The organism is Salipiger sp. 1_MG-2023 (assembly GCF_030547555.1).
Lineage (GTDB): Bacteria > Pseudomonadota > Alphaproteobacteria > Rhodobacterales > Rhodobacteraceae > Salipiger.
In genome coordinates, this window is sequence record NZ_JAUOQN010000003.1 from 1 (window position 1) to 55,919 (window position 55,919).

General features: G+C 65.5%; 57 protein-coding genes (1 of these 57 running past the window's edge). 29 read left to right on the plus strand and 28 right to left on the minus strand.

The window, feature by feature from the left end; genetic code table 11:
• Positions 1–215 precede the first annotated feature (215 nt).
• The 3 genes from ribB to nusB are packed head-to-tail and all read left to right on the plus strand — an operon-like array spanning position 216 to position 2,379.
• Positions 216–1,340: a 3,4-dihydroxy-2-butanone-4-phosphate synthase gene (gene ribB / locus Q4543_RS02225; RefSeq protein ID WP_303436139.1), complete on the plus strand. Its 1,125-nt coding sequence runs from the start codon at positions 216–218 to the stop codon at positions 1,338–1,340.
• Complete coding sequence (locus Q4543_RS02230) at positions 1,340–1,891, plus strand: 6,7-dimethyl-8-ribityllumazine synthase (RefSeq protein ID WP_303436140.1); 552 nt, start codon at positions 1,340–1,342, stop codon at positions 1,889–1,891. Before ribB ends, Q4543_RS02230 begins: the two co-directional genes overlap by 1 nt.
• Positions 1,888–2,379: a transcription antitermination factor NusB gene (gene nusB / locus Q4543_RS02235; RefSeq protein WP_303436141.1), complete on the plus strand. Its 492-nt coding sequence runs from the start codon at positions 1,888–1,890 to the stop codon at positions 2,377–2,379. The genes Q4543_RS02230 and nusB overlap by 4 nt, the downstream gene beginning before the upstream one ends.
• On the opposite strand, the gene Q4543_RS02240 is transcribed toward nusB, so the two are convergent.
• The gene (locus Q4543_RS02240; protein WP_303436142.1) at positions 2,376–3,176 is read right to left on the minus strand and encodes a helix-turn-helix transcriptional regulator; all 801 of its coding nucleotides are present in this window, start codon (positions 3,174–3,176) and stop codon (positions 2,376–2,378) included. The two genes, nusB and Q4543_RS02240, sit on opposite strands and share 4 nt — an antisense overlap.
• Positions 3,177–3,293: 117 nt before the next feature.
• Here Q4543_RS02240 and Q4543_RS02245 point away from each other — a divergent pair, with 117 nt between their 5' ends.
• The 9 genes from Q4543_RS02245 to argE all read left to right on the plus strand — a co-directional run bounded on the left by Q4543_RS02245 (position 3,294) and on the right by argE (position 12,292).
• Positions 3,294–4,358: an ABC transporter ATP-binding protein gene (locus Q4543_RS02245; RefSeq protein WP_303436143.1), complete on the plus strand. Its 1,065-nt coding sequence runs from the start codon at positions 3,294–3,296 to the stop codon at positions 4,356–4,358.
• Complete coding sequence (locus Q4543_RS02250) at positions 4,358–5,278, plus strand: ABC transporter permease (RefSeq protein WP_303436144.1); 921 nt, start codon at positions 4,358–4,360, stop codon at positions 5,276–5,278. Before Q4543_RS02245 ends, Q4543_RS02250 begins: the two co-directional genes overlap by 1 nt.
• The gene (locus Q4543_RS02255; protein ID WP_303436145.1) at positions 5,275–6,081 is read left to right on the plus strand and encodes an ABC transporter permease; all 807 of its coding nucleotides are present in this window, start codon (positions 5,275–5,277) and stop codon (positions 6,079–6,081) included. The genes Q4543_RS02250 and Q4543_RS02255 overlap by 4 nt, the downstream gene beginning before the upstream one ends.
• A 21-nt stretch (positions 6,082–6,102) precedes the next feature.
• Positions 6,103–7,122 carry an extracellular solute-binding protein gene (locus tag Q4543_RS02260; RefSeq protein ID WP_303436146.1) on the plus strand — a complete coding sequence of 340 codons (1,020 nt, stop codon included), beginning with the start codon at positions 6,103–6,105 and terminating at the stop codon, positions 7,120–7,122.
• A gap of 2 nt (positions 7,123–7,124) precedes the next feature.
• Entirely contained in the window at positions 7,125–7,892 is a 768-nt protein-coding gene (locus tag Q4543_RS02265) for a carbon-nitrogen hydrolase family protein (RefSeq protein ID WP_303436147.1), read from the plus strand.
• A 3-nt stretch (positions 7,893–7,895) separates the two neighbouring features.
• Positions 7,896–9,266, plus strand: coding sequence for an aminotransferase class III-fold pyridoxal phosphate-dependent enzyme (locus Q4543_RS02270; protein WP_303436148.1), 1,371 nt, complete (start codon positions 7,896–7,898; stop codon positions 9,264–9,266).
• Between the two features lie 112 nt (positions 9,267–9,378).
• Positions 9,379–10,500, plus strand: coding sequence for an SRPBCC family protein (locus Q4543_RS02275; RefSeq protein WP_303436149.1), 1,122 nt, complete (start codon positions 9,379–9,381; stop codon positions 10,498–10,500).
• A gap of 47 nt (positions 10,501–10,547) precedes the next feature.
• Complete coding sequence (locus tag Q4543_RS02280) at positions 10,548–11,225, plus strand: DUF1028 domain-containing protein (protein WP_303436150.1); 678 nt, start codon at positions 10,548–10,550, stop codon at positions 11,223–11,225.
• Positions 11,225–12,292, plus strand: a complete 1,068-nt coding sequence (gene argE / locus Q4543_RS02285) for an acetylornithine deacetylase (protein ID WP_303436151.1) — start codon at positions 11,225–11,227, stop codon at positions 12,290–12,292. Before Q4543_RS02280 ends, argE begins: the two co-directional genes overlap by 1 nt.
• Positions 12,293–12,416: 124 nt before the next feature.
• On the opposite strand, the gene Q4543_RS02290 is transcribed toward argE, so the two are convergent.
• The 8 genes from Q4543_RS02290 to Q4543_RS02325 all read right to left on the minus strand — a co-directional run bounded on the left by Q4543_RS02290 (position 12,417) and on the right by Q4543_RS02325 (position 18,667).
• Complete coding sequence (locus tag Q4543_RS02290; protein ID WP_303436152.1) at positions 12,417–13,148, minus strand: glycosyltransferase family 2 protein; 732 nt, start codon at positions 13,146–13,148, stop codon at positions 12,417–12,419.
• Positions 13,145–13,717, minus strand: coding sequence for a DedA family protein (locus Q4543_RS02295; RefSeq protein WP_216003331.1), 573 nt, complete (start codon positions 13,715–13,717; stop codon positions 13,145–13,147). The genes Q4543_RS02290 and Q4543_RS02295 overlap by 4 nt, the downstream gene beginning before the upstream one ends.
• Positions 13,718–13,720: 3 nt before the next feature.
• The gene (locus Q4543_RS02300) at positions 13,721–14,827 is read right to left on the minus strand and encodes a ceramide glucosyltransferase (RefSeq protein WP_303436153.1); all 1,107 of its coding nucleotides are present in this window, start codon (positions 14,825–14,827) and stop codon (positions 13,721–13,723) included.
• Complete coding sequence (locus tag Q4543_RS02305) at positions 14,824–15,648, minus strand: UDP-2,3-diacylglucosamine diphosphatase (RefSeq protein ID WP_303436154.1); 825 nt, start codon at positions 15,646–15,648, stop codon at positions 14,824–14,826. The genes Q4543_RS02300 and Q4543_RS02305 overlap by 4 nt, the downstream gene beginning before the upstream one ends.
• Positions 15,649–15,780: 132 nt before the next feature.
• Entirely contained in the window at positions 15,781–16,866 is a 1,086-nt protein-coding gene (gene modC, locus Q4543_RS02310) for a molybdenum ABC transporter ATP-binding protein (RefSeq protein WP_303436155.1), read from the minus strand.
• The gene (gene modB, locus Q4543_RS02315) at positions 16,863–17,549 is read right to left on the minus strand and encodes a molybdate ABC transporter permease subunit (protein WP_303436156.1); all 687 of its coding nucleotides are present in this window, start codon (positions 17,547–17,549) and stop codon (positions 16,863–16,865) included. Before modB ends, modC begins: the two co-directional genes overlap by 4 nt.
• Before the next feature lies 1 nt (position 17,550).
• A complete protein-coding gene (modA, locus tag Q4543_RS02320; protein ID WP_303436158.1) occupies positions 17,551–18,288 on the minus strand; it encodes a molybdate ABC transporter substrate-binding protein in 738 nt (245 codons plus the stop codon).
• A 28-nt stretch (positions 18,289–18,316) separates the two neighbouring features.
• The gene (locus tag Q4543_RS02325; protein WP_303436159.1) at positions 18,317–18,667 is read right to left on the minus strand and encodes a hypothetical protein; all 351 of its coding nucleotides are present in this window, start codon (positions 18,665–18,667) and stop codon (positions 18,317–18,319) included.
• A gap of 81 nt (positions 18,668–18,748) precedes the next feature.
• On the opposite strand from Q4543_RS02325, the gene Q4543_RS02330 reads away from it, so the two are divergent.
• Positions 18,749–19,351, plus strand: a complete 603-nt coding sequence (locus Q4543_RS02330) for a CDP-alcohol phosphatidyltransferase family protein (RefSeq protein ID WP_303436160.1) — start codon at positions 18,749–18,751, stop codon at positions 19,349–19,351.
• Positions 19,352–19,413: 62 nt separating this feature from the next.
• Here Q4543_RS02330 and Q4543_RS02335 read toward each other — a convergent pair whose 3' ends face one another.
• The 4 genes from Q4543_RS02335 to yghU form a co-directional block, all read right to left on the minus strand.
• Entirely contained in the window at positions 19,414–19,620 is a 207-nt protein-coding gene (locus Q4543_RS02335) for a cold-shock protein (protein ID WP_216003338.1), read from the minus strand.
• 229 nt (positions 19,621–19,849) lie between these two features.
• Positions 19,850–20,920 (minus strand): 5-(carboxyamino)imidazole ribonucleotide synthase, encoded by a 1,071-nt coding sequence (locus tag Q4543_RS02340; RefSeq protein ID WP_303436161.1) that lies wholly within the window; start codon positions 20,918–20,920, stop codon positions 19,850–19,852.
• Between the two features lie 60 nt (positions 20,921–20,980).
• Entirely contained in the window at positions 20,981–21,475 is a 495-nt protein-coding gene (gene purE / locus Q4543_RS02345; protein ID WP_303436162.1) for a 5-(carboxyamino)imidazole ribonucleotide mutase, read from the minus strand.
• 257 nt (positions 21,476–21,732) lie between these two features.
• Complete coding sequence (gene yghU / locus Q4543_RS02350) at positions 21,733–22,587, minus strand: glutathione-dependent disulfide-bond oxidoreductase (RefSeq protein ID WP_303436163.1); 855 nt, start codon at positions 22,585–22,587, stop codon at positions 21,733–21,735.
• A gap of 123 nt (positions 22,588–22,710) precedes the next feature.
• Between yghU and Q4543_RS02355 the strand changes: the two genes are divergently transcribed.
• Positions 22,711–25,125, plus strand: a complete 2,415-nt coding sequence (locus Q4543_RS02355) for a ligase-associated DNA damage response DEXH box helicase (protein WP_303436164.1) — start codon at positions 22,711–22,713, stop codon at positions 25,123–25,125.
• A gap of 137 nt (positions 25,126–25,262) precedes the next feature.
• Here Q4543_RS02355 and Q4543_RS02360 read toward each other — a convergent pair whose 3' ends face one another.
• Positions 25,263–25,850: a riboflavin synthase gene (locus Q4543_RS02360; protein WP_303436166.1), complete on the minus strand. Its 588-nt coding sequence runs from the start codon at positions 25,848–25,850 to the stop codon at positions 25,263–25,265.
• A gap of 104 nt (positions 25,851–25,954) precedes the next feature.
• On the opposite strand from Q4543_RS02360, the gene Q4543_RS02365 reads away from it, so the two are divergent.
• From Q4543_RS02365 to recR, 5 genes are all read left to right on the plus strand, one after another.
• Positions 25,955–27,247 carry a capsule biosynthesis protein gene (locus tag Q4543_RS02365; protein WP_303436316.1) on the plus strand — a complete coding sequence of 431 codons (1,293 nt, stop codon included), beginning with the start codon at positions 25,955–25,957 and terminating at the stop codon, positions 27,245–27,247.
• Between the two features lie 97 nt (positions 27,248–27,344).
• Positions 27,345–28,490, plus strand: a complete 1,146-nt coding sequence (locus tag Q4543_RS02370) for a polysaccharide biosynthesis/export family protein (protein ID WP_303436167.1) — start codon at positions 27,345–27,347, stop codon at positions 28,488–28,490.
• Positions 28,491–28,507: 17 nt separating this feature from the next.
• Positions 28,508–30,535: a capsular polysaccharide biosynthesis protein gene (locus tag Q4543_RS02375; RefSeq protein WP_303436168.1), complete on the plus strand. Its 2,028-nt coding sequence runs from the start codon at positions 28,508–28,510 to the stop codon at positions 30,533–30,535.
• Between the two features lie 86 nt (positions 30,536–30,621).
• Entirely contained in the window at positions 30,622–30,966 is a 345-nt protein-coding gene (locus Q4543_RS02380; RefSeq protein WP_303436169.1) for a YbaB/EbfC family nucleoid-associated protein, read from the plus strand.
• A gap of 43 nt (positions 30,967–31,009) precedes the next feature.
• On the plus strand, positions 31,010–31,603 hold the full coding sequence (gene recR, locus Q4543_RS02385) for a recombination mediator RecR (RefSeq protein ID WP_216003347.1): 594 nt from the start codon (positions 31,010–31,012) through the stop codon (positions 31,601–31,603).
• Between the two features lie 3 nt (positions 31,604–31,606).
• Here the strand turns inward: recR and Q4543_RS02390 are convergent, their stop codons facing one another.
• The 3 genes from Q4543_RS02390 to Q4543_RS02400 all read right to left on the minus strand — a co-directional run bounded on the left by Q4543_RS02390 (position 31,607) and on the right by Q4543_RS02400 (position 34,057).
• Entirely contained in the window at positions 31,607–32,473 is an 867-nt protein-coding gene (locus Q4543_RS02390) for a hypothetical protein (RefSeq protein WP_303436171.1), read from the minus strand.
• Between the two features lie 351 nt (positions 32,474–32,824).
• Positions 32,825–32,950: a hypothetical protein gene (locus Q4543_RS02395; RefSeq protein WP_303436172.1), complete on the minus strand. Its 126-nt coding sequence runs from the start codon at positions 32,948–32,950 to the stop codon at positions 32,825–32,827.
• Positions 32,951–33,283: 333 nt separating this feature from the next.
• On the minus strand, positions 33,284–34,057 hold the full coding sequence (locus Q4543_RS02400) for a DUF1013 domain-containing protein (RefSeq protein WP_216003351.1): 774 nt from the start codon (positions 34,055–34,057) through the stop codon (positions 33,284–33,286).
• A 142-nt stretch (positions 34,058–34,199) separates the two neighbouring features.
• Here Q4543_RS02400 and Q4543_RS02405 point away from each other — a divergent pair, with 142 nt between their 5' ends.
• Positions 34,200–34,823, plus strand: a complete 624-nt coding sequence (locus Q4543_RS02405; protein ID WP_303436174.1) for a ribonuclease T2 — start codon at positions 34,200–34,202, stop codon at positions 34,821–34,823.
• A 257-nt stretch (positions 34,824–35,080) separates the two neighbouring features.
• On the opposite strand, the gene Q4543_RS02410 is transcribed toward Q4543_RS02405, so the two are convergent.
• Positions 35,081–35,728, minus strand: a complete 648-nt coding sequence (locus Q4543_RS02410) for a sulfotransferase family 2 domain-containing protein (RefSeq protein ID WP_303436175.1) — start codon at positions 35,726–35,728, stop codon at positions 35,081–35,083.
• A 111-nt stretch (positions 35,729–35,839) separates the two neighbouring features.
• On the opposite strand from Q4543_RS02410, the gene Q4543_RS02415 reads away from it, so the two are divergent.
• Positions 35,840–37,465 carry an AMP-binding protein gene (locus Q4543_RS02415; protein WP_303436176.1) on the plus strand — a complete coding sequence of 542 codons (1,626 nt, stop codon included), beginning with the start codon at positions 35,840–35,842 and terminating at the stop codon, positions 37,463–37,465.
• A gap of 6 nt (positions 37,466–37,471) precedes the next feature.
• Here the strand turns inward: Q4543_RS02415 and Q4543_RS02420 are convergent, their stop codons facing one another.
• On the minus strand, positions 37,472–38,794 hold the full coding sequence (locus Q4543_RS02420) for a diguanylate cyclase (RefSeq protein WP_303436177.1): 1,323 nt from the start codon (positions 38,792–38,794) through the stop codon (positions 37,472–37,474).
• Between the two features lie 167 nt (positions 38,795–38,961).
• On the opposite strand from Q4543_RS02420, the gene Q4543_RS02425 reads away from it, so the two are divergent.
• On the plus strand, positions 38,962–39,987 hold the full coding sequence (locus tag Q4543_RS02425) for a hypothetical protein (RefSeq protein ID WP_303436178.1): 1,026 nt from the start codon (positions 38,962–38,964) through the stop codon (positions 39,985–39,987).
• An 18-nt stretch (positions 39,988–40,005) separates the two neighbouring features.
• On the opposite strand, the gene Q4543_RS02430 is transcribed toward Q4543_RS02425, so the two are convergent.
• The 8 genes from Q4543_RS02430 to mutY all read right to left on the minus strand — a co-directional run bounded on the left by Q4543_RS02430 (position 40,006) and on the right by mutY (position 48,373).
• Positions 40,006–41,205 (minus strand): SPOR domain-containing protein, encoded by a 1,200-nt coding sequence (locus Q4543_RS02430; protein WP_303436179.1) that lies wholly within the window; start codon positions 41,203–41,205, stop codon positions 40,006–40,008.
• Positions 41,206–41,272: 67 nt separating this feature from the next.
• Positions 41,273–41,905: a uracil phosphoribosyltransferase gene (gene upp, locus Q4543_RS02435; RefSeq protein ID WP_216003358.1), complete on the minus strand. Its 633-nt coding sequence runs from the start codon at positions 41,903–41,905 to the stop codon at positions 41,273–41,275.
• 103 nt (positions 41,906–42,008) lie between these two features.
• Positions 42,009–42,995, minus strand: coding sequence for an adenosine deaminase (locus tag Q4543_RS02440; protein WP_303436317.1), 987 nt, complete (start codon positions 42,993–42,995; stop codon positions 42,009–42,011).
• Between the two features lie 47 nt (positions 42,996–43,042).
• Positions 43,043–44,248 carry a phosphopentomutase gene (locus Q4543_RS02445; protein ID WP_303436181.1) on the minus strand — a complete coding sequence of 402 codons (1,206 nt, stop codon included), beginning with the start codon at positions 44,246–44,248 and terminating at the stop codon, positions 43,043–43,045.
• The gene (locus tag Q4543_RS02450) at positions 44,245–45,534 is read right to left on the minus strand and encodes a thymidine phosphorylase (protein ID WP_303436182.1); all 1,290 of its coding nucleotides are present in this window, start codon (positions 45,532–45,534) and stop codon (positions 44,245–44,247) included. Before Q4543_RS02450 ends, Q4543_RS02445 begins: the two co-directional genes overlap by 4 nt.
• Positions 45,534–45,926 (minus strand): cytidine deaminase, encoded by a 393-nt coding sequence (locus Q4543_RS02455; protein ID WP_368502146.1) that lies wholly within the window; start codon positions 45,924–45,926, stop codon positions 45,534–45,536. The genes Q4543_RS02450 and Q4543_RS02455 overlap by 1 nt, the downstream gene beginning before the upstream one ends.
• Positions 45,927–46,129: 203 nt before the next feature.
• Positions 46,130–47,272 carry an alkane 1-monooxygenase gene (locus Q4543_RS02460; RefSeq protein WP_303436184.1) on the minus strand — a complete coding sequence of 381 codons (1,143 nt, stop codon included), beginning with the start codon at positions 47,270–47,272 and terminating at the stop codon, positions 46,130–46,132.
• Between the two features lie 63 nt (positions 47,273–47,335).
• Complete coding sequence (gene mutY / locus Q4543_RS02465; protein WP_303436185.1) at positions 47,336–48,373, minus strand: A/G-specific adenine glycosylase; 1,038 nt, start codon at positions 48,371–48,373, stop codon at positions 47,336–47,338.
• Between the two features lie 84 nt (positions 48,374–48,457).
• On the opposite strand from mutY, the gene Q4543_RS02470 reads away from it, so the two are divergent.
• The 7 genes from Q4543_RS02470 to Q4543_RS02500 all read left to right on the plus strand — a co-directional run bounded on the left by Q4543_RS02470 (position 48,458) and on the right by Q4543_RS02500 (position 55,427).
• A complete protein-coding gene (locus Q4543_RS02470) occupies positions 48,458–49,000 on the plus strand; it encodes a DUF721 domain-containing protein (RefSeq protein WP_303436186.1) in 543 nt (180 codons plus the stop codon).
• Positions 49,001–49,040: 40 nt separating this feature from the next.
• The gene (locus Q4543_RS02475; protein ID WP_303436187.1) at positions 49,041–49,694 is read left to right on the plus strand and encodes a DsbA family protein; all 654 of its coding nucleotides are present in this window, start codon (positions 49,041–49,043) and stop codon (positions 49,692–49,694) included.
• Positions 49,695–49,907: 213 nt separating this feature from the next.
• Positions 49,908–50,582, plus strand: a complete 675-nt coding sequence (locus Q4543_RS02480; RefSeq protein ID WP_303436189.1) for an SURF1 family protein — start codon at positions 49,908–49,910, stop codon at positions 50,580–50,582.
• The gene (thrC, locus tag Q4543_RS02485) at positions 50,583–51,971 is read left to right on the plus strand and encodes a threonine synthase (RefSeq protein ID WP_303436190.1); all 1,389 of its coding nucleotides are present in this window, start codon (positions 50,583–50,585) and stop codon (positions 51,969–51,971) included.
• Complete coding sequence (locus Q4543_RS02490) at positions 51,968–53,230, plus strand: pitrilysin family protein (RefSeq protein ID WP_303436191.1); 1,263 nt, start codon at positions 51,968–51,970, stop codon at positions 53,228–53,230. Before thrC ends, Q4543_RS02490 begins: the two co-directional genes overlap by 4 nt.
• Positions 53,230–53,814: a GNAT family N-acetyltransferase gene (locus Q4543_RS02495; RefSeq protein ID WP_216003369.1), complete on the plus strand. Its 585-nt coding sequence runs from the start codon at positions 53,230–53,232 to the stop codon at positions 53,812–53,814. Before Q4543_RS02490 ends, Q4543_RS02495 begins: the two co-directional genes overlap by 1 nt.
• A gap of 197 nt (positions 53,815–54,011) precedes the next feature.
• Complete coding sequence (locus tag Q4543_RS02500; RefSeq protein ID WP_303436192.1) at positions 54,012–55,427, plus strand: FAD-binding oxidoreductase; 1,416 nt, start codon at positions 54,012–54,014, stop codon at positions 55,425–55,427.
• Here Q4543_RS02500 and Q4543_RS02505 read toward each other — a convergent pair.
• Positions 55,424–55,919, minus strand: the 3' portion of a protein-coding gene (locus Q4543_RS02505) for a lytic transglycosylase domain-containing protein (protein ID WP_303436193.1). The gene runs 314 nt beyond the window's last position; the window shows 496 of its 810 coding nt (coding positions 315–810); its start codon lies off the right edge, out of view; it ends in the stop codon at positions 55,424–55,426. The two genes, Q4543_RS02500 and Q4543_RS02505, sit on opposite strands and share 4 nt — an antisense overlap.

Consider the following 55,919-nt stretch of genomic DNA (forward strand, 5'->3'; position numbering starts at 1 on the left):
CCGTGACCGAGGCTGTAGGATAAGTGTGTCCGGGGGAAGGGGCAGCTTGGCCATCAGCGGCTTTGTGCAACAGAGCCGATCAGACATGTCACCGCTCCTTGTCTGGAGCCGCGAAACATGCAGCGACCTGAAATCAGCGGGCCCCGGGCCCAAAAGCGTTCTGGCATTCCGCGCCACAAAACCGTATCTGCAGTGGCGACAAGGAGTGGCGAGACATGGCGGAATACGAAACCCCCGGACCGGTCGAAACTGATTTCAGGGACGCGATCTCTTCGATCGAGGAGATCATCGACGATGCGCGCAACGGGCGCATGTTCATTCTCGTCGACCACGAGGACCGCGAGAATGAGGGTGATATCATCATCCCCGCACAATGGGCCACCCCGGACGCGATCAATTTCATGGCCACCTACGGGCGCGGCCTGATCTGTCTGTCGATGACGCCCGAACGCTGCGATGATCTGGGCCTGATGATGATGAGCGTCAACAACAGCTCGCGTCACGAGACCGCTTTCACCATTTCGATCGAGGCCCGCGAGGGCATCACCACCGGGATTTCCGCCGCCGACCGCGCCCGCACCGTCGCCGTTGCCATCGACAGCAGCAAAGGGCCGGCAGACATTGCCACCCCCGGTCATGTCTTCCCGCTGCGCGCCAAATCAGGCGGCGTGCTGGTCCGCGCAGGCCATACCGAAGCTGCCGTGGATGTCGCGCGCCTTGCCGGGTTGAAGCCCGCGGGAGTGATCTGCGAGGTGATGAACGACGATGGCACCATGGCGCGGCTGCCCGAGCTGATCGCCTTTGCCCAGCGCCATGGCATCAAGATCGGCACCATTTCCGATCTGATCGCCTATCGGCGCCGCCACGACAATCTCGTGCGGGTCGTGCGCGAACAATCCGTTACCTCGGAATTCGGTGGCGACTGGGAGATGAAGATCTACACCGACACCACCCATGGCGACGAGCATATCGCGCTCTCCATGGGCGATATCTCGACCGACGAACCGGTACTGGTGCGCATGCACGCCATGGACCCGATGCTGGACATCGTCGGCACCGGCCATGCAGGCCGCGCAAACGAATTTCGCGATGCCATGATGGCCGTTGCCGCCGAGGGTCGGGGCGTTGTCGTCTTGTTGCGCGACACCGCAATGAAGCTTGAACCGGAAGAAGGCGACAGCCCGCGCACGCTGCGCCAATACGGGCTTGGCGCGCAGATCCTGTCCTCGCTCGGGCTGTCGAAGCTGGTTCTGCTGACCAACTCTCCCACGCCGAAGATCGTCGGCCTTGACGCCTATGGCCTTGAGATCATCGGCACGCAAAAGATCGGAGACGCATGATGGCATCGTCGGAAACCCATTACGTTCTGCCGCGCCCGACCTTTGACAAGCCAGTGAAGATGCTGATCGTGCTGTCTCCGTATTACAAGCAGATCGCCGAGCAGCTGGTCGCCGGTGCGACCGCCGAAATCGAAGCCGTGGGCGGATTTCACGAGATCGTCGAAGTGCCCGGCGCGCTCGAGATCCCGACCGCCATCGGCATCGCCGAGCGCATGTCGAACTTCGACGGCTACGTGGCGCTTGGCTGCGTGATCCGCGGCGAGACCACCCATTACGATACCGTCTGCAACGACAGCTCGCGCGGGCTGACGCTGCTGGGGCTTCAGGGGCTGTGCATCGGCAATGGCATCCTGACGGTCGAAAACCACGAGCAGGCGATGGTGCGCGCCGAGGCCGCCGGGCAGAACAAGGGCGGCGGCGCGGCCGCTGCGGCCTTGCATCTGATCGCGCTCGCCCGTAGGTGGGGCTCTTCCCGCAAGGGGGTTGGATTCGTTCCGGCCCGTGACGAGTATCAGGTGGCGGGATTCGGCTCAGGAAAAGACACCGCATGACGACCAAGGACACGCCTCAGGCCCTCTCGGGCAACCAGAAGCGCAAGATGAAATCCGCTTCGCGTCTTTATGCGGTGCAGGCTCTGTACCAGCTGGAAATCGGCAGCCAGACGGTCGAGCGTGTCCAGAACGAGTTCATCGATCACCGCTTCGGCGCCGAAATCGAAGAAGGTGTCGAGATGATCGACGGCGATGTCGGCCTGTTTGGCAAGATCACCGCCTCGGCCGTCAACTGGCAGGCCAAGATCGACCAATTGACCGATCGGGCGCTGGTCGCCAAATGGCCCATCGGGCGTATCGACCCGACGCTGCGCGCCCTGTTCCGCGCCGCCGGGGCGGAATTCGTCGACAGCGACACGCCGCCCAGAATCGTCATCACCGAATATGTCGATGTCGCCCGCGCTTTCTTTCCCGAAAGCAAAGAGCCGCAATTCGTCAACGCCGTGCTCGACCACATGGCCCGCGAAGCGCGCCCCGAGGCGTTCTAAAGGTCCAGCGACGACAGCAGCGGCATCATCATCGAAAACAGCTCGGCCTGCGAGCTGATGTCGCATTTGCGGTACAGTTGCTTGCGGAACACCTTGACCGTCTGCGGGCTGATCTCCAGCCGCATGGCGATCGAGCTCGACGAATGCCCCTTGAGCACCAGAAGCGCGATTTCCGCCTGTCGGTCGGTCAGCGCGATGCCGCGATCCGCCGCCACGCGCCGCTGCAGCGCCCCTGACACGTCACTGTCGCGGATCGCGCCTTCGGAGCGCAGCCCCGCCCAGTTGCGTTCGATCAGCGCGCAGGCGATGGGGGCGAGGCGCTGCGCCCGTTCCAAATCGCGCGGGCTGAACACCCGCGCCGAACTGGCATCGCGCCCAAGGCAGACATGCACCGACACCCCCGGCGCCGGATAACCGACATAAGCGATTTCGTCGCACATCGTCGTTTCTTGATAATAGGTGGCAAAATACTCGTTGCGGGTAAACTGATCGGGCGCGATGTCGCGCATCCGGTACAGGCCCGCAGCTGCCCGTTCTATGTGCAGCGCGTGGAACGGATCCAGCAGATAGGCCCCGGTCAGGTAATCCGACACGATCCTCTCATGGACACGCGGCTCGCGCGCGTGGGAAAATAGCAGCTGCGGGCTGCGCTCCTGAAAATACGCCAGCATCGTGGTGTTGTCGATTTCAAAGCACCGGGTGAGCCACTGGAACAGGTGCCCCGCAAAGCCATCGGTGTTCAGCGCCGCGATGGCATCGCCCAGAAACGTCTCGGACAGGTTCGGCAAATCGCGCATCATACCTCTCTGGGGGTATATACCCCTGTCTGCGGCCCCGTTTAGGGTATGACCATCTAAACAGGTGGTATCATCCACGCAAGACCGGGCACAGATCCGGCGAGACAGGGGAACAGCGTGACGGGAACCGTGATCAGCATTGACCGCGTGGTGAAAAGTTTTGGCACCTTCACCGCGCTGCACGAGGTGTCTTTCGACATCGCGGACAATGAATTCTTTACCCTGCTGGGGCCGTCGGGCTGCGGCAAGACCACGCTGCTGCGCTGCATCGCCGGGTTCGAACCGGTCAGCGGCGGGCAGATCCGGCTCAATGGCAAGGATATCGCCCCCCTGCCCCCCTACAAGCGCCCGGTGAACACGGTGTTCCAGCATTACGCGCTGTTCCCACATATGACGGTGCTTGAAAACGTCATGTTCGGCCTGCAACGGCTGGGCTGGAGCGCGATGGACGCGCAGGGCCGCGCCCGGCAGGCGCTGGAGCTGGTCCATCTGTCGGAGTTCCTGAAACGTCGCCCCGGACAGCTGTCTGGCGGGCAGCAACAACGCGTCGCTCTGGCCCGCGCACTGGCGCCCGAACCGCGCGTGCTGCTGCTGGACGAGCCGCTGTCGGCGCTTGATCTCAAGCTGCGTCAGGCGGTGCGCATGGAGCTGAAACAGATCCAGCGCGAAACCGGCATCGCCTTTGTCTTTGTCACCCATGATCAGGAAGAGGCGCTGACCATGTCCGACCGCATCGCTGTCATGTCCAATGGCCATGTCCAGCAGATCGGCACCCCGCGCGAGATCTATGAAACCCCCGCCAACCGCTTTGTCGCGGATTTCATCGGCGAGACCAATCTGATCGAGGTTCCCGTGCTAGGCATCAGCGGTGGGCTGGCCGAGGTGTCGCTGCCCGGTGGGCGCCGGGTGCACTGCCCGACGCGGCTGGTCGATGGCAAACAGGGCGTGCTGTCGGTGCGCCCCGAACGCATCGATCTGTGCCCCGCCGCCGAGGCCGACATGATCGTCACCGCCGGCGAGCAGGTCTATCTGGGCACTGACATCCAGCTCAAGGCGCATCTCGCCAGCGGGCAGGAAGTGACCGTACGGCTGCAGAACGCCGCGGCGACGGTGCTGCCCGAACGCGGCACCGAACTGGGGTTGAAGCTGGAAACAGGCGCCGCGCGCCTGCTGGCTGCCTGATGGCGGCGATGGCGCCGGGCGGCGCATCCAACTCCGAGATCTACAAGGGCAACGCGGGCAAGCTGCTGCTGCCGACATGGCTGGTGATCGGGTTTTTCCTGCTGATCCCCGTGGCGCTTATGGCGGTCTACAGCTTTCTGACCAAGGAATTCCGCGGCGGCGTGATCTGGGAGTTCACCCTGACTGCCTATGACCAGTTCTTCCTGAACCGGGGCCTGTTCGGCGACGAACCGCCCAGCATCGAATGGACCTATATCGGCATTTTCTGGCGCTCGATCTGGCAGGCCGGGCTGGCAACCGTGCTGTGCTTGCTGATCGGCTTTCCCACCGCGTGGTTCATCGCCACCCGTGCGCCGCGCGATCGCACCATCTGGCTGCTGATCGTCACCGTGCCCTATTGGGTCAACCTGCTGATCCGCACCGTGTCGATGAAATTCCTGATCCGCGACGAAGGCCCGCTGAACGCGCTGCTGCTGTCCAGTGGCATCATCGACACGCCGCTCGGGCTGATCAACACCAACCTCGCGGTGCAGCTGGGGCTATTCTACAGCTACCTGCCGTTCATGGTGCTGCCGGTCTACGCCGCAGTGGAACGCTACGATTTCGCGCTCTCCGAGGCGGCGGCGGATCTTTACGCCAGCCGCTGGACCATCCTGCGCCTCGTGATCCTGCCGGTAGTCAAGCCCGGCATCATCGCGGGTTGCATTCTGGTATTCGTGCCGTCGCTGGGGGCGTTCCTTGCGCCCGACCTGCTGGGCGGGGCCAAAAGCTTCATGATCGGCTCGCTGATCGAAGAGCAATTCAAGGGCGCGGCGGGCAACTGGCCGTTCGGGGCCGCCGCCGCGATGATCCTGATGACCATCGTGATGATCGTGCTGCTGGTCTACGCCCGTTCGCAAACCCGCGAGGCAAAAGCATGAAACAGCTCGACCTGCGCCGCTTTCCCGGCTTTTTCGCCATCACGCTGGCCTGCGTGTTCGTGCTGTATGCCCCGCTGATGGTGGTGGCGGTCTACAGCTTCAATGAATCGACCTCGATCACCCGCTGGGGCGGCTTTTCGCTAAGCTGGTACGCCGATGTCTTCACCGGACCCGAAAGCCCGAAATTCCAGCGCGCGGCACTCAATTCGCTGATCATCGCGGTGCTGGCGGGGAGCGGTGCGACGCTGATCGCCACATCGGCCGCCGTCGCAATGCACCGCGCGGGTCGCTTCAAGGCCAAGACCGCCAGCTTTGCGCTGATCAACCTGCCGCTGATGGTCCCCGAGGTTGTCACCGCCGTCGCCAGCCTGATCTTTTTCACCGCCATCGGCTTTTCGGGCGGCATCGGCACCATCCTGCTGGCGCATCTGGCCTTTTGCATCCCGTTTGCCTACCTGCCCATCGCGGCGCGGATGCAGAGCATTTCCGACAGCTACGAACAGGCGGCGATGGATCTTTACGCCACGCCGAAGGAAGCCTTCCGGCTGGTCCTGCTGCCGCTGATGATGCCCGGCATCTTTTCGGGCTTCCTGCTCGCCTTCATCATCTCGCTCGATGACTTCCTGATCACCAATTTCGTCAAGGGCGCGGGCGTCGAAACCCTGCCGACTGCGATTTTCGGCGCGGTGAAACAGGGCATCAAGCCCAACATCATGGCGATTTCCACCCTCATGCTGGGCGTGTCGGTGGTGTTCGTCACCCTGTCCTGGCTGATCGGCCGATCCGGCCAGAAGACCCAATAACCAACAGTGGAGTATAAAAACATGAATAAATTCCTCGCCACCTCGCTGATCGCGCTCACGGCATCCGCCGCTTCTGCGCAAGAGCTCAAGCTCTACAACTGGTTCGAGTACATGCCGCAGGAACTGCTCGACAAGTTCACCGCAGAGACCGGTATCACCGTCACCATGGATACCTATGACAGCAACGAGGCGCTGCTGGCTTCGCTCAAGGCCGGCAAGCTGGGCGCCTATGACATCGCAGTTCCGGGCGATTACATGGTCAAGATCCTTGGCGACGAGGGGATGCTGGGCAGCTTCACCCCCGACGAGATTCCCAACCATGGCAATATCGAAGAGCAGTGGCTCAACGTGCCCTTCGACGAGGGACGCAAAAGCTCGGTGCCTTATCAGTGGGGCTCGACCTCCTTTGCGGTGAACCGCGATGTGTTCGACGGTGATATCAACGACACCGCGATCATCTTCTCGCCGCCCGAGGAACTGGCGGGCAAGATCAACGTGCTCGACACCTCGGGCGAAACGCTGACGCTGGCCTCGATGCACCTTGGCATCCCGCAATGCACGTCGGATCGCGACCAGCTCAAGGCGCTGAACGCGCTGGTGACCGAGGCCAAGGCCAGCTGGGCCAGCTTTGGATCGGACGTCGCCAAGGATGTGCTGACCTCGGGCGACGCCGCTGCGGGCATGATCTGGAACGGCTTTTCCGCCAAGGCGCGCAACGAGGGCGCGAATATCGAATACGCCTATCCCAAGCAGGGCGTCATCGTGTGGATGGACAACCTGACGCTGCTCAAGGATGCGCCGAACCGCGACTCGGCGCTGGCCTTCATGAATTTCATGCTGGAGCCGGAAAACGCCGCCGCGCTGACCAACTTCGCGCAATATTCGGGAGGGGTGAAAGGCATGGCGGAATTCCTCGATCCCGAGGTGGCCAATTCGCCGGAAAATAACCCGCCCGAAGGCACCAAAACCGTCTTCGTCGAAGCCTGCCCCGAGGAAATCCAGGTCATGTATGACGCGATCTGGACCAATCTAAAGAAGTGACTATGAAACTCGCGCTCTATCAGGGCCCCGCATCCGCCGGGGCCACCGAGGCCACCTTTGCCACCATCGAAACCCAACTTGCGGCAGCCGCCGCGGCTGGGGCCGCAATGCTGGTGATGCCCGAACTCTACCTGCCTGGCTACAACCACCCCGTTCGCCACCGCGAGTTGTCGCAGCCACGCGGCGGCGCGTGGGAAACCCGGCTGTCGGCTATGGCGGCGCAGGCGGGCTGCGGGCTGACCATCGGCTGGGCCGAGCGCGAGGGCGATGCCGTCTACAATGCCGCGACCGCCTTCGGGCGGCGCGGCGAGCTGCTCGGCCATTACCGCAAGATTCAGCTCTATGGCCCGATGGAGCGCGCCTCTTTCGTGCCCGGAGGCGCCTATTGCAGCTTTGAGTTCGAGGGCACGACCTGCGCCCTGCTGATCTGCTATGACATCGAATTCTCGGCCCATGTCACCGCGCTGGCCGACCGGGGCGCAACGCTGTTCCTTGTCCCGACCGCCAACCCGCAGGGGTTCGAACATGTGCAGCGCCTGCTGGTGCCCGCCCGCGCGACGGAGCGCAACATCACCGTCGCCTACGCCAATTTCTGCGGCGATGACGCCGGGCTGATGTTCGGCGGCGGCTCGGTGATCGCCGGGCCACTTGGCCAGACGCTGGCCGCAGCGGGCACCACCGAGACACTGCTGATCACCGATATTCCCGGCACGCAGGGCATCGACCCGTCGCTGCTGTCCACCCAAGCCCAAGACTTCCGAAAGGTCTGACCCATGAGCCTCGATCTGCCCGTCACCACAGACGACATCCTCACAACCGACGTGCACCTGATGCAAAGCTGGGCCGATCTCAACGCGCTCAAGCAGAACGGCGCGCGCACGGCGATCGTGTCCGCCGAAGGCAGCTATGTCACCGACAGCGACGGCAACAAGCTGATCGACGGCATCGGCGGGCTGTGGTGCGTCAACGTCGGCCACAAACGGGCCGAGATCATCGACGCCATCACCGAGCAGCTCAACACGCTGGATTTCTATTCGACCTTCTACAGCTTCACCCACCCCGCCGCCGCCGCTCTGGCGGAAAAGCTGGCGCAGCTTGCCCCCGGCAACCTCAACAAGGTGCATTTCGGCAATTCCGGCTCGGTCGCCAATGAAACGGCGGTGCGGGTGCTGCACCATTACTACAAGCGCCTCGGCCAGCCGTCCAAGCGCATGGTGCTGAGCCGTCACGGCGCCTATCACGGGTCCACCCACCTTGCGATCGCCATGACCACGCCGGGCTATTCCGAAGGCTGGCACAAGGCCGAAGGCATCGTGCACCACCTGCGCAAGCCACATCACTGGCGCGAAGGTGACGGCATGAGCGAAGCAGAATTCCTAGATGCGCTGATGGCCGACATGAGGGGCAGCATCGAATCGATTGGCGCCGAAAACATCGCCTGTTTCATCGGCGAGCCGATCATGGGCGCGGGCGGCGTCATCGTGCCCCCGGCGGGCTATCACAAACGCGCCGCCGAGCTGTGCGCGAGCTATGACATCAAGGTGATCTCCGACGAGGTGGTGACCAGCTTTGGCCGCCTTGGGCATTTCTTTGCCGCCAAGGATGTGTTCGATTTCCAGCCCGACGTCATCACCACCGCCAAGGGGCTGACCTCGGGTTATCAGCCGCTGTCCGCGACGATCTTTTCCGATGAGATCCACGAGGTCATCAGCGCGCCGGGCGGCATGTTCACCCATGGCATGACCTATTCGGGCCACCCCGCCGCCGCCGCCGCGGGCCTTGCCAATATCGCGCTGATGGAACGCGACGGCCTGCCGCAGCAGGTCCAGACCACTGGCAAGCTGTTCGAGAACACGCTGAAGGGCCTGATCGATCTGGACATCGTCGGCGAAGTGCGCGGCAGCCATTTCATGATGGGCATCGAACTGGTCAAGGACAAGGCGAGCAAGGCGATGTTCGACCCGGCGCTGAACATTGGCATGCGCGTGGCACAAGCGGCGCAGAAACGCGGCCTCGTGGCGCGCCCGCTGGGTCATATCCTGATCCTGTCGCCGGTGCTGATCCTGACGCCGCAACAGATCGAGCAGATCGGCGGCATCCTGCGCGAAAGCATCCTTGAGGTCATGCAAGACCTGCCTGCATAGGAAAAGCCTAAGCCGGGCGTTTGGTGAGTTTACTTTTCAAAACGCTCGCGCTCTGGCACATCTTCGGGATCGGCGCGCTTGCGCGCCTCCCCACTGCCCGAGGTTGCACGGTATGAACATCTTTGATCCCGCCGCCGAGCTGCGCGCGAATGTCGCCACCCCGTTTGATCAGGCGCAGGCGATGCCCGTGTCGGTCTATACCTCGGATGAATTCCTTGGCCTCGAACAGGAACACGTCTTTGGCAAAAGCTGGCTGTGCGCTGGCCGCGCCGAGTCGCTGGCCGAGCCGGGCGATTACACCACGATGGAAATCGCCGGCGAGCCGGTGGCGGTGATCCGCGGCCGCGACGGCACCCTGCGCGCCATGTCCAACGTGTGCCGCCACCGCATGTCGGTGCTGCTTGAAGGACGAGGCAACATCCGCACCATCACCTGCCCCTACCACGCCTGGGTCTACAATCTGGATGGCAGCCTGCGCGGCGCACCCGCGATGGACATGAACAAGAGCTTCTGCAAGGAGGCGATGGGGCTGCCGCAGATCCGCTGCGTCGACTGGAAGGGCTGGATCATGGTCACGCTCGATCCCGATCTGCCCGAGCCGGGCGAGACGCTCAAGGAAATCGACGATCTGGTCGGCTACCTGCCGATGGAAGACTATGTCGAAACCTTCCGCGAGGAACACCGCTGGAATACCAACTGGAAGATCCTCGCCGAGAACTTCATGGAAAGCTACCATCTGCCGATGTGCCATGGCGGCACCATCGGCGGCGCGGTGGACCTGCGCAAGATGACCTGCCCCGAGGGCTTTTCGGGCTTCAACTACCACCACATCCTCAAGGACGACTCCATCGCCCTGTCGATTGCTCACAAGGACAATACCACGCTTGAGGGCGAGGACCGCTACCGCACATGGCTGCTGGCGATCTACCCGTCGCTGATGATCACGCTGACGCCGGGGTATTTCTGGTACCTGTCGCTGATGCCCGACGGCCCGGGCGGGGTAAAGATCCTGTACGGCGGCGGGCTGCACCCCGATTTTGTCAAGGATCCCGACGCCGAGCAGCATTTCAACACGCTCAAGGGCCTGCTAGACGATGTGAACGACGAAGACCGGGGCTGTACCGAACGTGTCTGGAAGGGCATGCAATCGAAACACGCGGTGCCCGGTGCGCTGTCGCATCTGGAACGTCCGAATTACGAATTCGCGACGTGGATCGCCTCGCGGATGCCGTAAGGCGCAGACGAAGCAAAAGGCCGGGCGCTGGCCCGGAAAGGTAAGACATGACGTTTTCGCTGGTGGCGCGTTGCGCCCAGACGGGTCAGTTCGGGGTGGCGATTTCATCGTCTTCCCCGGCGGTTGCGGCGCGCTGCGCCTTTGCGCGGGCGGGCGTGGGGGCTGCGGCCTCGCAGAACGTCACCGACCCACGGCTCGGCCCGGCGGCGCTGGATCTGATGGCCAAAGGCGCTAGCGCGGCGGAAGCTGTGGCAGAACTGGCCGCAACCCGCGATCACATGGCCTATCGGCAGGTGCTGTGCGTCGATGGCTCTGGCGGCACGGCGATCCATTCGGGGCCCAATTCGCTGGGGATCTGGACATCGGCCAGCGGCGTCGACGTGGTGTCGGGCGGCAATCTGCTGGCCAATGACGGCGTGCCTGCCGCCATCGTCGCCGGGTTCGAGGCCGCGAGCGGCCCGCTTGGCGACCGCCTCATCGCCGCGATGCGCGCCGGGATGGCGGCGGGCGGCGAGGCCGGGCCGGTGCATTCCGCGGGCATGCTGATCGTTGAGCGCGAGTCATGGCCCTATGCCGAACTGCGCTGCGACTGGATCGACGACGGCTGCCCCATCGAGGCCATCGCGCGGGCATGGGAGGTCTATGCCCCGCAGGCCGAGGCCTATGTCACACGGGCGCTCGACCCGTCCGCCGCGCCCTCCTACGGCGTTCCGGGAGACGAATGATGCGCATGCTGGATATCCTCGATACGCTGATCGGCTTTCCGACAGTGTCCAAAGACAGCAACCTTGCGCTGATCGACTGGGCGCAGGGCCTGCTGGCCACCGCCGGGTTCGACGTGGTGCGCGTGCCCTCGCCCTGCGGGCAAAAGGCCGGGCTGGTCGCCAACAGGGGCGGCAGCGGCGGCACCATCCTGTCGGCGCATGTCGACGTGGTGCCGACCGAAGGCCAACCCTGGACCCGCGATCCCTTTGCCCTGAGCCGCGAGGGCGACCGGTTCTACGGGCGCGGCACCACCGACATGAAAGGCTTTGTCGCCTGCGTTCTGGCGCTGGCCGAGGAACTGCCCGCCAACGCTGGCCCGGTTTCCATCGTGCTGAGCTGGGACGAAGAACTTGGCTGCATCGGCATCCCGCACATGATGGATGCGGTGCGCGCGCTTGGGCCGCAAAAGCTGTGCGTCGTGGGCGAGCCGACCTCGCTGAAGATGGCGACAGGGCACAAGGGCAAGGTCGCGTGGCGCGGCCTCTGTTCGGGCGAAGCGGGCCATTCCGCCATGGCGCCGATGTATCGCAATGCGCTGCACGGCGCCTGCGATCTTGTCGCGGCGCTGCGGCGCGAGCAGGCGGCGCTGCTGCAGGATGGCGCCAAGGAAGACGGCTACGATGTGCCCTGCTCCACGCTGCATGTGGGCGTGCTGCGCGGCGGCACCGCGCTCAACATCGTGCCCGACAGCGCCGAGGTGCTGTTCGAGGCGCGCCACCTTGCCTCTGACGCCCCCGCCGACCTGCTGGCGCGGGTGCTGGACGGGCTGAGCGGCATCACGGTAAGCGAGACATTCGCCTATCCCGGCCTTGCCGCCGACCCGGATGATCCGGCGCTGGCGCAGCTGCGCGGCCTGTCGCGCGGGCTGACCAAAGTGTCCTACGGCACCGAGGCCGGTTTCTTTGCACCGCTTCTGCCCACCGCCGTCTGCGGGCCGGGCGACATGGCACAGGGCCACCAGCCCGATGAATTCGTCGAGCTGGAGCAGTTGACCGGCTGCCTGACGATGCTGCGCGCGCTGGTCTAACGGCGGATCGCGGCAGACAACCTGTCACCGCCCGCGCATCGCGGCAGACAGGCTGTCCTGCCCGCCCAGAGCATGGCTCTTGGTTCTTGCGGCGCCAACCGGCTGCATGGCCTGCGCGCAGGCGTCAGTGATGATCCGAGGCTGCAAGGCCGGGGCCGGGCACCCGCCGCTGGCGCAGGCGGAACACCTGACGCAGCGTTTCCAGCGGCGTGACGGTGTGGAAGATGTCACCAAGCATCGCGGCATCCGCCTTCAGGCCCATCAACCAGCCGCCGCGTTTTTCATGCTTCATCGGGCTTTCGACGCCGGGCCAGCGGACCACGGCGATCTTCAACCCCTGCTCGATCCACAGCCCGTTGATGAACACCTCTAGCCCGAATTTCGGCAGGCTTTGCAGCGCATCGGCGCGGCTGGCCAGCAACTCGCGGCGCATCACCCGCTCGCCCGAGATGTAATCGATGCCCAGCCCGCGCCAGACCAGCGGCGCATTGCCACGCAGCGACAGCGAGGCATCGGCCCGCCCTTCCAGCACCGGGGCGATCAGCGCCGTCAGCTCGTCATGGTGCAGACCCAGAAGATCGCTGTCGAGCAGCAGGATATGGCTCGATGTCGCCTCGGCGATGCCGCGGGTGACGGCGCGGGTCTTGCCGCCGTTGCGATCCAGCCGGATGACCCGCAGATGCGGGGCACGCAGCGCCACCGCCTGCGCGCGGGCGGCAGTGTCGTCACTTGATCCATCGTCGATCACCACGATCTCGTGGATCAGCGGATGATCAAGCACCGCGTCCAGCACCGCACCGATGCGCGGAGCCTCGTTAAAGGCGGGGATGATGCAGCTTAGCGTCGGGGCGGTCATTTCCTTGTATACCTTTTCAGCAGCCAGATGATCCCGGCCAGAAGTATAACGCCGAGAAGCAGCAAAGAGATCCGTGCGATCCAGTCATCTATGCGACTATAAGCCGATCCGAACAGGTAACCGATGGCAACGAAGAACAGGCTCTTGGGGATGGTCGCGATCAGGTTCACCCACAGGAACTTTGCCAGCGGCATCCGCCCTAGCCCGGCGGCGACCAGCACCGCCGCCCCCGCCGAATGCGTCCATTTGCCAAAGATCAGCGTGCGCACGCCGCTGCGTTCGAAATGCCCAGCCAGTTTGGACAGGCGAGCGCGGTTCAGCCCCATGCGGTAGCGCCAGCGGATCGGCAGTCGATGCAGCCCCCAGCGTCCGAGCCCATAGAACAGCGCGTCGCCAAAAACATCGGCTAGGATCACCACGATGGCGACGCTCCAGACATCCAGAAGCCCGCGCGAGGCGACCCATGCGGCGATGACGGTCACGATAGGGCCTTCAAGCACCGCGATCGGGGCAAGAAGAACCAGCCCGTCCTTGGCGATCAGGGCTGCAACGGTTTCCAGTCCAAGCAAATGCTACTCCGCGGCTCCCGCCTTGGCCGGGGCCATATCCGTACCGCGCCAGGTGATCTCGCGCCCGGCCCATGTCGCAAGCCACAGCGGCACAAGCAAGAGGTCACGCACCAGCATGGCGCCAAGATCGCGCAGCGCCGATGGCCAGCCCGCCAGCCGCGCCAGCGCCCATTCCGCGCCATACCACAGCGCCAGCATTGCCGGCAGCCACGCCGCGCCGCCCAGCGCCAGCAGCGCCAGCACCGGCAGCAGCGGCCCCTGCGCGATTTCGGCGGCAAAGATCAACGGAAAGCCGTCGCGGCGCACCCGGCTCCAGCGCAACTGGCGATCCCAGACAAAGCGGGCGCTGCGGCCCCCGACGGGCTGGGCGAACAGTTGCGGCGCAAGCCGCACCTTCAGCCCCTGTGCCCGCACCAGCTTGGTCGAGGCGACATCTTCGGCAAGATTGCGCCCCAGCGCCGCCAACCCACCGCCGCGTTCCAGCACCTCGCGCTTCCAGAACAGCGTCTTGCCTTGGGCAAACCCCATGCCCAGCGCATCCGCCGCCAGTTGCCAGCGCCCTTGGCTGGTGTTGAGAAAAGCGCATTCCACCGAGCCCCAGAAATTCGCGGGCCGGATGCCCGCCGGCGGCGAGGTCACCAGCCCGGTGCGCCTATCCCAGCGGGTGATCAGCCGGTGCAGGTAATCGGGCGGCAGCAGCAGGTTGCTGTCGGTCATCGCCAGCCATTCGCCGCGCGCCTGAACATAGCCCTTGTGCAGGTTGTTGAGCTTGGGGTTGCCGCTGATGGCAGTATCGCCGATCAGCAGGCTGGCCTCGACCTGCGGGTTGTTGGCGATCAGCGCCCGGACCAGCGGCACGGCGGGATCGGTTTCGCGCGCCGCGCAAAAGATCACCTCGTAGCGCGGATATTCCTGCCGGAACGAGGATTCCAGCGTCTCGGCATCGAAGGCATCGACGCCGCAGACCGGCCGCACCAGCGAGATGAACGGCAGCGTGTCATCCACCGGCTCGCTCGCCGCGCCGCGCCGATAGCGCCACGCGGCCAGAGCGGCGGTCAGCAGATGTACCGCAAGGATCCCCAGCAAAGCGGTCAGCAGAAAGGTGGTCATGCCAACCCCTCCGCCAGTGCGCCAGCATTGCCCCGCGCGGGTCTCCCAGCGGGCAGTTGCGCGGGGACCGGCACATGCTGGATAAGGCTCAATGCGCCAGAGCCGTCTTCGGCCAGTGCGGTCAGGCTGTCGATCCAATCGCCACAGTTGGCATAGACCACGCCATCGTGGCGGCGCATCCCCGGCTTGTGCGAATGCCCACAGATCACCCCGACGGTGCCGGTTGCGCGCGCCAGCTTGACCAGCCGCTTTTCGAACCGGTCGCCCATCGCCAGCAGCGCGTTGGCGCGTGTGATGACGGCCTGCGCATAGCTTTCAGCATCCGGCTGCAGGCGGCCCCGGCGACGTTGCATCTCGTCGGCCTGCCGCAGCAACGCGTCCAGACGGCTGCCAAGCCGCGTCATGAAATGCCAGCGCAGGAAGCGCGGGTCGCACTGATCGCCATGCAACACCAGATAGCGGCGCCCGTCGGCGGCGGTATGCACCGCGGCTTCGCGCAGCTCCCAGCCCTCGACGCGGGCGTCCGGCTCGCGCATCCGCGTGTCGTGATTTCCCGGAAGATAGACGATCCGCGTTCCAGCCTTTGCCCGCCGCGCCAGATCGTCGAGTACCGCATCATGGGCATCGCCCCAATGCACCCGCCCGCCGTGCCAGAGGTCGAAGATATCGCCGACAAGATAGATCGTCTCGGCCTCGATGCCGTTCAGAAATTCCAGCACCATCCGGGGGCGACTTGCCCGCGCTCCAAGGTGAAGGTCGGACAGGAACAGGCTGCGCAAGCTGTTCACGGGCTTGGCGGAACCGCCAGATATGGGCGCCATCGGGAATGTCCTTGTTCGCTCGCGGGCCTTATCGCGCGGGCGTGTATCGGGAGTATGACGCTTATAAACGTATGATCCTTGATGTCGGTTCCAAGCATCCGCCGCGATTTTTCTGCAACGCGGCGCTGCGCATCAGATCGGGCCGGTGATGCTTTGCGGCGCGACCGAGACGGCCTTGAGAACGGCAAACACCTGTGCGCCCTCATGCAGGCCCAGCGCCTTGGCGGATCGCCGGGTGATGCGAGCCAGCAGCAGCTGGCCATCGACATCAAGCTGCACCAGCGCACCCGGCCCATTGCCAAGGCGTAGCGTACTGACCTGCGCGGGCAGAACGTTCAGCGCCGAGATCTCCTCGGGGCGGCGGGTGGCGATCATCACGTCCTGCGCTTGGATATGCACCCGCACGCCAGTGCCGACAGCGCCGCTGATGCGCGGCACCAGCAGGCGCAGCCGGCCCGCGCCCAGTTCGGTGATGCCATCTGCGTGCTGCGCCGCGATGCGCGCCTCAAGCATCGCCCCCGCCGCCCGCGCGCCCAGCGGGGTGATCGACGGATCGCCAAGGATCTGCGCCGCCGGGCCTTGCGCGCTGACCCGCCCGCCATCCAGCGCCACCACCGAGGTCGCCAGCCGCGCCACCTCGGCCGGGGCGTGGCTGACATAAAGCACCGGCACGCCGCCATGATCGCGCAGCCGTTCGAAATAGGGCAGGATCTCGGCCTTGCGCGCCTCGTCAAGCGCGGCAAGCGGCTCGTCCGCAAGGATCAGCGCCGGTTTCGACAGCAGCGCCCGCCCGATGGCAACGCGCTGGCGCTCTCCGCCCGACAGCTTGCCGGGGCGGCGCTCCAGCAGCGCACCAATGCCCAGCATCTCTACGACACGGGCAAAATCTGCCGAATCGGTTCCCCCGGCGAACCAGCCACCATAGCCAAGGTTCTGCCGCACGCTTAAATGCGGAAACAACCGCGCATCCTGAAAGATATAGCCGATTCGGCGGCGATGCGGCGGCAGCGCAATGCGCGCATTGCTGTCATACAGCGCCCGCTCGCCCAGCGTGATGCGCCCGGCGTCGGGCCGCGTCAGCCCTGCCACCGCGTTGATGATCGAGGTCTTGCCCGACCCCGAACGCCCGAACAGCACGGTCACGCCCTGCGGCGCCTCGAACCGGGCGTCCAGATGGAACGCGCCCAGCGTCTGGCGAATGTCGACCGTCAGGCTCATCTGCCCGCCACCCGCGCGGCGACCCGGCGCGACAGCAATTCAGACAGCAGCAAGGCCGCCATGGCGATGACGACCGATACCGCCACCAGCCGCAGCGCCGCGCCCTCGCCCCCCGGCACCTGCAGAAAGGCGTAGATCGCCGAGGGCAGCGTGCGCGTCTCGCCGGGAATGTTCGACACAAAGGTGATGGTGGCGCCGAATTCCCCCATCGCCTTGGCAAAGGCCAGCACCGCGCCAGCAAGAATGCCCGGCAGGCTCAGCGGCAAGGTCACCGTGGCAAACACCCACAGGCGCGAGGCCCCGAGCGTACCGGCGGCTTCTTCAAGCTTCGGGTCCACCGCCTCGATCGACAGGCGGATGGCCCGCACCATCAGCGGAAAGGCCATGATCCCCGCGGCCAGCGCCGCCCCCGTCCAGCGAAAGGCGAAAACGATGCCGATCTCTTTCAGCGCCGCGCCAATAGGCCCCCGCGTGCCGAAGGTCAGCAGCAGCAGGTAGCCCGTCACCACCGGCGGCAGGATCAGCGGCAAGAGCACCAGCCCGTTGACCAGTTGCTTGCCCGGGAACGACCAGCGCGCCAACGCAAAGGCGGTAAAGATGCCGAGCGGCAGCGCCCCTAGCGTCGCCCAAAGCGCCACCTTGAGCGAGAGCAGAACCGCCTGCCATTCCTCGGGGCCCAGCATGTTACGGGGTCAGCACGGCAAAGCCCTGCGCCTCGAAGGCGGCGCGCGCCTGCGCGCCTTGCAAGAAGGTCAGGAAATCCAGCGGATCGCCCTCGGCGATGGCGGCGACGGGATAGACGATGGGGGCGTGGCTGCTTTCGGGAAAACTGCCGAGGACGACGACCCGTGGCTCGGCCACCGCATCGGTGGCGTAGGTGATGCCCAACGGAGCCTCGCCCGCCGCGACCAACGCCAAAGCGGCGCGCACATTGTCGACCTGCGCGACCTGCGGCGCAACCGCCTCCCACAGACCCAGCGAGGTCAGCGCCGCCTTGCCGTAGATCCCGGCGGGCACCGAATCGACCAGCGCCATCGCCAGCTTGCCCTCCCCCAGCAGCCCCGGCAGATCGAGCGTGGGCGTGATCTCCACCGGTGCGCCCTGCCCGATCAGCACCAGCCGATTGCCAAGCAGATCGCGCCGTGTGTCCGGGTCGATCAGCCCCTCGCCCTGCAAGACATCCATCCATTGCTGGTTGGCCGAGATGAACACATCCGCTGGCGCTCCCGCCTCGATCTGCCGCGCCAACGCCGACGAACCCGCCAGCGAGACGCGCGCCGTATTGCCGGTTGCGGCGGTGTAGGCGGCCGAGATGTCATCCATCGCGGTTTTCAGGCTGGCGGCGGCAAAGACCGTAACGGTCTCGGCCTGAGCCGCCGCTGCGGTCACGGCAAGCAGGGCGGCGATACAGGTCAGGCGCATGGCATCCTCAACTGATGGCGATCGCCGGTCATATCGGCATGGCGGCGGCGCGTCCGCAAGCGTTAATTCCCAAAGGAAATATCGCCCGGCACGGCCAGCGGCTGATCCAGCGCCGGCAGAGCCCCCACCCCTGCTGTTCCAGCGTCCCGCACTGCTGCAGCACCTGCACGCGCCCAGCGCGGCGCTCCGCCCGGCGTTCATCACGTCGACAAGGCTGCATGGCCCGCTTGTCGCGCATAGCCATGGCGCGCCCGGCGGCCGCGATGGAGCCGGTGTCGCGGACCGACGACAACAGCTCGGCCTTGCCGAGGCCAAGCATGGCGTCCTTGCCAAAGACAAGGCGCACATAGGTGTCACGCTCGGGTCGGGCTGCGGTCATACACGAAAGCATGACCGGGGCGGACTTGCACATGCAGGTCGCCTGCGGTTCAGTGGAACGCCCCATCCCGGAAGGATGCCAATGTTCGACGCTCGCCTGCTGCCCCTGCAACGCCGCCTGCTGCACCCTGTGGCTCGATGGCTGTCTTTGCGCGGCGTCTCTGCCGATGCGATCAGCCTTGTCGGCTTTGCCTTTGGGGCCGCCGGAGCGCTGGCCGCGGCCTACGGGGCGTTTGGCCTGGCCTTGGCGGGCATTCTGGCCAACCGTATCGGCGACGGGCTGGACGGCGAGGTCGCGCGCATGGCAGGCGCCACCGACCGGGGCGCGTTTCTGGATATCGCGCTGGATTTCGTGTTCTATGCGCTGGTGCCACTGGGTTTTGCCGTGGCCGCGCCGCAAAACGCCCTGCCCGCAGCCCTGCTGATCGCCAGCTTTGTCGGAACGGGATCGTCCTTCCTTGCCTTTTCGGTCATCGCCGAGCGGCGCGGATTGCAGGCACAGGACTACCCGTCAAAGGGCATCTTCTACCTTGGCGGCCTGACCGAAGGCACCGAGACCATCGCGGTTCTCATCGCCATGTGTCTATGGCCGAGCGCCTTCCCATGGCTGGCGGGCGGCTATGCGCTGGCCTGCACCCTTACCACGCTGACGCGCTGGTACGCGGGCTGGACACTGCTGCGCTAGGCAGTCACACAAAAGGCGCGCCCCCGGCAGGGGCGCGCCTCATGCTGCCGCTTGGCAGAAATTCAGAGCAGTTCGAGGTTGATCGCGCTGTCGCGACCATCGCGGCCGGACTGAAGTTCGAACGACACCTTCTGGTTGTCCTGCAGGCCAGTCAGACCCGAACGTTCAACTGCCGAAATATGGACGAACACGTCCTTGCTGCCCCCATCGGGAGCGATGAAGCCGTAGCCCTTGGTGGTGTTGAACCACTTGACGGTGCCGGTTGCCATGGTCCTGGACCCTTCCTTGTAGATGCTGCCCGCGAGACTGCGGCAGCCTGGCCTTGTCGTCATGTTCGAGAGACACAGGCCGTATGGTTGGGTCGTCGAAGTAGAAGAACGTAAGCCCCCATATTATCTCATGAAGGCTGATTCGGTGCAACAGAGTTGCGCGCCCATTCGCAACCTATGGTGGATTACCGCGCAATTTGCGCGGCATTCCGTTTGCAGGCAAACGGCCTTAGCCCCGGACGATCCGGTTGACATGACCCATCTTGCGCCCCGGCTTCACAAGAGCCTTGCCGTACAAATGAATGGCCGTGTCGGTCTCTTGCGCCAGCTCTGGCAGCTTGTCCATGTCGTCGCCGATCAGGTTCTCCATCTGCACGTCCGCATAGCGGCTGCCATCGCCCAAAGGCCAGTCGGCCACGGCGCGGATATGCTGTTCGAACTGGTCGATCACGCAGCCATTCTGGGTCCAGTGCCCGGAATTATGCACCCGCGGCGCGATCTCGTTCACAAGCATGCCTCGCGAGGTCACGAACAGCTCGACCCCCATGACACCGACGTAATTGAGCGCATTGAGAATCCGTGCCGCCAGCAACACCGCATCGGTGCTTTGCCGCCCCGACAGGCGCGCGGGAACCGTGGTGGTGCGCAGGATGCCCATGCTATGGATGTTCTCGCCGGGATCGAAACAGGCGACAGACCCCTCGGCGCTGCGCGCGGCAATCACCGACACCTCGTAGTCGAATTCCACGAACCCCTCGAGGATCGCGGGCGCGCCCTTCATCTCGGCCAGCGCCGCTTCGGCCTGATCGGGCGAGTCGATGCGCACCTGCCCCTTGCCGTCATAGCCCAGCCGCCGGGTCTTGAGGATCGCCGGGCAACCGATCGCCCCAAGCGCCGCCTGAAGGTCCGCAAGACAGGTGATGTCGGAAAACGGCGCGGTGGTCAGGCCCAGATCGGTAAGAAAGGTCTTTTCGACCAGCCGGTCCTGACTGACCCGCAGCGCTTCGCGCCCCGGACGGATCGGGCGCAGCTCCTGCAGCAGGTCAAGCGCCTCGGTGGGGATGTTCTCGAACTCGTAGGTGATGACGTCGACCGACTCGGCAAAGGCGCTGAGCGCCGCCACGTCGTCATATCCGGCGGTGGTCACCGCATCGGCCACCTGCGCGGCTGGCGGGTTTTCCGACGGCTCGAAAATATGGCTGCGAAAGCCAAGCCGACTGGCCGCAACCGACAGCATCCGGCCAAGCTGGCCGCCGCCGAGAATGCCGATGGTCGCGCCTTGAGGAAGGGGATTGGTCATGAAAGCCTCCGTGCTGCCGTTGCGGCGTTGTCCCGCGAAACGCGCGCCGCCGCAAGCCGGTCAGTCGCGGACCGGCTCGTCGGGGATCGATGCCGACAGCGCCTCGCGCCACGCATCGAGCCGTTCGGCCAGCGCCGGGTCGTTCAGCGCCAGAATGCCCGCCGCCATCAGTGCCGCATTGGCCGCCCCGGCCCCGCCGATCGCCATGGTCGCGACCGGAAAGCCACGCGGCATCTGCACGATGGAATACAGGCTGTCGACCCCGGACAAGGCACGCGTCTGCACCGGCACGCCGATCACCGGCACACGGGTCTTGGATGCCATCATGCCCGGCAGATGCGCCGCGCCCCCGGCGCCGGCAATGATTGCCTGAAGCCCGCGCCCGGCGGCCTCCTTGCCATAAGACCAAAGCCGGTCCGGCGTGCGATGCGCGCTGACAATCCGCGTCTCGTAGGCCACGCCCAGCTCGTCGAGAATGCGCGCCGCTTCCTCCATCGTGGGCCAGTCCGACTGGCTGCCCATGATGATCCCGACCTTGACCTGTTGTTCCAACATTCCGTGTCCTTATCGCGAAAGAGACCCGTATCATAGCTGGCCTCGCAAGCTTGTCCATGCACGGTGCCGCCTGCTCCTTGCATCGCGCAAGCGTCGTCGGCAGAGGGGGCGCTGCCCCCCGCGCGATGCGCTCCCCCCGGGATATTTTTGGCCAGAAGAAGCACGGGGCATGGAGTGCCGGGCCTTCTTCTGGCTTCAAATATCCCCGCCGGAGGCATCCGACGTATCGCCAGGCGCAGCGCAGGGTCGGTTTGTCGTCAGCCGATCTTGTCCTGTGTTCTTGTCGCGAAATCCTCCGCGGAATGACGCTCGCGCAGCTGTTCCGACGGCTCGCCATTCATGGCATTGACCATGCGGCCGCGTTGCACGGCGGGGCGCTCGCCGATTTCGTCGGCCCAGCGGATGACGTTCTTGTAGATCCCAACGTCGAGAAACTCGCCGGCATTGTAGGATTTGCCGTGCACCGTCCGCCCGTACCACGGCCAGATGGCGATATCGGCGATGGTGTAGTCATCGCCCACCATGAAGCGGTTCTGTGCCAGGTGTTTGTCGAGCACATCCAGCTGGCGCTTCACCTCCATTGCGAAACGGTTGATCGGATATTCCATCGGATAGGGCGCATAGGCGTAAAAATGCCCGAAGCCGCCACCAAGGTAAGGGGCCGAACCCATCTGCCACATCAGCCAGGACAGCATCTCTGCGCGTTTGTCCCCGGTCGCAAGGAAGGCTCCGAATTTCTCGGCCAGATGCAACAGGATCGCCCCGGATTCAAAGACTCGCACCGGCGCCGCGCCGCTCCGATCGATCAGCGCCGGAATCTTGGAATTGGGGTTCACCTCGACAAAGCCGGATCCGAACTGGTCGCCATCCGCGATCTTGATCAGCCAGGCGTCATATTCCGCCGCGAACCCGGCCTCGAGCAACTCTTCGAACAGGATCGTCACCTTTTGCCCGTTCGGCGTGGCAAGGCTGTAAAGCTGAAACGGATGCTCTCCGACCGGCAGCGCCTTGTCATGGGTCGCCCCCGAGACAGGCCGGTTGAGCGAGGCCCACTGGCCCCCGTTCTCGGCATCCCATGTCCAGACCTTCGGCGGTGTGTATTCTTCGGTCATCCCGAGCTCCTGTATGTTGTTTTGCAGAACCCTAGCCTGCGTGACCAGGAATGCCAGACCCGGCGCTGTTCGCTGACGCACAGGGCGCTTCGCTTTCACCAATCATGCGCTATCTGTGGTCGCATGGATACGCTTCCCCTCGCCCTTGAGAACTGGTTCGCGGCGCGTGACTGGCAGATGCACCCGCATCAGCGCGACATGCTGGCGCGGGCCGATGCGCCCTGCCTGCTGCTGATCGCGCCAACCGGGGGCGGCAAGACGCTCGCGGGTTTCCTGCCGACGCTGGCCGAGCTGACCGCGCAGCCGCGCGGCGGGCTGCATACGCTTTATGTCTCGCCGCTCAAGGCGCTGGCCAGCGACATTCGCCGCAACCTGCTGATCCCTATCGAAGAAGCGAGCCTGCCGATCCGGGTCGAGGACCGCACAGGCGACACCCCGTCCAGCCGCAAGCGCCGCCAGTGCGCCGACCCGCCGCAGATTCTGCTCACCACGCCGGAATCGTTGGCGCTGCTGACCAGCTATGAGGACGCGCCGCGCATGTTCGCCGGACTGCAACGGGTGGTCATCGACGAGATCCATGCGCTGGCCGAAAGCAAGCGGGGCGATCAGCTGATGCTGTCGCTGGCGAGGCTTCAGACCCTATGCCCCGATCTGCGCCGCGTCGGCCTGTCCGCCACGGTCGAAGATCCGCAAGCCATCGCCCGTCTGCTCAACCGCGCCCCTGACCCCTGCGAGATCCTGCTGGCCGATCCCGGCCCCGAGCCCGACATACAGATGCTGACCACCGATGCGCCGCCGCCATGGTCGGGGGGCGGTGCGGCTTATGCCATCCCGGCGGTGCTGGACGAGGTGAAGCGCCACAACACCACGTTGATTTTTCACAATACGCGGGCACAGGCCGAGATATTCTTTCACAAGCTCTGGCTTGCCAATGAGGACGCACTGCCCATCGGCATCCACCACGGCAGCCTCGACCGTGCCCAGCGCGAAAAAGTCGAGGCGGCGATGGTGAACGGCGATCTGCGCGCCATCGTCTGCACTGGCTCGCTGGATCTGGGCATTGACTGGGGCGATGTGGATCTGGTGATCCAGATTGGCGCCCCCAAGAACGTCAAGCGGCTGGTGCAGCGCATCGGGCGCGCCAACCACCGCTACAACGCGCCGTCCAAGGCGCTGCTGGTGCCCGCCAATCGGTTCGAGGTGGTGGAATGCGTTGCCGCGCTCGAAGCCGTGCGCGCGCATGATCTCGACGGGGAATGGCGCGGGCGTGGGCCACGTGATGTGCTGTGCCAGCACATCCTGATCGCCGCCTGCGCCAGCCCGTTCGATGCGGGGGCGCTTTATGCCGAGATGACCTCGGCCGGGGCCTATGCTGACCTGACACGCGCCGAATTCGACGCTTGCCTCGATTTCTGCTCTACGGGCGGCTATGCGCTGCGCGCCTATGACCGCTGGCAGCGCATCCTGCTACGCCCGGACGGGCTTTGGCAACTGCGCGATCCGCGCGCAGCGGCGCGTATCCGTATGAACATCGGCACGATTCAGGACACCGACACGCTCAAGGTCCGCTGGCGCGGGCGCGGCGCACGGCTGGGCGAGATCGAGGAAAGCTTTGCCGCCTCGCTGACCAAGGGCGATACCTTCCTGATCGGCGGCCAGATCGTGCGCTACGAAGGGCTGCGCGAGATGACCGTGGAGGTCACCCGTGACGCGGCGAAGAAGCCTAAGATCGCCACCTTCATGGGCACCAAATTCGCCACCTCAACGCAGCTATCGCACCGCATCCTGCGCATGTTCGAACAGGGGCATTGGCCCGAACTTCCGACTCATACCGCACAATGGCTGGCGCTGCAGCGCGAGGTATCCCAACTGCCGACCGAAGGCCGCCTGCTGATCGAGAGCTTCCCCCATGACGGGCGCGAACAGCTCGTCGCCTACGGCTTTGCCGGGCGCAACGCCATGCAGACACTGGGGCTGCTGCTGACCAAGCGGATGGAGGAGGAAGGGCTGGCCCCCATGGGCTTTGTCGCGTCGGATTACGCGGTGCTGATCTGGGGGCTGGACGCGGTGATCGACCCTGCTCCGCTGTTCGATCTGGAACGGCTCGAGGCCGGGCTGGAGGGCTGGCTACAAGGCAACGCGGTGATGAAACGGACCTTCCGCGCCTCGGCCACCATCGCCGGGCTGATCGAGCGCAACACCGCAGGGGCCCGCAAGAGCGGCCGTCAGGCAACCATGTCGTCGGATATCCTGTATGACACGTTGGTGAAATACGACCCCGACCACCTGCTGCTGCAGATCACCCGCGAAGAGGCCATGCGCGGGCTGGTCGATTTCGCGCGCATTCGTGAAATGTGCGCACGGGTGGAAGGGCGTATCGACCTGCGCCGCTTGTCGCGGGTATCGCCGCTGTCGGCACCGCTGCTTCTGGAGCCGGGCCGCGTGCCGGTCCGCGGCTCGGCCGAAGAGCGGCTGCTTGAAGAAGAGGTAACGGCGCTGCTCGAGGTTTCCGGCCTTGCGCAGATATCAACCACCTGAGGGGGGCCAGCCCCCCGCCTGCGGCTCCCCCCGGAGTTTACTTGGCAAGATGAAGATGGGGCGCGGCGCCAGCCCCTTCATCTTGCCAGAAAAACTCCCGCCGGAGGCCGGCCGAAGATAGCGGCCTCGCGCGGCGGTCAGGAATACTCGGCAAGGCGAGCCACGTAGCGCGCCATGGTGTCGATCTCGAGGTTGACCTTGTCGCCCACTGCCACGCTGCCCCATGTGGTGACGTCCTTTGTGTGAGGGATGAAGTTGATGCCAAAGACCGATCCTTGCACTTCGTTTACCGTCAGCGAGGTGCCGTTCAGTGCCACCGAGCCCTTTGGGGCGATGAACCGCGCCAGATCGTCGGGCGCGCGCAGCTGCACCCGCGTACTGTCGCCTTCATCGGTGAGCGAAACCACCTCGGCCAGACCGTCGACATGGCCAGAAACGATGTGCCCGCCCAATTCGTCGCCGACCTTCAGCGCGCGTTCGAGGTTGACGCGGCGGCCCGGTTCCCAAGTGCCGAGGTTGGTCTTCGACAGTGTCTCTGCCGAGATCTGCATGTCGAACCAGTCGTCCCCGAGCGCGACCACGGTCAGGCAGACGCCATCGCAGGCGATGGACGCGCCGATGTCGATGCTGCCCGTGTCGTAGCTGGTGCCGATACGGGCGGTCAGATCGCCCGCTTTCTCGAGGGCGCGGATCTCGCCCATATCCGTTACGATGCCGGTGAACATCACTTGCCTCCATCCCGCGGCGCGGGTCTTAATTTCGCCGGAAAGCCGCGCTAGGCTTCGGCAGTCCTTTTATCCATTACCGGGGCACCCTGACCATGGCAACCATGCCAGATGCCACGCCCGCAGGCCGCGTCTTTCTGTGCCTGCAAGGGCCGCACGGGCCGTTCTTTCATCGCCTCGCCGGAATGCTGCGGCAGGCCGGAGCCGAGGTCTGGCGGGTTGGGTTCAACGCCGGCGACCGCGCGTTCTGGTTTCATCCGGGCAGCTACATCGCCTTCGACGCCCCGCAAGCGGCGTGGCCGGACACCTTCGCACGGCTGCTCGAGGAAAAGCGTGTCACGGACCTTGTGATCTATGGCGACACCCGCCCGATCCATGCCGAGGCAGTGCGGGCTGCCAAGGCGCGCGGTCTGACCGTGCATGTCTTCGAAGAAGGCTACATGCGGCCCTATTGGGTGACATACGAGCGCGGCGGCGCCAACGGGCATTCGCGGCTGATGCGGATGAGCGTCGCCGACATGCGCTGCGCTTTGGCGAAATCCGACATGGAGGCACCGCTGCCCCCCGGCCATTGGGGCGACATGCGCCAGCATGTGTTCTACGGCGCGCTCTACCACTGGTTCGTGATGTTCCGGAACGGCGCCTATCGCGCCTTTCGCCCGCATCGCACCTTGTCGGTCGGTCAGGAATTCCAGCTGTACGTCAAGCGCCTGCTGATGATGCCGCTGCACCGGGCCGAGCGGTTGCTGGAAACCATGCGCATCCGGCGCGGCGGCTTCCCCTATCACCTCGTGCTGATGCAGCTTGAGCATGATGCCAGCTTTCGCGACCATTCGCCCTTTGGCTCGATGACCGAGTTTGTCGAGCTGGTGATCGACGGTTTCACCAAGGGCGCGCCCGGCCACCATCACCTTGTCTTCAAGGCCCACCCGCTGGAAGATGGCCGCGCCCCGGTGCTGCGCGCCATCCGCGAGGCCGCCAGCCGCGCTGGCATCGCGCACCGGGTGCATTTCGTGCGCGGCGGCAAGCTGGCGCGGCTGCTGGACGATGCCCGCAGTGCGGTGACGGTGAATTCCACCGCCGGGCAGCAGGTGCTGTGGCGCGGCATCCCGCTGCGGGTCTTTGGCGATGCGGTTTATGCCAAACCGGATTTCGTCTCGGCCCAGCCTCTGCCCGAGTTCTTTGCGAGGCCGACCCAGCCCGACAACCGCGCCTACCGCGATTTCCGCCGATATCTGCTGGAAACCAGTCAGGTTCCGGGCGGGTTCTATTCCTCGCGCGGGCGGCGACAGCTGCTGCGGCTGGTGGTTGACATGATGCTTGGCCCCGACGATCCCTACGATGCGCTGACCCGGGGAACCGCGGCCCCTCGGCAACAGTTGCGCGTCGTGCACTGACCCTCCTCCCCCCTCGTGCTGGATTTGGAACAGTATTTTCGATACGTTAATTCAAAAATTCGAGGCATAAGAATTAACGGGTCGAGGAGACCGAGCAGTGAAACCATCCACCAAACGATGGGTGAAGACCGTCGCGTTGCTGGCCGCCGTGTCGCTTCTTGCGGCTTGCGCCCTGCCGCGGTCTGGCCCCAACAAGCGCGAGATCTATGCCGGCTCCGTCCAGCGTGAGGGCGATTCCTTTGTCGTCTCCGTCAACGACCGGGTGACCCGCGCCACCGCCCTTGTTCCCGCGCTTGGCTTTTCCGAAGGCTTCCGCAATGCCTCCATGCTCGGCTCGGACACGATCCGGGCTGGCGATACCCTTGGCCTGACGGTCTGGGAAAACGTCGACGACGGGCTGCTGGCGGCGGAAGCGGCCAATGCCACGGTGCTTGAAGAAGTACAGGTCGACGGCTCCGGTTTCATTTTTGTGCCCTATGCGGGGCGCATCAAGGCGGCGGGCAACACGCCCGACGCCATCCGCCGCGTGATCACCACGAGCCTCTCCGACCAGACCCCCGACCCGCAGGTCGAGGTGCGCCGCCTTGCCGGGGACGGCTCGACCGTCAGCCTGCTGGGCGCGGTCGGCGGACAGGGCGTCTATGCGATCGAGCGCCCGACCCGCACGCTGGCCTCGATGCTGGCCCGCGCCGGCGGCATCACCATCACCCCCGAGGTGGCGCAGGTATCGGTCACCCGTGGCAACCAGACCGAAAAGATCTGGTTTCAGGATCTGCACAAGCAGCCCGGCTATGACATCGCCCTGCGCGGCGGCGACAAGATCCTTGTCGAACAGGACACCCGCGCCTTTACCGCACTGGGGGCCACTGGCACGCAGGCCCGCGTGCCCTTCGAAACCCAGACCCTGTCGGCGGTCGAGGCCATCGCCACCGTGGGCGGCCTGCTGCCCGCCTCGGCGGACCCGACCGGCGTCTTCGTGCTGCGCAACGAACCCGCCGAGATCGCCAACCAAGTGCTGGGCCGGTCCGATCTGATCGGTGCGCAGCGCATGGTCTATGTGCTCGACCTGACCAAGCCCAACGGCATGTTCATGGCCCGCGATTTCGTGGTGCGCGATCAGGACACGCTTTACGTGACCGAAGCGCCCTATGCCCAGTGGGCCAAGGTGATTTCCGCCCTGACCAGCCCGCTTGGCGCTGTCAGCACCGTGGCCAGCACCGCCGCGGTCATCAACGGAAGCTGATCCTGTCGGAGAACGACATGCCGCACGCCGGGGGGGAAACCCTCCGGCGTCTTTGCGTTTACAATGGCGGCTTCCTGCGCCAGCAGCGCCTGCGCCGGATTCTGAAACTGGCGGGCTGGCGCGTCTCGCTTGGCCTGCCGCGCGGCGATGACCATGTCGGGGTCTGGGGGCAATCCCCTTATGCGAAACGCGGCGGGGCGGTTGCCGCACGATGCGGCGCGCCGCTGCTGCGCGTCGAGGATGGCTTTCTGCGCTCGCTTCACCCCGGACGCAACGGCGAGCCGCCCATCGGCCTGTTGCTCGACCGCGCAGGCGTGCATTTCGATGCGCGCGTGCCGAGCGATCTGGAAACGCTGCTGCTGACCCATCCGCTGGATGATCACGCCCTGCTCGAACGCGCGCGCGGCGCCATTGCCCGAATGCGCCAAGGCCACCTGACCAAATACGCCGCCGTCGATCCCACGCTGCCCGTGCCCGAGCCGGGCTATGTGCTGGTGATCGATCAGACCGCGGGCGATGCCTCGGTGATCGCCTCTGGCGCTGATCGCAACCGCTTTCGCGAGATGCTTTACTGGGCGCGCGAGGAACACCCCGGCAAGCGCATCTTGCTGCGCTGCCATCCCGAAACGCAGGCCGGCCATCGCAAGGGGCATTTCCGCAAGGGCGATTGCGGCGGCCCGGTGTCGATGCACAGCGATCCGGTCTCGCCCTGGGCTTTGCTGGAGGGGGCGGTGGCGGTCTATACCGTCAGCTCGCAGATGGGGTTCGAGGCAATCCTTGCCGGCCACCGCCCCCGCGTCTTTGGCACGCCGTTCTACGCGGGCTGGGGCCTGAGCGATGACGAGGCCCCCATCACCCGCCGCCAGCGCCGGCTGACGCGCACCCAGCTGTTTGCCGCCGCGATGATCCTCTACCCGACATGGTATGATCCCTGCCGCGACCGGCTTTGCCCGCTAGAGGACGTGCTGGCGCAGCTGGAAGCGCAGACCCGTGCGTGGCGCGAAGATCGCCACGGCTGGGTCGCGACCGGAATGCGGCTATGGAAGCGCAAGCACCTTCAGCGGTTCTTTGGCGGTGTGCAGCCGGTGCGCTTCGCCCGCAGCGCCCCCGAAGCGCGGGCCATGGCCGATGTCGACCCCGCCAGCGGCAAGACCCCGCCCCGCCTCATGGCATGGGCCACCACCGCCGAGGATGCACAGGCGGTGCGCGTCGAAGACGGCTTTCTGCGCTCTCGCGGGCTGGGGGCCGAGCTGACGCCGCCGCTGTCACTGGTCTGCGATCCGATGGGCATCTATTACGACCCCACCCGCGCCTCGACGCTGGAACGGATGATCGCGGATTCGCCGCTGCTGCGCCCGGATGCCTTGCTGCGCGCCGAACGGTTGGCAGCGCGGCTCGTGGCCGACGGCCTGACGAAATACAACCTTGCAGGCGCGCTGCCGCCGCTGCCCGACGGCCATCGCATCCTTGTGCCCGGACAGGTCGAGGACGACGCCTCGATCCGGCTGGGCAGCCCGCAGATGACCTCGAACGCGGCGCTGCTGGAGCGGGTTCGCGCCGAAAACCCCGGCGCAGTGATCCTGTGGAAACCGCATCCCGACGTGCTCGCAGGGCTGCGCCCCGGCGCGGTCGAACATCCCTGGCAATGGGCCGACCTGACCGTCAGCGGCGACATGGCCGCGCTGCTGGGGCAGGTGCACGAAGTCTGGACCATGACCTCGCTCACCGGGTTCGAGGCGCTGCTGCGCGGCGCAGCGGTCACCACGTTGGGCGCGCCGTTTTACGCCGGCTGGGGGCTGACGTGCGATCTTGGCCCGGTTCCGGCGCGCCGCCTGCACGGCCCGCGCCCGTCACTGGCCGGGCTGGTCCATGCCACGCTGATCGCCTATCCGCGTTATCGCGATCCGCTCACCGGCCTGCCCTGCCCGGTCGAGGTGGTCGCAGACCGGCTCGCCGCCGGACCCCTGCGCAGCGGCCCCGGCAATCGCACGCTTTCAAAGCTTCAGGGCTTGCTGGCCAGCCGCGCCGGGCTTTGGCGCCGCTAGGCCCCTTGTTCCGGGCCGCCCGCACTGCGATATAGTCAGTCAACGGTTCCGGCCCCTCGCGGCCACGACAGTCTGGAGTGAACGATATGCTGAAAGGTTTGGGCGGGCTTGGCGACATGGCCAAGATGATGAAGACCGCACAGGACATGCAGGGCAAGATGGCCCAGCTGCAAGAGGATCTGAAGACCATCACCGTGGTCGGCCAATCCGGCGCGGGTCTTGTCAAGGCGACCGCCTCCGCCAAGGGCGAGCTGAAGGCATTGGATATCGACCCGTCGATCTTCAACGGCGACGACAAGGAAGTGGTCGAAGACCTGATCCTTGCCGCGATAAAGGAAGCGCAGACCAAGGCGCAAGAGCGCGCGCAGGAAGAGATGCAGAAGCTGACCTCGGAAATGGGCCTGCCCGCCGACATGAAGCTGCCGTTCTGACGCGCCTGCCGGGTCCGCCCGGCATGGAAACAAAGGTGCCCGCTTGGCCGACCGTACCGAGATCGACGTTCTGATCGAGCTGATGGCAAAACTGCCGGGGCTCGGGCCGCGCTCTGCGCGGCGCGCGGTGCTGCACCTTGTGCGCAAGCGGGCATTGCTGCTGACACCGCTGGCCGATGCCATTGGGCGCGTTGCCGTCAGCGCCCGTGAATGCATCAACTGCGGCAATGTCGGCACATCGGACCTGTGCCCGATCTGCGCCGATCCGCAGCGCGCCAATGGCCAGATCTGCGTGGTCGAAGACGTCGCCGATCTGTGGGCGATGGAACGCAGCAAGGTGTTCAAGGGCCGCTATCACGTGCTCGGCGGCACGCTGTCGGCGCTTGACGCCATCGGCCCGAACGAGCTGCGCATCCCGCAACTGGTGCACCGCATCGAAGACGAGGCGGTGTCCGAGATCATCCTTGCACTGAACGCCACGGTCGATGGCCAGACCACGGCGCATTACATCGCCGACCAGCTGGAAACCCGCGTCGAGCTGACCTCTCTGGCGCAGGGCGTGCCGATCGGCGGCGAGCTCGATTACCTTGACGACGGCACCATCACCGCCGCGCTGAACGCGCGGCGGAAGGTCTAGGCGTCAATCGTTCCACCACTTCGAGACCTGCGCCAGCTTGCCGGCGGCCGATTGCGCAGCATCATCGCCAAAGGCGCTGACCGTCTCGAGCATGGTCGACAGGATGCCGCTCCAGTCCGGGTCGAAATCCGACATCTCCTCCACCGTGGGTATCGCGCCCGACGCCGTCTCCCATGCCTTGCCCGGTGCCTGACTGACGCTGTCCCAGATTTCGGCAGGCTTTGGCACGCTCATATTGCAGACCGTCAGTTCTTCCTCGATCTGCCCCTGATCGGGGTCAAAGACCTTCTGAAGATCGCGCATGTCGATTATGGTCTGGCACAGGTCGTAGATCTCCAGACTCGTCGCGGCGGCGATGACCGCAATGCCCCAGAAGGGAATGGCTTCGCCGGCCATCGAGGCAGTGTCGCGCGCCGCCGCCTTGGCGGTTCTCGAAGCGACCCGTTTCGCGATATCTTCCGATTGCTGACGCGCAAGCTTGAAGCCTGCCCGCGCCGCCATCAGCTCCGCAGTGTGTTCCGCCATCTGCGTTTTCAACTTGCGCTCCGAAGCCCGGCTGAGCGACAGCGCCTCGCCCTGCTCGGCCAGTTTCGCGCGCAGCTCACTGTTCACCCGCCGGTCGGCGATATGATCCGCATCGACGGCATCAAGCTGCTGGCGAAGCTGCGCATTGTCCCGTGACAGGACCGCGTTCCTTGCGTTGAGCTGGTCGCCGGGCAGATCCAGAAGGCCGCCCAGAGTATAGCCGCCGAACAGCAGCACATTCACTGCGAGCGATAGCGCCAGAAGCAACACCGCGAGCACGCGCCAGATGCCTTTGGCAAAGCGAAAGACAGAGCTGACAAGCCATTTGAGTGATTGAAAAGTCATTGAAGTATCTCAGTTGAAAAAAAGTATCTCCAAATCATGGGCTTGCGGAATTCACGGATGCAAGGCCAAACCGGCACACCGGCGCATCCGGAATGGCCGCCGCCGCTTAGCGTTGTGCTTCGTGGGCAATGGAAGAGACAGCGCAATGGCCACGGCAAAGACAGGGCCGCGCGTACAACTGGCGCATGGCGACATTTTCTACGGGGCGGCCCAGATCGACGGCGAAAGCTTCATGAGCCGCGAGCGCGCCCCCGTTCCGCGAACGATACCGACCGTGGCGATCTCAGCGACAAGACATGAAAGAACGATGCTGAAATCTGCGGCGGGGCACTGGCGCAAAGCCGCGCGCTGTCAGATGATCTTGGCCAGATCCACGATGACGTCGCGCCATCGATCATCGAGCCCGCCCTGCCACGCAAGCTGTTCATCGCAGACATCTGCCGCTTTGCCGCAGAGGCCGCCGACCGACCGTAGCATGATCACACCCTCTTGCGCGAAAATTTCAGGCTGGGCGCGTTTCACCGCGCCGACAAGGGGTATCGTTAAGCCGAGGTGCCGCAGTATGGCGGCGAACGCTCGCCGATCAGCGATGCAGCATTGTCCGGTGCATCAGTTCTGGTAAAGGCTGCTGTCGTTTCTCAGCCTGCCGCGCACAATCCGAAACCGCCTGACCTGAGGGCCTTGTGATCCGCGCGGATCGTATCGCGCGATGATGAAAGGGCGCTGGTGCGGCACGACCGCCGGTGCCGTTTCGAAAAAGCCGTTTCGGCAATAAAAAAGCCCGCGCAACTGGCGCGGGCTTTCTTGACGTCAGCGGCGTGGATCGTCGCTGTCATCCTCGTCTTCGTCATCGCCGCCCGCAGGCAGGTTGAAAAAGCTCTCGGCGTCGGAATAGTCGCTCGGGCTGCGCTTGTCCTCGTCGTCGTCCTCGCCGCGCGGGTCCGAAAGCGAAAAGGTCTCAAGCCCTTCGATGGCGGTCGGCAGGCGCGGCTCGGTGTCCATGCCGAGGCTCTGCTCGGTCGACACCAGCTTGCGGCGCTCGTCATCGGTCATGACGGATTCGCGGCCCTTGGCGGCCTTGGCAATCGCGCCGTCCAGTTCGGACTGACGGCACAGGCCCAGCGCGACCGGATCGATCGGCTGCATGTTCTGGATATTCCAGTGGGTGCGCTCGCGGATCGACTGGATGGTCGGCTTGGTGGTGCCCACCAGCTTGCTGATCTGGCCATCGCTGAGCTCGGGGTGGAATTTCACCAGCCACAGGATCGCGTTCGGGCGATCCTGACGCTTGGACAGCGGCGTGTAGCGCGGGCCACGGCGCTTGTCCTCGTCGACGGCGGCGGCGTTGTACTTGACCTTTAGCTTGCGCAGCGGGTCTTTCTCGGCCTTGTCGATCTCGGACTGCTCGATCTGGTTGTTGCCCACCGGGTCGAAGCCTTTGACGCCGACAGCGACGTCACCGTCCGCAATGCCCTGCACCTCGAGCTCGTGCATCCCGGTGAAATCGGCGATCTGCTTGAAGGTCAGCGTGGTGTTGTCGACCAGCCAGACGGCGGTCGCCTTGGTATGGAGCAGTTTGGCCATCGTTCTCGTCTCCTTGCAAAACTTCTTCCCCTGCCCCGGGCCATTTCTGGCCGGGATGTCCTGGAGGGTGGTCCGGGACGGTTACCGTTGTCGGGGAACTTGGCGGCTATATAGTGAAACGAGGCCAAAGAGGGAAGAGAAAATGCGCTGGCTGCTGCCGCTGATGCTTGTTGCGGGCCTCGCCCGCGCCGACGGAGAACCATCCGGAACCTTCGATTATTACGTGCTCTCGCTCAGCTGGTCTCCGACCTGGTGCGCATTACAAGGCGAGGCGCGGGGCGCGGCGCAATGCGAGCGGCCCCTGGGCTGGGTGCTGCACGGGCTATGGCCGCAATACCATCGCGGCTACCCGGCGAACTGCCCCACCAAGCACCGTCCGCCCAGCCGCGCCATGACCGAGGCAATGGCCGATATAATGGGCAGCTCCGGGCTGGCATGGCATGAGTGGAACAAGCACGGCACCTGCTCGGGTCTGTCCGCCGAAGATTATTTTGCCCTGTCGCGCGACGCCTTCAATCGGGTCAACCGCCCCGAGGCGCTGCGCCGCCTCACCGATCCGGTGACCCTGCCCGCCGAACTGGTCGAACAGGCGTTCCTGAAGGCCAACGCCGGCTGGTCGGCGGACATGATCACCATCATCTGCGAGGACAGGCGCATCGACGAAGCGCGCCTGTGCCTGTCCAAAACGCTTGATCCCGTGCCTTGCGGTCAGGACGTGGTGCGCGATTGCAGCCTTGGAAATGCGCTGCTTGATCCAGTTCGCTGAGCCACCGCGCCGCGCCAATGAGGGGCGCTGCCCCTCAAACTCCCCGGGATATTTCCGGCCAGAAGAAACGCAAAGTTAACCATGATCGGCGATCCTTGGTTCACGGTACAGGCGGGGACGCCGATGACCGTGCCAGGGGAAGCTTCGCGCTTCGGCCCGCCCTCGAAAAAGGGCGGGCTTTGTGGTGCAAGCTCCCCGTTTCTTCTGGCCCCAAATATCCCCGCCGGAGGCAGGCCGACCCTATCGACCCGCGCTGTTCAGCCGAAGCTGTAGCCGTGGCGCTCGATGTCTTCGGCGCAGGCCCGCGCAACCTCCGTTGCGGTTACGTCGTCGTAATACGGTCGCCAATCCTGCCCACGGGGCGATGGGTTTTCAAAGCCCATCGCCGGGACAAAGCCCAGATGCGCGACCAACGGCGCGATGTCCTCTTCGAGCCGCTCGAGCCGCAGGTAAAGCGACGCGCGCTCGACCCCATCGGCGGCGCGCATGTAGTGGCTGGAGGGGTGCGCCGCGAGGCTCAACGTTGTCTCGGGCTGGAGCACGAACGCCTTGAACTCTAACGCCTTTGCGCGCGTCACCGCCGGGTGTGAAAAGTTCTGCATCCGCAGCCAGTGGTAGTAGCTCACCACCCTGTCCCACGGGTTGCGCACCAGCGTGAAGGTGAACATCGCAGCGATCTCGGCTGGCGACAAAACCCCGTCGATATCTGCCAGAGTTGCATGTTTCCACAGCCGTCCGCGCGCGGTCAGCCTCGTCAGACGATGACGCCGCCGCCGCGCCTTTGGTGTGTCTCCGATCAGGATGTCATCGCGCATCGCCCGCGCCTCGAGCGCCGCCGCCATCGAAGTGCCGCCGGTTTTCGGAATATGCACAAAGATATATCGGCGGCCGCGAGAGATGATCATGGCGGCACATTAACGATACGAATCTGCAACGTCATCGCGATTTTCGGGCCTTCCCCGCACGGCGGCTTCGACGCATAGTCATTGCGCGGACCAGATGCGGGAGGAAACATCATGGGCTGGCTTGCCAACGAAACCGGGCTTGGGAAATGCGCTGCGAACCACGTGCCGCTGACGCCACTGTCCTTTCTGAAACGCGCCGTGCAGATCTGGCCGGATCATCTGGCCGTCGTCTACGGCCCGCATCGCAAGACCTATGCCGAATACCACGCCCGCGTCAGCCGTCTTGCCTCGGCGCTGACGAAGATCGGTATCGTGCCCGGCGACGTGGTGGCGACGATCCTGCCCAACATCCCCGCACAGGCCGAGGCGCATTTCGGCGTTCCCGCCTGCGGGGCGGTGCTCAACACCATCAACACCCGGCTGGATGTCGACACGATCGCCTATATCCTCGATCACGGCGAGGCCAGGGTGGTGCTGTGCGATCCGCAGTTCATTCCCCATCTCGCCGAAGCCATCGAACTGATGGAAAACGCGCCCCCCACGGTGATCGAGGTCGCCGACCTACATGGCGGCGTGCCCCATCTTGGCGAATATCCCGAATACGAGGAGTTTTTGGAAACCGGCGATCCCGAGTTCGTCTGGATCATGCCCGAGGACGAATGGGAGAGCCTTGCGCTCAACTATACCTCCGGCACCACCGGGCGCCCCAAGGGCGTGGTCTATCATCACCGGGGGGCCTATCTGAATGCCATGGGGCAGGTGCTCAGCTGGCGTATGGTGCTGCATCCGGTCTATCTGACCATCGTGCCACTGTTTCACTGCAACGGCTGGTGCCACACGTGGATGATGCCCGCCGTGGGTGGCACCGTGGTGTGCTGCCGCGACATCAGCGCCGCCGCCATCTATGACGCCATCGCCTTTGAAGGCGTGAGCCATTTCGGCGGCGCCCCCATCGTTCTGAACATGCTGGTCAACGCCAAAGACGACGACCGGCGCCCGTTCGACCAGCTGGTCGAGGTCTTCACCGCCGGCGCGCCGCCCGCCCCCGCCACATTGGCGCGGATCGAGACCCTGGGCTTCAACGTCACCCAGGTTTACGGGCTGACCGAAACCTACGGGCCCGACGTCGAATGCGCCTGGCAATCGGGCTGGGACCATCTCGAGGGCGACGCGCGCGCCGCGCGCAAGTCCCGACAGGGCGTTGCGATGCCCTTCATGGAGCATGTCACCGTGATGGACGAACAGATGCAGGTGGTGCCCGCAGACGGCGAGACCAAGGGCGAGATCATGCATCGCGGCAATGGCGTGATGAAAGGCTACTTCAAGGCGCCCAAGGCAACCCGCGAAGCCTTTGAAGGCGGCTATTTCCATTCCGGCGACATCGCCGTGCACCATCCCGATGGCTATGTGCAGATCGCCGACCGCGCCAAGGACATCATCATCTCGGGCGGCGAGAACATCAGCTCTGTCGAGGTCGAGAACACGCTGATGGCGCATGAGGCGGTGCTGCTCTGCGCCGTGGTGGCGCGGCCCGACGACACTTGGGGTGAGGTGCCCTGCGCCTTTGTCGAGCTGAAGCCAAAGCACGCCGCGACCGAGGCCGAGCTGATCGCCTTTGCCCGCGCCCGGCTGGCCGGGTTCAAGACCCCCAAGATGGTGGTGTTCGAAGAGCTGCCCAAGACCTCGACCGGAAAGATCCAGAAATTCCAGCTCAGGGCCCGCGCGCGCGAGATCTGAGCTGGCTCAGAGCAGGTCCACCATGGCCTCGCGCGGGGGCGACACCACGACGCGGTTGCGGCCCGACACCTTGGCCGCGTAAAGCGACAGGTCGGCTGACTGGATCGCGCCTTCCAGTGCGCGCTCGCCCGGCAGGGCCAGCGCACAACCGAACGAGGCCGACGCGCCCTGCCCCGGCCTGCCCAGCCAGACGCTGTCCGGCATCGTCGCGACCGCGTTGCGGCAGCGCTCGGCCACCTCGCGCAGAGCGACGCTGGAGTCTTCGTCCAGCAGGATGAGGAATTCCTCGCCGCCCCAACGCGCCACCAGCGCCTGTTCCTTCGCCAGCACCGTGGTCAGCGCATCCGCGACACCGCGCAGCACCCGATCGCCCTGTTCATGGCCGAACCGATCATTGATCGACTTGAACCGGTCCAGATCGCACAGGATGACCCCCCGATACGCCCCGCGCGCGCGGCGCAATGCCTCGTACAGGCCGTGCCGGTTGAGCAGCCGTGTCAGCGGATCGCGCCTCCCCTTCTCCTCCAGCTGCTCGATGACCGACTTCAGGTAATGCCCGAAGGCCAGCGTGAGCAGCATCATGCCCCAGCCCAGAAGCCCGCAGAGCACGCCGATTTCGCGCTGGCTATCGGCCTCTCCGCCGGTAAAGCGCAGGAACACCGCGCCCGAGAACATCGGAACAACCACCGTCGCCAAGGCCATGGCACGCATGATGTTGCCCGGCCGCCCCCGCATGAACAGGCAAGCGAACAGCGTCTCGCGCCGCAGCAAAAGGATCAACCCGAGCTCGAGGCTGCAGGCCCACAGAACCGACCAGACCGACAGGTCGGGCTCCAGCATCATTCCGTTCAGCACCAGTTCGAGCACCGCAATCTTGGTGCGCAGCATCAGACCAAGCGTCGCAATCACCGCGAGCATCGGTGCCTGCCGCCACGCCAGCAAGGCAAACGCTCCGAAAGCGCCGAACAGCAGCAGGCTCAGCGACATATGGCCGCTGAAGCCACGCTCGTTCAGGGCGGCCGCGTCCAGCATCCGCTCGATCCCGTCAAGCCGCGGTGCAAGCGGCGCCTGCACGAGCCCGAGCACCGAGATCGCCCCGCAGCACAGCGTGATCGCAGAGGCGAGCCAACGCACCCATGCCCGCGACCGGATGGCGGCAAGCTGCGCCGCAAAGATCGTGAAGACAATCGCCGCCGGAACAGCGAGGCGCACCTCGGGGCCACCGCGCGGCGCAAGCAGGTTTTCGGCAAGCCCGACGCAGACGAACGTGACAAGCGTCAGCGCGATCAGCCGCAGGCCCCGAAACCTTTTCTGTTCGTACGCACCCATCCGACCACCGAGGCAACACAGCTGGGGTGTTGTCCCGCGAATCCATTAACAATCTGTTAACCTTGCCAAGCTGACGCAGCGCCACGCACCGCGGCGGCGTCGCCGCATTGCTCCTGCCGCGCGGCCCGTGCTAGGATCGGCGCGCAACGAGGCAGAGCAGCCCATATATGACCGCACTCAAGGAGTATGTCCGACTGGAGGCGTCCGCCCTCTGGCGCGCCGAACCGGGCGCACAGCGTCGCGAGGTGATCGTGTCGCTGGGCGATGCGTCATTGACCATCGCGGAATTTTCGGGACGGGCGCTGGCGCATTGGTCCCTGCCCGCCGTGCGGCGCGCCAACAAAGGGCAGCGCCCAGCCATTTATTATCCCGACGGCGATCCGGGCGAAACGCTCGAATTCCGCGAAGATGCCGAAGACATGATCGACGCGATCGAACGCCTGATGCGCACCATCGACAAGCGCCGCCCCAAGCCCGGCAAGCTGCGGCTGGTGCTGCTGTCGGGGGTTGCGACGGTGGTACTGGCGGCGGCAGTGTTCTGGCTGCCCGGGGCGCTGGTGCGCCACACCGAAAAGGTCGTCCCGATGGTCAAGCGCGACGAGATCGGCGCCGCCCTGCTGTCGCGCATCACCCGGATCGCGGGCCAGCCCTGCGTGACCGAGGAAGCCCGCCTGCCACTGCGCCACATGGCCCTGCGCATTCTTGGCGAATCCCGGCAGGACGATCTTTTCATCCTGCCCGACGGGCTGCGAACCACGGCGCACCTGCCGGGCGGGCTGATCCTCGTCAGCCGCGATGTGCTGGAAAATTACGAAGATCCCGATATCGTGGCGGGCTACATTCTGACGGAATCTCTGCGCGCCGCGCGCACCGATCCGCTGGGCGATGTGCTGGAACATGCCGGGCTCTGGGCCGCGCTTCAACTACTAACCACCGGAAAGCTGCCCGACTCGGCGCTGGACCGTTATGCCGAAACGCTGCTGTCCCGCCTGCCCGAAACGCTTCCGACAGAGGTCCTGCGCGATGCGTTTGACAGGGCGCAACTGCGCAGCGCGCCCTATGCCACGGCGCTCGACCCGGGGGCCGAGCGTACGGCCGTGCTTGCCAATGGTGACGCTGCAACAGCAGCGAACACCCGCCTTGTGCTGCCCGATGCGGACTGGGTCCGGCTTCAGGGCGTCTGCAGCGGCTGACCGCGGGATATCAGCGTATCAGCGCAGGGATGCCTGTACGTAGCCCGCCGCCTGCGCGCCGCGCAATCCGGCCTGCAGCGCGGCCTGATCTCGGAACGGTCCAACGACGATGCGCCGCGCACCGCCCGGCAGATCGGTATAGGCCACCGGCAGCCCAGACGCCCCCAGCCGCGACACGGCCTGCTGCGCGCCCTCGGCAGAGGCGAACACGCCGATCTGAACATAGCGCGGCGCATCGAATGTCTTCGGAGCCGAGCGGGTCGAGAGCACCGGCGCCGAGCCCTGCGACGAACCCGGCGGCTCGCGGTCGACCTGAGACGGGGACAGCAGAACCGGATCTTTGGCCCGCACGAATTTCGAACTGGACGGCGACGGATTCTGCCGCGGGACAGTGTTGGTCCAGTGCCGCTGCGTCTGGTAATAGCCGCCAACGGTCTGCCAGGCGCGATACGGGTTCAGGCGATCGTCTTGCCACGCCGGGCGATAGCCCGGCGGCACGATCGGCGCGACATAAGAGCGGCCACGATAGACCTGATCGGGAATGATGCGCGTCTGCGCGCTGACCCCGACCAGCGGGATATCCGAGCGCGAGACCTCGGCCACCGGCTCGTCGGCATAGAGGCGGCTGTCATCCCAGCTGCCGCGCTCCGGAGTGCGGGTGCGCTCGACCTCGGTCACGTAGGGTTCGGCCTGCGGGCCGCAGCGCACCGCCATGCCGTTACGCTCGACGTTGCCGCTGTAGCCCGGCGGGCAGACGCCAGCCGAGGCCGAGGGCGCGACCGGCACCTGTCGCACAACGGTCGAGGGCGGCGGGGCCGAGGGCGGCTTTGACGCTGGGGCCTTCACCACCGGCGCGGGGCGCGATGCCACGGTTTCAAGCGGGCGCTCGGCCTTGGGAATGGGCTTGGGCTTGGCCGCCGGGCGCGTCGGCTCTGGCACTGGCTCTGCCGCAGCGCGGGTGCCGCCAAAGGTCGGCGCATAGCCGCAGATCTGCTCGCGGTCGCGGGTCACCCGTGGCACCCAGATCACCGCGCCGTCGAACCCGGCGCGCACGAACACGCAGCCCCGGCTGTCGACGAACTGGCGTCCGGTGAAACTGGCGGGCGGCAGTTCGGACGGGCGGTCGATCACGGCGATCCCCTGCGCAAGGCCGGGCGTTGCCCCCGCAGCCAGCCCGGCTGCGGCAAACGCGATGATCACCAGTCGTTTCAAATGCATGCCCGCCCCCAAGAAAGTCATCGGAATCATGATACATGATTCCGCCTGAGTAAAGCTTAACGCCCGCCTACTTGGTCCCGAACATGCGATCCCCCGCATCCCCCAGCCCCGGAACGATGTATCCTTTATCATCCAGACGCTCATCGAGCGCCGCCGTCACGATGGGCACGTCGGGATGCGCCTCCTGCATCCGGGCCACGCCTTCCGGAGAGGCGAGCAGGCACAGGAAACGGATATCCTTGGCCCCGGCCTGCTTCATCAGGTCGACCGCCGCGACCGAGCTGTTGCCCGTCGCCAGCATCGGATCGACAAGGATCACGCAGCGATCCTCGAGCGACTTGGGCACCTTGAAGTAATATTGCACCGGCTGCAGCGTCTCCTCGTCGCGGTACAGCCCGACAAACCCGACCCGCGCCGCCGGCACCAGTTCCAGAATGCCATCAAGCAGGCCGTTGCCGGCGCGCAGGATCGACACCAGCACCAGCTTCTTGCCCTCGATCACCGGGGCATCCATCTCGCATAGCGGCGTTTCGATGCGCTTGGTGGTGACCGGCAACGCATGCGTCACCTCATAGGCCAGCAGCAGCGAGATTTCCCGCAAGAGCTGCCGGAACGAGGCGGTCGACGTCTCCTTTTCCCGCATCAGGGTCAGCTTGTGCTGCACCAGCGGGTGATCGACGACGGTAAGATGCTGCTTCATGGCCGGGCCTCCGTTTATCCGCCTCCCTCTCTAGACGGGCCACCCGCCTGTCGCAACGCCGATCCCGCCCCACGCGCCCCGCGCAAGGCGAATTGCCCCACGTTCAGGCGCCCAGCCGCTTGAGCACCGCCGCCCGGGTGGTCTCGTCGCAAAAGGCGGCTTCGGCCGAGGTCCGGGCGATCTCGGCAAAGCGGGCGGCGTCCCAGCGGAAGGCCCGGGCGAGATTTTCGTATTCATCCGCCATGGACGTGTGAAAGAACGGCGGATCGTCGGTCGAAACGGTGACCTTGACGCCGCGTTCGCGCAGCTTTTCAATCGGGTGCGCCGCAAGGTTCGGGTAAACTCCAAGCGTCACGTTGGAACCAGGGCAGACTTCAAGAACTATCCCTTTCTCCACCAAGTTATCCACAAGGCGCAAATCCTCGATGGCCCGCACCCCGTGGCCGATACGCTGCACGCGCAGATCGCGCACCGCATCTTCGACTTCGCGCGCACCGCGCCATTCGCCGGCATGGGTGGTCAGCGCCAGCCCCGCCTCGCGCGCCATATCAAAGGAATACGCGAAATCCTTCTGGCTGCCCCGGTTTTCATCGCCGCCCATGCCGAAACCGACGATCCAGTCACCGGCGGTTTCGGCCGCGCAAAGCGCCGTACGCTTCGCCTGATCCGGGCCAAAATGACGAACGCATGTCACAACGCCCCTCAGAGTTATCCCCAGGCTTTTCCCAGCCTCGTCCGAGGCCTCCCGCATGGCGTCCAGATACTCGCGCCACGCGTTCAGCTCGCCGCCGCCGCAAAAATCCGGGCTGATGAAACACTCGCTGTAAACCACGCCATTGGCGGCGCTTTCCTCAAGCACCGCAAGGGTCAGGCGGCGATAATCCTCGGGGGTTTTCAGCACCGAGGTCGCGGCCTCGTAGGTCCGAAGGAAATGCGGGAAATCGCGGAAGGCGTAGCTGCCATCGGGGTTGAACACACCATCGAGGCGGATGCTCTTTTGCTTGCCCATGCTGCGAATGAAACCGGGCGGCGCCGCGCCTTCCAGATGCAGGTGCAGCTCGATCTTCGGCAGGGCGCGGATCTGTTCGATCTCGTATTCATATTCGTCGCGGCTGATCGGCTCGTTCGGATCGCGGGTCACAGAAAGCTCCTTCCGGGGCCAGATGAGGGAACGCCCAGATGGGCGGCAATGCTGGCGGCGACATCGGCAAAGGCAACCTGCCCGATGGCCCGAGCCCCAACGCCATGGGCCAGCACCGGCACCCGCTCGCGGGTGTGATCGGTGCCGTGCCAGCTAGGATCGTTGCCGTGATCGGCGGTGAGCAGCAAAAGATCGTCTTTGCGCAGGCGCGGGATCAGCGACCCAAGCGCTTGGTCGAACCATTCCAGCGCACGGGCATAGCCCGACACATCCCGTCTATGGCCATAAAGGCTGTCGAACTCGACAAAATTGGCAAAGACCAGCGCGCCGTCTTCGGCAGTGTCGACCAGCCGCCCGAGGTGATCCATCAGCGTGGCGTCATCACCTTTGTGCAAATGGTCGATGCCTTCCATCGAGAAGATATCGCCGATTTTCCCCACCGCATGCACCGTCCGGCCCGCATCCTGCACCCAGTTAGTGAGCAAGGGCGCCGGCGGGCGCAGCGCATAATCATGCCGGTTCGTGGTGCGCCGGAACGCGCCCTCCTGCCCGACGAAAGGCCGCGCGATCACCCGCCCGACCTTCATCTTGTGCAGCGTCGGGGCCAGCCGTTCGCACAGATCCAGCAGCCGCTCGAGGCCGAAGCGCTCTTCATGCGCGGCGACCTGGAACACGCTGTCGATCGAAGTGTAGCAGATCGGCCAGCCGGTCCGCAGGTGTTCGCCCCCGAAACGATCGAGCATCACCGTGCCAGAGCCATGGCAATTGCCAAGCGTGCCCTCGGTGCCAGCGATCTGTTGCACCAAGGCCAGAAGATCGGGCGGGAACACCGGATCGGTTTGCGGGAAATACCCCCAATCGAAAGGCACCGGCAGCCCGGCCAGTTCCCAATGCCCCGACGGGGTGTCCTTGCCGTTCGAGGCTTCGGTGGCCGCGCCCCAAAGCCCCTGCGGCGACGCGCCAAGCCCCATGGGCAGCTCTCCGGACGCCAACGCCGCCGCCTGCCCGAGGCCCAGCGCATCCAGCACCGGCATCCGCAACGGGCCGCTGCGCCCGTCTTCGGCGCGCCCCTCTGCGCAGGCCTGCGCAATGTGCAGCAGCGTGTTGGCGCCGGTGTCGGGCAAGCCGTCGTTGAAGAATTGCGCCGCGTCCGGGGCACCGCCGATGCCCACGGAATCCATCACGACCAGAAAGGCCCTCATGTGATGTGCTCCCGCACCAACGGGCCGACCTTGGGCGCGATGTCGCCCAAGGTGATCGCCCCCTGCACAGCGCAAAGTGCGGCGTCGGCCTCCGCCTCGCGGGCGGCATGAACACGGGCCAGCGGCTCACCAATCTCGACCCGCTGGCCAAGCCGCACGACGTCGGACAACCCGACTGCCGGGTCGATCATGTCGGTTTCCACCCGCCGCCCGCCGCCCATGCGCACAACCGCAAGGCCCAGCGCCTCACCGTCGATGGCGGTGACAATCCCGGAACGGGCGCTTGGCACCTCGCGGATCACCGTCGCCTCGGGCAGGAAGCGCTGCCAGTGGTCGACAAATTCATGCGGCCCGCCAAGGCCAGAGATCATCAGGCCCATCCGCTCGGCCGCCGCGCCACTGGCCAATGCCGTGCGCAGCTTGGCCTCGCCATCGGCGACGCCGGCCCCGGCCAGCAAAGGCGCGCCCAGCGCCAGCGTCAGATCGTAAAGCGCACCGGTCGCGCCGGTGAGCACCCGCATCGCCGCGTCGACTTCAAGCGCATTGCCAAGGGCCGGCGCGATGGGCTGGTCCATGTCGGTGACCAACGCCGTGGTCGGGCAGCCCGCAGCGTTGGCGGTCTCCACCAGCGCCCGCGCAACGGCGCGCGCATCCGCATCGGTTTTCATGAAGGCGCCAGAGCCGACCTTGACGTCAAGCACCAGCCCCTCGAGCCCTGCCGCCAGCTTCTTGGACAGGATCGAAGAGGTGATGAGCGCCAGGCTCTCCACCGTCGAAGTCACATCGCGCACCGCGTAAAGACGCCGGTCCGCCGGGGCGATGTCGGCGCTGGCCGAGACGATGGCGCACCCCGCTTCGCGCACCACCCGGCGGAACCGCGCCTCGTCAGGAGCAACGGCATAGCCGGGGATCGCGTCCAGCTTGTCGAGCGTACCGCCGGTGTGGCCCAGCCCCCGCCCCGAGATCATCGGAACAAAGACCCCGCACGCCGCCAGCGCCGGCGCCAGCACCAGCGACACGCAATCCCCCACACCGCCGGTGGAATGCTTGTCGACCACCGGCGCCCCGAGGTCCCAGCGCATCACCTGCCCCGAATCGCGCATCGCCAGCGTCAACGCGACCACGTTGTCCGTGCTCAGCCCGCGCAGACAGACCCCCATTGCAAAGGCCCCTGCCTGCGCATCACTGACCCGCCCGTCGGCAAGCCCCTTGGCAAACTCACGCAGAGCTTGTGCTGTTGGCTCTTCACCACGCCGCAACGCCGCGATCAGGGCTCGCGCGCCCATCAGGCCTTGCCCATGTCGTCGTTGCGGAATGCGCCGGGAAGAAGATCCCCCACTGTCGTCACCAGCACCTCGCCCGAAACCGTCGCCAGCGTCACCTTGACTTCGGACTTTGCGAACTCTGCGAGCTTCTGCCGGCACCCGCCGCAAGGCGGGACGGGGCGCGGGCTGTCGGCCACGACAAACGCTTCGACGATCTCGGTCTCGCCGGATGCGACCATGGCGGCGATGGCCCCGGCCTCGGCGCAGGTGCCTTCGGGATAGGCGGCATTCTCGACATTGCATCCGGCGTGAACCGCCCCGGACGCACTCCGCAGTGCCGCCCCCACCTTGAAGCGCGAATAGGGAACATAGGCGTTTTCGCGCACCGCGCGCGCGGCGTTCTCGAGATCCATGACACTCTCCTGCTGCCTACTCGGAAAACCATGTTTGAAAGCCGCTCGAGCGGAATGCAAGCCCCGCGCCGGTTGCACCGGCCGGCCTGCCTCCGGCGGGGATATTTCAGGCCAGAAGAAGACAGGGCGCAGCGCCTCATGTTTCTTCTGGCTCCAAATATCCCGGGGGGCTCCGAAGGAGCGGGGGCAGCGCCCCCTCTGCCTTACCCGCCGGCGCGCGGCATTGGCGTCTGGCCACGGTTGTAACGCGTCCAATCCTCGATGTCCGGGTACCAGTGGCGGCGCCAAGCTTTGACCCTAGGATTCATGATACGTCGCCAGAGAGGCGGTATCATCGCGGCCATGGTCATGATTGGATAACCGTAAGGCAGTTGCGGGGCGTCGGTTTCGGCGTAGGTCTGAAGCAGCGGAAAGCGACGGTCGGGCTTGTAGTGATGATCCGAGTGGCGCTGAAGGTTGATCAGCAGCCAGTTGGTCGCGGTGTGGGACGAATTCCAAGAGTGGTGCGGCTTGACATGTTCATAGCGCCCCCCGCCCAGAGAGCGCCGGGTCAGCGCGTAGTGTTCGACGTAATTGGTCAACTCGAGCTGCCAGATCGCCACCCCGGCCTGCACGACGAAAAAGACCAGCCCGGACCAGCCTGCCGCAAGCAGCGCAAGCGCCAGCATCGCCAGTTGCAGCCCGGCATACAGCCAGAACGGATTGCGCCGGTGCCACCACGGCAGCCCCCTGCGCGCCAGAAGCGCGGCTTCGGCGCGAAAGGCCGAGCGCGGGCACTCGTGCAGAACGCGCGGATAGTAGCGGTGAAACCCCTCGTTATACCGCGCCGTCACCGCGTCGCGCGGCGTGCCGACCCAGACGTGATGCACCAGCAGATGCTCAGAGCGAAAATGCGAATACAGCACCATCGCCAGCAGCCAGTCGCCCAGCCGCCGTTCAACCCGGTTCTTCTGGTGTAGCAGCTCGTGGCTGTAGACGATCCCGACAGAGCCGCTCATCACACCAGTGCCGAACATCACGCCGAATTTCTCCAGCGCCGACAGGTGGCCGCTGTGCCCGACGTACCAGATCAGCGACACCAGAGTGGCGAATTGCACCGGCGCCCAAAGTATCACCCCAAGGCGATACCAGATGAGCTGGCGATCGGGAGTGAGCGGATCGGCGTTTTCCTCGTTCAACCCCAGCGCCGCGTCCAGCGCCGAGAACAGGTACCACGTCGCGAGCGGAGGTAGCAGGATCCACGCCCCACCCTTCACAGCCCCGAGCCAGACCAGCGGCGGCAGGATGTAGGTCAGCCAGAACGGCATCGCTGCGCTCAGCCGCGCCACCTGTTGCGATGAGATCATGGCCCGCTCCCCTTGCGTCTTCCCCAATCCTATCCGCCTTCGTTGCAGGCGTCACGCCCAGGCTCAGGCGCTGCGGGCAAGGTCGAAGGCCTTGCGCATCACCGTTGGCAGATCAGACGGGCTGAATTCGGGCAATTCGATGAAATCTCCGCGCTCGGGCGGGCGGTCCATCGGCACCAGTGCGGTCTTGACCGTCAATCGCAGGTGGAAATGGGTGAAGGTGTGGCGCGCCTCGCCGGGCAGGGTCTTCCATTCGGCGCGGATCGGCGGAGCCTCTTGCGGGGCCTCGCCCCAGTCGCTGCCGGGCCAGCCCAGCATCCCGCCCAGCAAGCCCTTGTCCGGGCGGCGCTCCAGCAGCCATGCCCCGTCGACCCGGCGCGCCAGATAGGCAATGCCCAGCCGCGTGGGCTTGCGCGCCTTGGGGGCTTTCTTCGGCAATTCGGCGGCGGTGCCCGCCTCCCATGCCGCACAGGCGCGCCGCCACGGGCACAGCCCGCAGGCCGGGTTGCGCGGCGTGCAAAGGGTCGCGCCAAGATCCATCACCGCCTGCGCGTAATCGCCGGGGCGCGTTGCGGGCGTCAGCGCGGCCGCCATCTGCGTCAGGATCGGCTTGGCGGCGGGCAAGGGCGTATGCTCGTCGTGCAACCGGGCCATCACCCGTTCGACATTGCCATCAACCACCGTCGCTGGCTGATCAAAGGCAATCGCCGCGACCGCCCCCGCCGTATACGGCCCGACACCCGGCAGCGACAGCAGCCCCTCGAGCGTCTCGGGAAACACACCCCCATGATCGACCGTCACCGCCCGCGCGCATTTCAGCAGGTTGCGCGCCCGGGCGTAATAGCCAAGCCCGGCCCAAGCCGCCATGACATCCTCGTCGCGCGCCTCGGCCAGCGCGGTGACGGTCGGCCAGCGCGCCGTGAACGCCTCGAAATATGGCTTCACCGCCGGAACGGTGGTCTGCTGCAACATGATCTCGGACAGCCAGATCCGATAGGGGTCAGGCCGCACATTGGAATGAGGCGGCACCCGCCACGGCAGGGCGCGGGCGTGACGGTCGTACCAGTCGAGCAGATCCTGTGGCTTTGCTTGCTCACGCAACGGTGACATTCCCTTGATGGCGCATTTACGGGCTGGCGCCCGGGGGCGCGCTCACTAGAATAGTGTCTGGCAGAGGGATTCAAGATGGCGCGGCGCACAACCACCACATATGGCTTCGCCCAGACGGGCGGTTTGCTCAAGGGCGACATCCGGCGCGCCAGCGAAAGCCGCGGCTTCGCCCAGTCGCGCGTGCTGACCCATTGGGAAGAAATCGCCGGCGCCGACATTGCCGCGATTTCGCGCCCGGTCGAGATCAAATACAACCCCCGCGCCCGCTACGACCTTGGCCGCCAGAAAAAGGGCGCCACCCTCGTGCTGCTGACCAATGGCGCCAACGCCCAGATACTGCAGATGCGCAGCCGCGAGATCGTCGAGCGCATCAATGCCGTCTACGGCTATCAGGCCATCGGCGAGCTGCGCATCACCCAGACCGCTGCCTCCGGCTTTGCCGAAGGCCGCGTCAGCTTCGATCATGCGCCGCGCAAGGCGCAGGAAAAAACCCCCTCGCCCGCCCAGCAGGCCGAGGCGCACCGCGCCACCGAAGGCGTCGGCGACAGCGGCCTGCGCGAGGCGCTTGAACGGCTTGGCGCCAACGTCATATCCAGAACGCAACGCCCCGGGCGCTAGCGCCCGCAGACCAGACCAGAACAGACCACAAGGAAGATCCATGAAGCGCATCCTGACCACCACCGCCCTTGCGGCCGCCCTTGCCGCTGGCGGCAGCTGGTTCCTGAACCCGAATGCACAGCCCCCGATGGGCGCGGCCTCGGCCCAGGACGCAACCCCCGCAACAGTGACCGACATGGTGCTGGGCGCGGCCGACGCGCCGGTGACGGTCATCGAATACGGCTCGTTCACCTGCCCCCATTGCGCCGCCTTCGACGAAAACGTCTTCCCGCAGATCAAGGAAGATTACATCGACACCGGCAAGGTGAAATTCATCTTCCGCGAGGCCTATTTCAACAAATACGACATGTGGGCGTCGATGATGGCCCGCTGCGGCGGCGAGATGAAATATTACGGCATCGTCGACATGATCTACAGCACTCAGGACGAATGGGCCCGCCAGAGCAGCGAACAGGGCGTCGCCGATGCGATCCGCAAGATGGGTCTTCAGGCCGGCATCGACAAGGATCAGCTCGACGCCTGCATGTCCGATGGCGATCAGCTTCAGGCCCTCGTCGGCTGGTATCAGGAAAACATGACCCGCGACGGCTTCAACTCGACCCCGTCCTTCATGATCGACGGCGAGCTGAACTCCAACATGTCCTATGATGAATTCGCCGAAAAGCTCGACGCGCGCATCGAGGCCGCGAACTGACACCGCGTCCCTGCGGTCACAAGATCCGGCCAGAAGAAGCAGGGCACAGCGCCCCGGCTTCTTCTGGCCTTAAATATCCCCGCCGGAGGCAGCCCGGCCATTGCGGCCGGGTAACGCCCCGCGAACAAGGCACCGGCTCAAGCAATCCCGCCTTGATACCCCCCACCCCCACGCGATAAAGCAGGCGCGACCAGCCACCCTTGCGGAGTCCGCGTGTCCCGTTTCATTGCCCCCCTGCTGTTCGGCCTGATCGGCGCTGGCATTCTTGTCGCGCTCGGCCTGTGGCAGATGCAGCGGCTCGACTGGAAGCTCGGCGTGCTGGCCGAGATCGACGCCCGCATTTCCGCCCTGCCGGAACCGCTGCCGGTGATGCTCTCCCCCACCGAACAGAAATACCAGCCGGTCGAACTCGACGGCGACATCCTGCCCGGCGAGATCCGCATCCTCGTCAGCCGCAAGCAGATCGGCGCGGGCTATCGGATCGTCTCGCCGCTGCGCACCGCCGATCGCCTGATCCTGCTCGATCGCGGCTTTACCGCCGACGAGAACAAGGACGCCACTCGCAGCACCGGCCCGGTGCATGTGCTTGGCAACCTGCACTGGCCCGACGATCGCACCTCCTCGACGCCCGACAACGACGCCGCCGCCAATATCTGGTTCGCCCGCGACATCGGCGCCATGGCCGAGGCGCTCGGCACCGAGCCGCTGCTGGTCGTGGCGCGCCAGATCACCCCGCAAGACCCGGCCATCGAGCCGATGCCGGTGGACAGCGCCGGCATTCCCAACGATCACCTGCAATATGCCATCACATGGTTCTCGCTTGCCGTGGTGTGGCTGATCATGACCGCCTATTACATCGTGCGGCAACGCAAGACCGGAGAGACCTGAATGCGCTATATCTCCACCCGCGGCCAATCGCCCGCGCTCAGCTTCGAGGATGCCATGCTGTCGGGCCTTGCCCGTGACGGCGGGCTTTACGTGCCCGAGACCATTCCCACCCTCAGCGCCGATGACATCCGCGCCCTGAACGGTCTCAGCTACGAGGAAACCGCGTTCCGCGTGATGCGCCCTTTCGTCGAGGGCACCTTCAGCGATGAAACCTTCGGCGATCTCATTGCCAAGGCCTATGCCGGGTTCGGCCATACCGCCCGCGCGCCGCTGGTGCAGCTGGCCCCGAACCACTTCCTGCTGGAGTTGTTCCACGGCCCGACGCTGGCGTTCAAGGATTTCGCCATGCAGCTGATCGGCCAGCTGTTCGAAGAGGCGCTGACCCGGCGCGGCGAGCGGGTGTGCATCGTGGGGGCGACCTCGGGCGATACCGGCTCTGCCGCCATCGAGGCGTTCCGCGGCCTTGATGCCGTCGATGTGTTCATCCTCTATCCGCATGGCCGCGTCTCCGAAGTGCAGCGCCGCCAGATGACCACGCCGAGCGAAAGCAACGTGCATGCGCTGGCGATGGACGGGCATTTCGATGACTGTCAGGCGCGGCTCAAGGACATGTTCAACGATTTCACCTTCCGCGATGAAATCCGCCTTGCCGGGGTCAATTCGATCAACTGGGCGCGGGTGCTGGCACAGGTGGTCTATTACTTCAGCGCCGCCGTCAGCTTGGGCGCGCCGGACCGCACCGTCAGCTTCACCGTGCCCACCGGCAATTTCGGCGATATCTTCGCCGGGTACATCGCCAAGAAGATGGGGCTGCCCATCGACCGGCTGGTGGTCGCCACCAACCAGAACGACATCCTGCACCGCTGCCTGAGCACCGGCGATTACGCGACATCCGAGGTGCACCCGTCGATCTCGCCGTCGATGGACATTCAGGTCAGCTCTAATTTCGAACGGGTGCTGTTCGATGCCTACGGGCGCGACGGCAAGGCTGTGGCGCAGCTGATGGACGAGCTCAAGGGCGGCGCGTTCAAGGTCAGCCAAGGCGCGCTTCAGGCGCTGCGCGAAAGCTTCGATTCGGGGCGCGCCTCCGAAGACGACACGCTGGCGACGATCAAGGCGGCCCGGGCCACGATGGGAGAGCTGCTCTGCCCGCATTCGGCCGTCGGCGTCAAGGTCGCGGACGAGCACCGCAGGCCAGATGTCCCGATGATCACCCTTGCCACCGCCCACCCGGCGAAATTCCCCGATGCGGTGGAACAGGCCAGCGGCATCCGCCCGCCCCTGCCCGCGCGCATGGCCGATCTTTTCGAGCGCCCCGAGCGCCTCACCCGCGTTGCCAACGACCTTGGCGCGCTAGAAACACTGATCCGGGAGCGCACTGCCAAGTGACCGTGGAAATGACAACGCTCGGCAACGGGCTTCGTATCGTATCGGAACGTATGGACGGGCTGCAATCGGCCTCGATCGGCGTCTGGGTGTCTGCCGGGGGCCGCAACGAGCGGCTCGAACAGAACGGCATCGCGCATTTCCTTGAACACATGGCGTTCAAGGGCACCAAGACCCGCAGCTCGTTGCAGATCGCCGAAGCCATCGAGGACGTGGGCGGCTATATCAACGCCTATACCTCGCGCGAGGTGACCGCTTATTACTGCCGCGTGCTGGAAAACGACACGCGGCTGGCGCTGGACGTGACCGCCGACATCCTGCGCAACCCGATCTATGACGCGCGTGAGATCGAGGTCGAGCGCGGGGTGATCCTGTCGGAAATCGGTCAGGCGCTCGATACCCCCGACGACGTGATCTTCGACTGGTTGCAGGACCGCTGCTATCAGGACCAGCCGCTGGGGCGCACCATCCTTGGCGAGGCCGCCAATGTGCGCCGCTTCAACGAAGAAGATCTGCGCGGTTTCGTCGGCGAGCATTACGGCCCCGAGCAATTCATCCTGTCGGCGGCGGGCGCGGTGGATCACGGCGCGCTGGTCGAACAGGCGCAGGCGCTGTTCGGCGACATGCCCCGGCGCGGGGCAACCGCCTTTGAGGCCGCCCGCTTCACCAGCGGCGAGATGCGCCGCGAAAAGAAGCTGGAACAGGCGCATTTCGCGCTGGCCTTCGAGGGGCCGGGCTACCGCGATGCGGATTTCTTCACCGCGCAGATCTATTCGATCGCGCTGGGGGGCGGCATGTCTTCGCGGCTTTTCCAAGAGATCCGCGAAAAGCGCGGGCTGTGCTATACCATCTTTGCCCAGTCCGGCGCCTATGAGGATACCGGCACGACGACGATCTATGCCGGCACCAGCGGCGACGATCTGGCCGAGCTGGCCGGCATCACCATCGACGAGATGAAACGCGCCGCCGAGGATATGTCGCTCGAAGAAGTGGCGCGCGCCCGTGCCCAGATGAAAGCCGGGCTGCTGATGGGGCTTGAAGGCTCGTCCAGCCGCGCCGAGCGCATGGCGCGCATGGTGCAGATCTGGGGCGAGGTGCCGCCCATCGAAGATACGGTGGCAAAGATCGACAACGTCACCACCGGCGACGTGCGCGATTTCGCCGAAGCGATGGCAACGCAGGCGCCCGCCGGTCTGGCGCTGTACGGGCCGGTGTCAAAGGCACCGACACTTGCCGATCTTCAGGCGCGCCGGGTGGCGTGATGCTGGGCCGGAAACGCAAGTTCCGGCTCGACACCGAGCGGCTGGTGCTGCGACCGCCGTACCACGGCGATTTCGCGCCATGGGTGTCGCTGCGCCTCGAAAGCCGCAGCTACCTGACACCGTGGGAACCCAGCTGGGCACCGGATCACCTTAGCCGCCGGGCGTTTACCAACCGGGTCTATTGGGCGAACCGCTCGATCGCCAGCGGCTCGGCGGTGCCGCTGTTCATTTTCCGCCGCGAAGACGAGCAACTGCTGGGCGCGATCACGCTGGACAACATCCGCCGCGGCCCGGCGCAGCAGGCCGTTCTGGGATATTGGACCGGCCTGCCCTATGCGCGGCAAGGCTATATGCGCGAGACTATCGCAGCGCTGGTGCATCATGCGTTCGACAGGCTTGACCTCAGCCGGATCGAGGCCGCCTGCCTGCCCGAGAACGTCGCCTCGCGCGGGTTGCTGGAACAGTCGGGGTTCAAGTTCGAAGGCGTGGCGCAGAGCTATCTGCAGATCAACGGGCGCTGGCGCACGCATGTTCTGTATGCTGCGCTACGCCATGACCGGCGCGGCAAGACGCAGGTCGGCTGACCCGGCGCAGCACGGCTTGATCGGCGGCGGAAGGGGGCGCTGCCCCCCGTCTCCTTGCGGAGCCTCCCCCCGGGATATTTGCGGCCAGAAGAAGACCGGGCGCCGGGCCCTTGATCGGCGGCGGCCAGACGGACGTGCCCCCCTTCACTTTCTGCGCAAACGGACGCAGTGTCGCGGTTCGAACTAGGAGCGCCAGAATGAGCCTGCATCCCACCGATGACCGCTTTGCCCAGACCCTTGCCGGACAGTTGCCGGACGGGGCGCTGCGCCGCGCCGAGCCGCGCTATCTTGAGGAGCCGCGCGGGCGCTGGAAAGGCACATCGCAGTGGGTCGCCCTGCCGCGCAGCGTCGAAGAGGCGGCAATCATCATACGCGCCTGCAACGCCGCGCGGGTTGGCGTGCTGCCGTTCGGCGGCGGGACCGGCCTTGTCGGGGGGCAGGTCTCGCCCGACACCCCTGCTCCGCTGATCGTGTCGATGGAGCGGATGGCGGCCATTCGTGCCGTCTTGCCCGATGAGAACGTGCTTGTGGCCGAGGCCGGTGCGGTGCTGGCGGATGTGCAGCAGGCAGCTTTGGACGCCGGGCGGCTGTTTGCGTTGTCGCTGGCATCCGAAGGCACCGCGCGCATCGGCGGGCTGCTGGCGACCAACGCGGGTGGGGTCAACGTGCTGCGCTATGGCAACGCCCGCGATCAGGTGCTGGGACTGGAGGCGGTATTGCCCGATGGCAGCGTCTGGAACGGGCTCAAGCGTCTGCGCAAGGACAACACCGGCTATGATTTGCGCCACCTGCTGATCGGCGCCGAAGGCACGTTGGGGCTGATCACCGCCGCTACGCTGAAGCTGTCGGCGATCCCGGCGGCGAGCGGCACCGCCCTTTTCACCGTTGCGCGGCCGAAGGCGGCGCTGGCGTTGCTGGCGCTGGCGCGCGGGCAACTGGGCGAGGGCATTTCGGCCTTTGAGCTGATCTCGCGGCAGGGGCTGGCGTTTCAGCGCGAGACGCTGCCCGATCTGCGTCACCCGTGGGAGAGCCCGCCCGAGTGGTGCGTGCTGATCGAGCTTGGCCTTGCCCGCGGGCTGGACCCGGCCGGGGCACTGGAGACCTTGTTCGAGGCCGGGCTTGAGGCCGGGCTGGTCAGCGACGGCATCGTTGCGCAATCCGAGCAGCAGCGGCAGGATTTCTGGGCAATCCGTGAGCGCATGCCCGAGGCGAACCGCCTTGTCGGGGCGATCTCGTCGCATGATATTTCGGTGCCGCTGAGCCTTGTGCCTGAATTCATCGACCGCGGCGGGCCGATGATTGCGACAATCGGCGACTTCCGCATCAATTGCTTTGGCCATCTGGGTGACGGCAACCTGCATTACAACGTCTTCCCGCTTCGGGGTGGCAGCAAGCATGACCATGCCCACCAGCGCGACGACATCAAGCGCGCCGTGCATGACCTCGTGCATGAGATGGGCGGCTCGGTCAGCGCCGAGCACGGCATTGGGCGGCTCAAGACCGGCGATCTGGAACGCTATGGCGATCCGGCCAAGCTGGCGGCGATGCGCGCGATCAAGGCGGCGCTTGATCCCAACGGCATCATGAACCCCGGCGCGGTGCTGCGCCGCTAATTGAGCGCTGCCATCTGGAAAACGCAGCCGTCGGACACCAGCATCGGCGGTGTCAGGCACAGCGCCCGTGCCACGCTGAAGGCGGCCAGCACCTTGGGCACGTAGTCGCGGGTTTCGGCATAGGGCGGCACGCCTTCGAATTTCGGGATCGAATTTTCGCCAGCGTTGTAGCCGGCGAGCACGAGGATCGGATCGCCGTCGAAGGTTTCCATCAGGAAGTCGAGAAACCGAACCCCGCCGCCGATGTTGTCCGCCGGATCAAAGGCGTCCTTGACGCCAAAGCGCTCGGCAGTGGCCGGCATCAGCTGCATCAGCCCCTGCGCCCCGGCCCCGCTTTTGGCATCGGCGCGCCCACCGGATTCCACCGCCATCACCGCCAGCGCAAGCGCTGGCGAGACCCGTGTGCCAACCGTGGCCCTGAGCAGCTCGATCCCGTGCTGCGCCGCCATCTGCTGCAACAGCTGAAGACGCGGCGCGGCAACCCCCTTGCCA

Coding starts and splice junctions, on each gene's coding strand:
- Q4543_RS02405 (WP_303436174.1), top strand. CDS start 34,200: ATGCGCTGGCTGCTGCCGCTGATGCTTGTTGCGGGCCTCGCCCGCGCC.
- Q4543_RS02355 (WP_303436164.1), top strand. CDS start 22,711: ATGGATACGCTTCCCCTCGCCCTTGAGAACTGGTTCGCGGCGCGTGAC.
- Q4543_RS02275 (WP_303436149.1), top strand. CDS start 9,379: ATGAACATCTTTGATCCCGCCGCCGAGCTGCGCGCGAATGTCGCCACC.
- Q4543_RS02360 (WP_303436166.1), bottom strand. CDS start 25,850: ATGTTCACCGGCATCGTAACGGATATGGGCGAGATCCGCGCCCTCGAG.
- Q4543_RS02255 (WP_303436145.1), top strand. CDS start 5,275: ATGAAACAGCTCGACCTGCGCCGCTTTCCCGGCTTTTTCGCCATCACG.
- argE (WP_303436151.1), top strand. CDS start 11,225: ATGCGCATGCTGGATATCCTCGATACGCTGATCGGCTTTCCGACAGTG.
- yghU (WP_303436163.1), bottom strand. CDS start 22,587: ATGACCGAAGAATACACACCGCCGAAGGTCTGGACATGGGATGCCGAG.
- Q4543_RS02395 (WP_303436172.1), bottom strand. CDS start 32,950: ATGCTACGGTCGGTCGGCGGCCTCTGCGGCAAAGCGGCAGATGTCTGC.
- Q4543_RS02470 (WP_303436186.1), top strand. CDS start 48,458: ATGGCGCGGCGCACAACCACCACATATGGCTTCGCCCAGACGGGCGGT.
- Q4543_RS02340 (WP_303436161.1), bottom strand. CDS start 20,920: ATGACCAATCCCCTTCCTCAAGGCGCGACCATCGGCATTCTCGGCGGC.
- nusB (WP_303436141.1), top strand. CDS start 1,888: ATGACGACCAAGGACACGCCTCAGGCCCTCTCGGGCAACCAGAAGCGC.
- Q4543_RS02375 (WP_303436168.1), top strand. CDS start 28,508: ATGCCGCACGCCGGGGGGGAAACCCTCCGGCGTCTTTGCGTTTACAAT.
- Q4543_RS02290 (WP_303436152.1), bottom strand. CDS start 13,148: ATGACCGCCCCGACGCTAAGCTGCATCATCCCCGCCTTTAACGAGGCT.
- Q4543_RS02280 (WP_303436150.1), top strand. CDS start 10,548: ATGACGTTTTCGCTGGTGGCGCGTTGCGCCCAGACGGGTCAGTTCGGG.
- Q4543_RS02430 (WP_303436179.1), bottom strand. CDS start 41,205: ATGCATTTGAAACGACTGGTGATCATCGCGTTTGCCGCAGCCGGGCTG.
- Q4543_RS02330 (WP_303436160.1), top strand. CDS start 18,749: ATGTTCGACGCTCGCCTGCTGCCCCTGCAACGCCGCCTGCTGCACCCT.
- modB (WP_303436156.1), bottom strand. CDS start 17,549: ATGCTGGGCCCCGAGGAATGGCAGGCGGTTCTGCTCTCGCTCAAGGTG.
- Q4543_RS02365 (WP_303436316.1), top strand. CDS start 25,955: ATGCCAGATGCCACGCCCGCAGGCCGCGTCTTTCTGTGCCTGCAAGGG.
- Q4543_RS02445 (WP_303436181.1), bottom strand. CDS start 44,248: ATGAGGGCCTTTCTGGTCGTGATGGATTCCGTGGGCATCGGCGGTGCC.
- Q4543_RS02475 (WP_303436187.1), top strand. CDS start 49,041: ATGAAGCGCATCCTGACCACCACCGCCCTTGCGGCCGCCCTTGCCGCT.
- Q4543_RS02425 (WP_303436178.1), top strand. CDS start 38,962: ATGACCGCACTCAAGGAGTATGTCCGACTGGAGGCGTCCGCCCTCTGG.
- Q4543_RS02420 (WP_303436177.1), bottom strand. CDS start 38,794: ATGGGTGCGTACGAACAGAAAAGGTTTCGGGGCCTGCGGCTGATCGCG.
- thrC (WP_303436190.1), top strand. CDS start 50,583: ATGCGCTATATCTCCACCCGCGGCCAATCGCCCGCGCTCAGCTTCGAG.
- Q4543_RS02250 (WP_303436144.1), top strand. CDS start 4,358: ATGGCGGCGATGGCGCCGGGCGGCGCATCCAACTCCGAGATCTACAAG.
- Q4543_RS02265 (WP_303436147.1), top strand. CDS start 7,125: ATGAAACTCGCGCTCTATCAGGGCCCCGCATCCGCCGGGGCCACCGAG.
- Q4543_RS02450 (WP_303436182.1), bottom strand. CDS start 45,534: ATGGGCGCGCGAGCCCTGATCGCGGCGTTGCGGCGTGGTGAAGAGCCA.
- Q4543_RS02495 (WP_216003369.1), top strand. CDS start 53,230: ATGCTGGGCCGGAAACGCAAGTTCCGGCTCGACACCGAGCGGCTGGTG.
- Q4543_RS02460 (WP_303436184.1), bottom strand. CDS start 47,272: ATGATCTCATCGCAACAGGTGGCGCGGCTGAGCGCAGCGATGCCGTTC.
- Q4543_RS02230 (WP_303436140.1), top strand. CDS start 1,340: ATGGCATCGTCGGAAACCCATTACGTTCTGCCGCGCCCGACCTTTGAC.
- Q4543_RS02415 (WP_303436176.1), top strand. CDS start 35,840: ATGGGCTGGCTTGCCAACGAAACCGGGCTTGGGAAATGCGCTGCGAAC.
- Q4543_RS02410 (WP_303436175.1), bottom strand. CDS start 35,728: ATGATCATCTCTCGCGGCCGCCGATATATCTTTGTGCATATTCCGAAA.
- upp (WP_216003358.1), bottom strand. CDS start 41,905: ATGAAGCAGCATCTTACCGTCGTCGATCACCCGCTGGTGCAGCACAAG.
- modC (WP_303436155.1), bottom strand. CDS start 16,866: ATGAGCCTGACGGTCGACATTCGCCAGACGCTGGGCGCGTTCCATCTG.
- Q4543_RS02240 (WP_303436142.1), bottom strand. CDS start 3,176: ATGCGCGATTTGCCGAACCTGTCCGAGACGTTTCTGGGCGATGCCATC.
- purE (WP_303436162.1), bottom strand. CDS start 21,475: ATGTTGGAACAACAGGTCAAGGTCGGGATCATCATGGGCAGCCAGTCG.
- ribB (WP_303436139.1), top strand. CDS start 216: ATGGCGGAATACGAAACCCCCGGACCGGTCGAAACTGATTTCAGGGAC.
- Q4543_RS02400 (WP_216003351.1), bottom strand. CDS start 34,057: ATGGCCAAACTGCTCCATACCAAGGCGACCGCCGTCTGGCTGGTCGAC.
- Q4543_RS02390 (WP_303436171.1), bottom strand. CDS start 32,473: ATGACTTTTCAATCACTCAAATGGCTTGTCAGCTCTGTCTTTCGCTTT.
- Q4543_RS02455 (WP_368502146.1), bottom strand. CDS start 45,926: ATGGATCTCGAGAACGCCGCGCGCGCGGTGCGCGAAAACGCCTATGTT.
- Q4543_RS02325 (WP_303436159.1), bottom strand. CDS start 18,667: ATGACCGCAGCCCGACCCGAGCGTGACACCTATGTGCGCCTTGTCTTT.
- Q4543_RS02260 (WP_303436146.1), top strand. CDS start 6,103: ATGAATAAATTCCTCGCCACCTCGCTGATCGCGCTCACGGCATCCGCC.
- Q4543_RS02380 (WP_303436169.1), top strand. CDS start 30,622: ATGCTGAAAGGTTTGGGCGGGCTTGGCGACATGGCCAAGATGATGAAG.
- Q4543_RS02335 (WP_216003338.1), bottom strand. CDS start 19,620: ATGGCAACCGGCACCGTCAAGTGGTTCAACACCACCAAGGGCTACGGC.
- Q4543_RS02270 (WP_303436148.1), top strand. CDS start 7,896: ATGAGCCTCGATCTGCCCGTCACCACAGACGACATCCTCACAACCGAC.
- Q4543_RS02500 (WP_303436192.1), top strand. CDS start 54,012: ATGAGCCTGCATCCCACCGATGACCGCTTTGCCCAGACCCTTGCCGGA.
- modA (WP_303436158.1), bottom strand. CDS start 18,288: ATGCGCCTGACCTGTATCGCCGCCCTGCTTGCCGTGACCGCAGCGGCG.
- Q4543_RS02300 (WP_303436153.1), bottom strand. CDS start 14,827: ATGACCACCTTTCTGCTGACCGCTTTGCTGGGGATCCTTGCGGTACAT.
- Q4543_RS02305 (WP_303436154.1), bottom strand. CDS start 15,648: ATGGCGCCCATATCTGGCGGTTCCGCCAAGCCCGTGAACAGCTTGCGC.